Consider the following 53,017-nt stretch of genomic DNA (forward strand, 5'->3'; position numbering starts at 1 on the left):
GGTTACATTCCGAACCCGGAAGCTAAGCCTCACAGCGCCGATGGTACTGCAGGGGGGACCCTGTGGGAGAGTAGGACACCGCCGGACTCCTTTTAAACAAGAAAGCCACCCAATGCTGGGTGGCTTTCTTGCGTTGTGCTCCATGCAAGCACGAAGAGCCATCCCTCGCGGGGTGGCTCTTCTGCGTTAACGCGACCGTGGCCGCACGGCTCAGCGCTTCAAGCGCGCCTCGAGCATGGCGGCGCACTCCTGCACAGCGACAGTGAGCAGTTCCTCATCCAGATCCGCACGGCCCCACGTCACCGCCACCGCTGCAACAGGCCAGCCCGCGGCATCGAGGACCGCGGCGCCCACACTGCGCAGTCCGTCCGCGATCTCACTGTTCTCTGTCGCATACCCCCGTGCCCGGACATCCCGGAGAAGCTCACGCAGTTCGCGGGGTGTCCGCGGGCCAAGGCCGGTGCGGTCGGGGAATGCCGAGACGTCCGGGTAGAGCGCCCGCACCTGTTCCCGGGGGAGCGCTGCCAGCATCGCGCGGCCCGAAGCCGTGAGGTGCGCAGGAAGACGCACGCCCACGTCCGTCACCAACGCGGGCCTCCGAGGTGCGCGTTCCTCGACGATGTACAGCACGTCCCCGCCACTCATCACCGCCAGGTGCGCGCTCTCCCCCAGCCGGTCCGAAAGAGCAGCCACCAAAGGTCGGCCTCGTCGCGCCAGGGGCTGTTGCCGGGTGTACCCGCCGGCGAGCTCGAATGCCGAAGTACCCAGCCCCCAGCGTCTCTCTTCGCGCAGGTGCAGCACGAAGCCGTGAGCGGCCAAGGTGGTCAGCAGGTGATAGACCGTCGACCGCGGCAGCTCGAGCTCGCGCGCGATCGCCGACGCCGCCACGGGGGCCGGCCGTCCGGCGAGATAGCTCAGGATGCGGAGCGTGTTCTCCGCCGCAGGCACCTGCGCGGTCGGCGCGTCGGACACCGGGACGTCCGCCACCCGTGCCTGCGTCCCCGGTGCCTGAGCGCTCGTCGTTTTGTCTGGGATCACAGACAAAGCATCCCATGAACGGGTGTCCCGCACGACGCCTCGGGTGTGGAATCGAACCATGACCGAACTCGCCCCCGTGCTGGTCGGAGCGGCCCCGCTGTCGCCCGCCGATGTCGTCGCCGTCGTCCGTCATGATGCCCCCGTGCAGCTCGACGCCGAAGCTCTCGCCCGCGTAGCCGAGACCCGCCGGGTGATCGACGGCCTCGCCGCCGACCCGAACCCGCACTACGGTGTCTCCACCGGATTCGGTGCTCTGGCGACCACCTTCATCGCCCCCGACCGTCGCCTGCAGCTGCAGGCCAGCCTGATCCGCTCGCACGCCGCGGGCACCGGCGCCGAGGTCGAGCGCGAGGTCGTCCGCGGACTCCAGCTGCTGCGCCTGCAGACCCTCGCTTCCGGTCGAACCGGCGTGCGCCCGGTCGTGGTGGAGACCTACGCCGCCCTGCTCAACGAGGGCATCACCCCCGTGGTGCGCGAGTACGGGTCGCTCGGCTGCTCGGGCGACCTCGCCCCTCTTGCCCACATCGCCCTGGCCGCGATGGGCGAAGGCGACGTGCGTGACGCATCCGGCGCTCTGGTCCCCGCAGCCGACGCCCTGGCTGCTGCGGGCATCGAGCCGCTCACCCTCGTCGAGAAGGAGGGGCTCGCGCTCATCAACGGCACCGACGGCATGCTGGGCATGCTGGTGCTCGCCCTGCACGACCTCGAGACGCTCCTGCTCACCGCCGACATCGCCGCGGCGATGTCGGTCGAATCGCAGCTCGGCACCGACGCCGTGTTCGCCGCTGACCTGATGGCCCTCCGCGCGCAGATGGGCCAGGCCGAGTCCGCGGCCAATCTCCGCGCCTTCCTCGGCGACTCCCCCATGGTCGCGAGCCACAAGGGCCCGGATGACGGCCGCGTGCAGGACGCCTACTCGCTGCGCTGCTCGCCCCAGGTGCACGGCGCCGCCCGCGACACTCTCGCCCACGCGACGCTGATCGCCGGACGCGAGCTCGCCAGCGTGATCGACAACCCCGTCATCACCTTCGACGGGCGCATCGAGTCGAACGGCAACTTCCACGGGGCTCCGGTCGCCGCTGTGCTCGACTTCCTCGCGATCTCGGTCGCCGACGTCGCCTCGGTCTCCGAGCGTCGCACCGACCGCGCACTCGACCCGGCCCGCAGCCACGGACTCCCGCCGTTTCTCGCGGACGAGGTCGGCGTCGACTCCGGCCTCATGATCGCGCAGTACGCGGCAGCCGGCATCGTCTCCGAGCTCAAGCGTCTCGCCGTCCCCGCCTCGGTCGACTCGATCCCGTCGTCCGCCATGCAGGAGGACCACGTGTCGATGGGATGGGCCGCCGCCCGCAAGCTGCGCCGCGCGATCGACGGCCTCGGCCGCGTGCTCGCCATCGAGATCCTCACCGGCGCCCGCGCCCTCGATCTGCGCGCGCCGTTGCAGGCGGGGCCCGCGACCGGAGCCGTTCGTGACCTGGTCCGCACCGTCGCCGCAGGTCCTGGACCCGACCGCTTCCTGTCCCCGGACATGGAAGCCGTCACCGCCCTCGTCCAGTCGGGCGACGTCGCCCGCATCGCAAAGGAGCACACTCATGGCTGAGAACGTCTCATCAGAAAGCACCGCTTCCGGATCGCGAGTCGTCCGCGCTGCCCGTGGCAACAAGCGCACCGCGAAGAGCTGGGGCGCCGAAGCCGCCAAGCGCATGCTCATGAACAACCTCGACCCCGAGGTCGCCGAGCACCCGGAAGACCTGGTCGTCTACGGCGGCACGGGCAAGGCCGCCCGCAGCTGGGAGGCCTACGACGCGATCGTGCGCACCCTCGACGAGCTCGAACCGGACGAGACCCTGCTCGTGCAGTCGGGCAAGCCGGTCGGCGTGTTCCGCACCCACGAGTGGGCCCCGCGCGTGCTCATCGCGAACTCGAACCTGGTCGGCGACTGGGCGACGTGGCCCGAGTTCCGCAAGCTCGAAGAGCTGGGACTCATCATGTACGGGCAGATGACCGCCGGCTCGTGGATCTACATCGGCACGCAGGGCATCCTGCAGGGCACGTACGAGACCTTCGCCGCCGTGGCCCGCTCGCTCGGCCGCGACTCGCTGCGCGGCACCCTGGCCCTCACCGGCGGCGCCGGGGGAATGGGCGGCGCTCAGCCGCTCGCGGTGACCCTGAACGACGGGGCGGTTCTGATCGTCGACGTCGACGAGTCGCGCCTCGCCCGCCGCGTGGAACACGGCTACCTCGACGAGTACACGACCGATCTCGACGCGGCCGTCGCCCGCGTGGTCGCCGCCAAGGACGCCGGAGAGGCCCTCTCGGTCGGTGTCGTCGGCAACGCGGCCGAGGTGTTCCCCGAGCTGCTGCGCCGCGGGGTGCCGATCGACATCGTGACCGACCAGACCAGCGCCCACGACCCGCTCGCCTACCTCCCGCTCGGCACCTCGGTGGCGGACTGGAAGACCGAGGCCGAGCGCGACCCGGAGGACTTCACGCACCGCTCGCGCGCATCGATGGCAGCGCACGTGGAGGCGATGGTCGCGTTCCAGGATGCGGGCGCCGCGGTGTTCGACTACGGCAACTCGATCCGCGCCGAAGCGCAGCTGGGCGGGTTCGACCGGGCATTCGAGTTCCCTGGATTCGTGCCGGCCTACATCCGCCCGCAGTTCGAGGAGGGACGAGGGCCGTTCCGCTGGGCTGCGCTCTCGGGTGACCCGGAAGACATCTACAAGACCGACCGGGCGATCGCCGAACTCTTCCCCGAAGACGCCGCCCTGCACCGCTGGCTCGAGAAAGCCGGGGAGAAGGTGCACTTCGAAGGGCTTCCCGCCCGCATCTGCTGGCTCGGCTACAAGGAGCGCCACCTCGCCGGACTCAAGTTCAACGAGATGGTCGCCTCGGGCGAGCTCTCGGCTCCTATCGTGATCGGTCGCGATCACCTCGACTCCGGCTCGGTCGCCTCGCCCTACCGCGAGACCGAGGCGATGAAGGACGGCTCCGACGCCATCGCCGACTGGCCCCTGCTGAACGCCCTGCTCAACACGGCGTCCGGTGCCTCCTGGGTGTCGCTGCACCACGGCGGCGGCGTCGGCATCGGCCGCTCGATCCACGCTGGTCAGGTGACGGTGGCCGACGGTTCTGACCTCGCCGCCCAGAAGCTGGAGCGCGTGCTGACGAACGACCCCGGCACCGGTGTGATGCGCCACGTCGACGCCGGCTACGAGCACGCGCGCGACGTCGCCCGCGAGCGCGGCCTGAACGTGCCGATGCTCTGAGAGGGTGAGGACATGTCGACGCTCATCACGAACATCGCGGAACTGACGACGAACGTCGCGACGGCTGATGACCGCACCGGGACGCTGGCCGACGCAGCGGTGCTGATCGAGGGCGAGCGGATCGCCTGGGTGGGTGCCGCGGCAGAGGCACCGGAAGCCGACGAGGTCGTGGACGCCGCCGGGCGTGCGATGATTCCCGGATTCGTCGACAGCCACAGCCACCTCGTCTTCGGGGGCGACCGCGCCGTCGAGTTCGAGGCGCGCATGGCGGGGCAGAAGTACGCGGCCGGCGGCATCCGCTCGACCGTCGCGGCCACCCGCGCCGCGAGCGACGACGAGCTGCGCGCGCGACTGCGCGGCTTCCTCGACGAGATGCTCGCGCAGGGCACGACGACCGTCGAGATCAAGAGCGGCTACGGCCTGAGCGTCGCCGACGAGGAGCGACTGGTGCGTCTAGCCGCCGAGGTGACCCCGGAGGTGACCTTCCTCGGCGCACACGTCGTGCCCGCCGAGTACGCCGACCGCTCGGACGAGTACGTCGACCTGGTGACCGGGCCCATGCTCGATGCCTGCGCCCCGTACTCGAAGTGGATCGACGTGTTCTGCGAGACGGGCGCCTTCACGGTCGCGCAGTCGCGGCGGGTGCTGGAAGCCGGCATCGCGCGCGGACTCGCCCCCCGCGTGCATGCGAGCCAGCTCGGTCCAGGAGAGGGCGTGCGTCTGGCCGTCGAGCTCGGTGCGGCCTCGATCGACCACGGCACCTATCTGACGGACGCCGACATCGACGCGCTCGCCGGCTCCGACACCGTGCTCACCCTGCTGCCGGGGGTGGAGTTCTCGACGCGGCAGCCGTATCCGAACGCCCGACGCCTGATCGACGCCGGAGTGACCGTGGCGCTGGCCTGCGACACGAACCCGGGGTCGAGCTTCACCTCGTCGATGCCGTTCTGCATCGCCGTGGCCGTGCGCGACATGGGGATGACCCCGGCCGAGGCCGTGTGGGCCGCGACGGCGGGCGGGGCGAAGGCACTGCGCCGCGAAGACGTCGGCGTGATCGCGCCCGGGGCCAGAGCCGACCTCGTGCTGCTGAAGGCGCCGACCCGCATCCACCTCGCCTACCGGCCGGGCGTTCCCCTCGTCGACACCGTCTGGAAGGACGGACGAGCGATCGGCTGAGGCTCGCAGGTGCTCGCCCGATCGCTCGTCCGATCCGTCCGGGTCAGCCCAAGGCTTGCGTCACCACGACTGCTGCGGCGGCCGACCACGCCTGCGGGCGGCACGCGGCGGGGTAGGGAAGGGGCGCGCCGCCGGGCACGCGCGCATCACCTGCGTGCAGCTCGGGCACGCGGTAGTCGAAGCCCTCCGCCAGGTCGAGCAGCTGCTCGGCGACCACTCGTGCTTCGGCATCGAGCCCGGCGCGGATCATGCCGTGCACGGCGATCGCGGTGTCGTGCGCCCACACGCTGCCACCGTGATAGCTGAGCGGCCAGTATCCGGCAGCGTCGGTCGACATGGTGCGGATGCCGTAGCCGCTCGACATGCTCGGCGCGGTCAGCAGCGCGGCGCAGGCCCGCTCCTCCTCGGGGTCGAGGATGCCGGTGCCGATCAGGTGTCCGATGTTGCTGGTGAGGGTGTCGACCGGGGCGCCGTGGGCGTCGAGGGCGATCGCGGGGTAGCGGCCCTCTGGCGTGGTGATCCAGTACGCAGCGCGGAAACGTTCGCGCAGGTCGGCAGCCCACGCCCGCAGCTCAGCGCCGCCGGGTTCGCCGAACGTGTCGAGCAGATCCGCGCCGCGCACAGCAGCCTCGTACGCATAGCCCTGCACCTCGCTCAGGGCGATGGGGCCCTCGGCCAAGCGCCCGTCGCGCCACTGGATCGAGTCGCCGGAGTCCTTCCAGCCCTGGTTCGCGAGTCCGTGGCCCGACTCGTCCGCATAGTCGATGAAGCCGCTGCCCGAGGCATCGCCGTGCACCGTCATCCAGGTCAACGCGGCGCGAAGTGCCGGGAGCAGTGCCCGCACCTCTCGCTCGGGCATGCCCTCGGCGTGGGCGTCGGCGAGCAGACAGATCCAGAGCGGGGTCGCATCCACCGTGCCGTAGTAGAGCGGCGGCAGGTGCACGCCCTCGTTCGGCAACGACAGGGCGCCGCTGCGCAGCTCATGCGCGATCTTGCCCGGAGCCTCGGCCGTCGAGGCGTCGTGCCCGGTGCCCTGGAGCCGGGCCAGCACCCGCAGCGTCGAGGCCGCCATGTCGGGGTCGACCGCGAGGGCGAGGCGGGCTGCCCAGAGCGAGTCCCGACCGAAGAGAGTGAAGAACCAGGGGGCTCCTGCGGCGTAGAACGCGTCGTCCGGATGGTCGGGCAGCGCGAGGCGGAGCGCAGAGAGGTCGGCGGTCGCCTGCGCCATCCAGCGGGCAGCGCGCGAATCCGCGGGGACGGCGGGCTGCGGAGCCCGCGACGGACGGGCGGCGGTGACGACGAGCGTCGGGTCGTCGAGGTCGACCGCCCAGCCGAGGGCGACGGATCCGCGTGGCGGCACCACCGCATCCCACCGCAGCACCAGGGCCTCCCCGTCCTGCGTCACCGCGGCTTCGGGAGCGGTGAGCGTGAACGACGCCTCGCCTGCACGGCAGATGGATCCGTCCCAGCTCCACGTCGCCTCGGTACCCAGCCCCGCCTTGACCTCCTGCATCGGCGCGAAGTCCGGGAGCACCCGCACTGTCACCGCTGTGGCGACCGGTGCGTCGAGGTGGGAGGTGATCGTGATCCGCTCCGAGAACGCACCGGCGGCGACCCGGCGATCGCGGTCCATCCGCACCTTCGGGTCGGCCGATTCGTCGTCGAGCCCGCGCAGCAGGTCGGTCAGCACCGTCTGCTGCGGCACCGCCGACACGCACCCGATGGACTCGAGCGCGGTGCCGTCGACGGTGATCTCGATGCTCCGGATGTGCCGGACGTCGCCGTGGTAGATCCCGTGGATCGGTGCGGTGCCCATGCGGCCGATGTCGTCGGACCAGGCCTGGGTCGGCGCCTCGAGCATGATCACGGCGTCGTCCAGCAGCGGCTGGAGGGGCGGGGTGGGGGTCATTCCTTGACGGCTCCTTCTGTGGAGTTCATGATGCGGCGCTGGAAGACGAAGAACATCACGGCGACGGGGATCGTCATGATGAGCGCGGCCGCCAGCTTGAGCGGATACTGGGTGCCCTGGCTGAGTCCACCGCTGGCGAGGGACGCGACGCCCTTGGTCAAGGTGGTCAGGGCAGGGTCGTTCGTCGACACGATGAAGTGGCTGAGCTCGTTCCAGGAACCCTGGAACGACAGGATCACGATCGTCACGAGCGCGGGCGTCGCCATCGGCAGCACCACCGACCAGAACAGTCGGAACGTGCCGGCGCCGTCGATGCGCGCCTGCTCCTCGACCGACTCGGGGATGGACTCGAAGAAGTTCTTCATGATGAACACCCCTGCCGCATCGACGAGCAGCGGCAGGATCATCCCGGCGTAGGAGTTGAAGATGCCGAGCTGGTTGATCACGAGGAACTTGGGGATGAGCAGCACCACGGTGGGAACCGACATCACCGCCACGAGTGCCGCGAAGACGACACCGCGTCCACGGAAGCGCAGTCGGGCGAGTGCGTACCCGGCGAGCGAGTTGAAGAACACCCGGCCCGCGGTGACGAAGATCGTCACGATCGCGCTGTTCACGAACCACGACGGGAAGTCGGAGTTGCGGAACAGGCGCTCGTACGCCGCGAACGTCCAGACGTCGGGGATCAGCGTGATCCCGCTGGACGCGGCATCCTCATCGGTCTTGAAGCTCGTCGCGACCTGGATCAGGAACGGGTAGATGTAGATGATCGCGAGGATGATCAACAGCGCGTAGAGGGCGATCTGCCAGGTCAGCTGCTTCGACGAGAGCCGTCTCATGACGATGCTCCCTTCGACGACTGGTACGCGCGGATGCGACGCTTCGACACCGGCCGGTCGCGCAGCACCCAGCGCTGCAGGAGCGTGAAGATCACGATGATGACGAACAGGATGAACGCGATCGCCGCACCCTGCCCCCACTCCTGGTTCTGGAACGCGGTCTGGTACGAGAGGTAGGCGGGGGTGAGCGTCGTCTTGCTCGGCGCACCCCGCGTGCCCGTGTAGATCTGGTCAAACACCTGCCAGCAGCCGATGAGGCCGAGGGTCAGCACGGTGAACAGGGTCGGGCGCAGCTGCGGGAGCGTGATGCGCCAGAAGCGCTGCCAGCCGTTCGCGCCGTCCATCATGGCCGCTTCATCGACGTCGGCGCCGAGGTTCTGCAGACCGGCGAGGAAGATGAGCATGAACGTGCCGGAGGTCGTGAAGATGGCCATCAGGATGTACGCGCTCATCGCGACGGACGGACCGGCGAGCCACTCCCACCACGACACTCCGAGTGTGCCGCCCTGGGTGAGCGCCGCGGGACCGGCATCGATGCCGACCGTGCCGAGTGCCAGATGCAGGATGCCGCGCGGATCGTTGAACCAGTTGGGCCCGTTGATGCCGAACCAGGAGAGCACGTCGTTGACGGCGCCGCTGGAGGTGAAGAGGAACATCCACAGCACCGTGATCGCGACGGTGCTGGTCACGGAGGGGAAGTAGTAGGCGGTGCGGAAGAAGCCGCGGCCGCGGAGCATGGCGCGGTTGACGAGGATCGCGAGGAACAGGGCGAGCGCGGTCTGCAGCGGGACCACGAGCAGCACGTACCAGGCGTTGTTGCGCAGTGCGGTGCCGAAGTCCTTGGTCGCGAGACCGCCGTCGGTGAGGACGGCCGAGAAGTTGTCGGCGCCGACGAACGAGACCGATCCGGAGAGGGGGCTGCCGCGGCCGCCCCAGTCGGAGACGCTCACCCACAGCGCCATGAGCACCGGGATGAGGAGGAAGACACCGAGGATCACGATCACCGGCGCCGTGAACAGCCATCCGGCTGCCGCCTCGCCGCGGCGGAGCCCGGAGGCCCCACCGCGGCGAGACGCTGCCTTGACCGCCATGGTTACTCGACGACCGCTTCGAGGTTCGACTGCACGGAGTCGAGGATCGTCTTCGGGTCGGCTGTCTTCAGCGACTCGAGCTGCGAGTTGAAGTCGGCGATCACGTCGGCGGTGCCGGCCTGGTTCGGGGGGAACTGGGCATAATCCGCACCGGCGAGGAACGGGGCGAGCTCGGGGTTCGCGGCGGTCCACTCGTCGGCGGCCGACTTGATCGACGGCATCGGGCCGAACGCCTTCGAGAACGCCAGCTGGCTGTCGGCGCTCGTCAGGTACTCGACCAGTTCGAGGGCGGCCTGCTGGTTCGGGCTGTCGGCAGCCATGCCCCAGCAGTTCGTGAACTGCAGCGTGCCCTTGCCGCCCGCGCCCTCGGGGAGCTCGGCGACCGTGTACTCGAGGCTGCTGTAGTCGTTCGACAGCGCTCCGGTGATCCAGTTGCCCTCGATGACCATCGCGGCGGACTGCTTGCCCAGGGCCTCGCCGCCCCAGCCGGCCCCGACGTCCTTGGCGTAGGCGAAGGTGCCGTCGACCAGGTGCGACTTCACGTAGTCGAGGGCCTCGACGTTGGCGGCGTCGTCGGCGATGACCGTGCCGTCGTCGACGAGACCGCCACCGGCCTGGGCCATGAAGACGCCGACGCGCTGGTACTCGGCGCCGAAGGCCAGGCCCACGTGATCGGCGGTCGTGAGCTTCTGCGCCACGGCGGAGAGGTCGTCCCAGGTCTTCGGGAGGTCGGCGTCGGTGAGGCCGGCGTCGGTCCACATCTGCGTGTTGATGATGAGTGAGAGCGTCGAGAAGTCCTTGGGCGCGCAGTAGAACGTGCCGTCGACCGTGAAGTTCTCGACGAGCGACGGGTAGAAGTCGTCCTTGTTGGAGAGCTGGTCGCCGTAGGCCTTGAGCGATCCGTTGGCGGCGTAGCCGGAGGCCTGGTCGGTGGAGAGGTAGAACAGGTCGGCGGGGTCGCCGGCGGCGAAGCCCTGCGACAGCTCCTGGTCGAGGTTGCTCGCGGTCTGCAGCTTCACCTTCGTACCGGACTCGGCCGACCACGCGTCGACAGCCGACTGCACGGCCGCGGTCTCGGCGTCGCCGGAGGAGCCGATCAGCACCGTGAGCGCGTCGTCGGAGGAGGTGAGCCCCTCGCCGTCGGCCTTGGTGTCGTCTCCGGCGAAACCGGAGCCGCAGCCGGTGAGCACGAGCGCGCTCGTGAGCAGCACCGCCCCGGTGCCGAGGACTGCGCGAGTGGTGTGCCGTGTCATGGTCTCTCTCCTTTGATGAGTCACTGCGGGTTCGATGAATCTCTGGCGACGGTCTCGGGAGGACCGTGCGGGATCGACGCAGAAATTTGAACGATCAAACTCTGCGTGGAATAGGCTAAGCGGGAGTCGCGGGAAGTGTCAACCCGGACACGGATGAGGAGGTGCGATGGCGAAGGCGCCGACCGTCGAAGACGTCGCCGAGCGCGCTGGCGTCTCGCGGCAGACCGTCTCGAACGTGCTCAACACCCCGGACATCGTCCGCCCGGCGACCAGGGAGCGCGTCCTCACGGCGATCCACGACCTCGGCTATCGCCGCCATGCGGCCGCCCGACGACTGCGGCTGCGACGCAGTTCGACCATCGGGATCCGTCTCGATCCGTATCTCGGCGGCATCTCGGGTGTCGTGCTCGACCGTTTCGTGCACGCCGTCACCGAGCGGGCGAGCGAGCGCGGCATGCGCATGCTCGTCTACGCCGCACGTACGCGGGAAGAGGAGATCCAGCGGCTGTCGGAGCTGTGGGAGGGGTCGGAGATCGACGCCGCGATCATCACCGGCACCTCGCGCGACGATCCGCGCGTGCGCAGCCTCGACCAGGACGGACTGCCCTTCATCTCGTTCGGCCGACCGTGGGGTGAAGACGATATCGCCGATCCGCGCCACCTCTGGGTCGACGTCGACGGCGCCGCGGGAACACGGGCGGCGACCGAGCACGCACTGACTCACGGTCGACGGGTGGCGTTCCTCGGATGGCCGACGGGCTCGGGGACCGGCGACGACCGTGAGCGCGGCTGGCGCGAGGCCATGACTGCGGCCGGAGCGCAGGGCGAACGGCTCACCGCGGAGGAGGGGGTTCCCCTCGGGCGTGCCTGTGTCGACGCGGCGCTCGCCGCGGGACACGTGCCCGACGCTCTCGTCTGCGCCAGCGACTCACTCGCGGTCGGTGCGCTGCTGGCTGTCGCCGCTGCCGGACTCTCGCTTCCCGTGATCGGCTTCGACAACACGCCGACGGCCGAGGCTCTGGGCTTCTCGAGCGTCGAGCAACGGCCCGAGGATGTGGCGACGGCCGTCCTCGAACTCCTCATGGGCCCGACGGGGGAGATCGTCGCCCCGCGCACCCTTCAGGCCGGCTCTGCGCACGCGCTGATCACGCCCGAGCTCGTCGTGCGCTGACGCGCTCCTCCGCTTCTATGCCGCGCGGCGCATACGCAGCGTGAACGCGATACCTGCCAGTGCGATGACGACGATCCCGTAGCCCACGCACACCGCCTCCAAGCCGACGACTCCGACCAGCGCACCCGCGATGACGGCTGGTACGCCGAAGGCCAGATACGCCAGCAGGTAGATCACGGCGAAGGTGTCGGCGCGCTGGGTCGCCGGGATCCGCGGGGCCAGCGAGGCGACGACTCCCGAGAACGCGGTGCCGAACCCCATACCGGTCACGGCGGCCGCGACGAGGTAGAACGGCAGTGAGCCGATGCCGAGGGCTATGAGCGACAGCAGGGTTCCGGTCGCCAGGGCCGCCGTGCCGAACAGCACCATCGACCGTGCAGCGAGCTTCCGGAGAGTGAACGCGGTCAGGGCTCCGACCCCGGCGAGCAGCACCACACCGAGCCCCTGCCAGACATGCGCCTCGCCGCCGAGCTCGCCTCGGACGATGTTGGCTCCGAGCGACAGGAACAGTCCACCCGTGGCCCACCCCGCGATGACCGCCGGAGCGCCCCGCCAGAAGTCGGCCCTGATCGCGGTCGGGATCGACAGCCGGAAGCTCAGTGACGCCCAGACGCCCGGCTTGCGCGGTGCGGTCTCCGGAACGAGGAAGAACAGTGCCGCGAGCACGATGTACGCCGTGCTCAGCGGCGCGAAGACATCGAGCAGGGCCTCACCGCTGACGTCGAGCATCACTCCGGAGGCGAGGGCCCCGAGCGCGAGACCGATCCCGGGGCTGAGTGCATTCCACAGCGCGGCGGTACCCGCGCGGCCGCCCGGCGCGAAGTCGAGCACCGTGGCCGAGAGGGCCGAGATGAGCAGCCCGCTCGCGATGCCCTGCAGGATGCGCGCGAGGAACAGCGTCGCCACGGCATCCGCATGCCAGAACAGGAACATGCTTCCGGCGAGCAGTAAGAACCCCGCGATCACGACGGGTCGGCGTCCGACATGGTCCGACAGGGAACCGGCGGTGAGGAGCGTGAGCAGCAGCGCCACCGCGTAGACCGCGAACACGGCACTGATCACGACGGGGGCGAAACCGATCTGCTGCGCCAGCACCGGATAGAACGGCGACGGCGCGCTCGCACCGACCATCATCAGGATCTGCGCGATGATCGCCAGCACGAACCCGAAGCGGGCGCGCGTCTGCGGGGTGGTCGTCGGCAGGGTGGTCGTCGATAGGGGGACGGCGACGATCGGCTCAGTGGTGGTCATGGCGTCTCCTCGTTCGGTTCGAGAATCATCGAACTATCGGAGCGTACGCGCGTTTCGCCAATTGTTCAACTATTATCGAACCATGCCTGGCGACCTTCCTCACCCGGAGCGCTCCGAGATCCAGCTCACCGACGTGCTCTTCGCGCTCAGCGACCCCGAGCGTCTCGCCATCACGCGACAGCTCGCGGACGGCCCTCTCGACATGGCCGCCTGTCATGCCACCGACCCCAACCTCCCGAAGTCGACCAAGTCGCACTTCATGAAGGTGCTGCGCGAAGCGGGTGTCATCCGCAACGAGCCGAACGGGCGCCGGCGGATGCTCACGCTGCGGCGTGACGACCTCGACGCCCTGTTCCCTGGGCTGCTGGACTCGGTGCTGCGCGGCTGACTCTGCCTCGGACCGGAAGACTCTTGCCGGCTCGAGAGAGTGAGTGTACAGTCACTCATATGTCCACGACCCGCAGCTCGATCCTCTCCACGGCAGACGCCCGCAAGCCCGTCGTCGCCGCGGCGGCACTGGCGGCCTTCGCTCGAGGCGGGTATCACGGCACGACCGTCGCCGATGTCGCACGCGAGGCCAAGATCTCGCCGGCCTACGTCTTCAAGCTCTACTCGGGTAAGGAGGCGCTGTTCGTCGTCGCCCTGGAAGCCTGCTTCGATGCGATCCTCGTCGCCCTCGAAGAAGGCGCGGATGCCGCAGACGACACCTCGCCCGAGGGTCTGCTCGACGCGATGGGGGATGCCTACGCGCACCTGATCTCCGACCGGAAGCTGCTCATGCTGCAGGTGCATGCGCAGTCGGTGGCGGAGATCCCGGCCATCGGCGAGGCGCTTCGCGCAGGGCTGGAGCGCATCACCGTCTTCGCCCGACAGCGCTCTCGCGCCGAGGATGGCGCCGTGCAGCGGTTCATCGCCTACGGGCAGCTCTGCCACCTGATCGTCACCACGCAGCTCGACGGGCGCCCGGGGGATTGGGTCGCCCTGCTGACCAAGGGGATCACCCACCCCGACTGACGTCGGTCCCTAGAGAGGGCGCTTTCGCTTGCCGTCAAGAGTGAGTGAGCGGTCACTCATCTGTGCCGCCGAACCGAATCGACCACCCACAAGAACAGGAGCATCCCATGACCTCTCCCACCGCCACCGCGACACGAGCCACCGCCGCGCCGCGCAGCTCCAGGCGTTGGCTCGCACTCAGCGTGCTCGCCCTCGCGCAGTTCCTCGTCGTGCTCGACGCCTCGATCGTGAACATCGCCCTCCCCGTGCTCGGTGCCCAGCTCCGCATGAGCACGGCCGCCCTCGCCTGGGTGATCACCGCCTATGTGCTGGCCTTCGGCGGACTCCTCCTCCTCGGCGGACGTCTCGCCGACCGTTACGGAAACCGCCGCGTGTTCCTGATCGGCACGGGCGGCTTCGTCGCGGCCTCCGCGCTCGCCGGCCTCTCCATGTCGAGCGAGATGCTCCTCGGCGCGAGGACTCTCCAGGGTGCTTCGGCCGCGCTCCTCGCCCCCGCGGCGCTCGCACTGCTCACCCATCTCTTCCCTGACGACAAGGAGCGCACGAAGGCCCTCGGCGTATGGGGAGCCGTCGCCGGGATCGGGTCGGCGGCCGGAGTCCTGCTCGGCGGTGTGCTCACGGCCACCCTCGGCTGGCAGTCGGTGTTCTTCGTCAACGTCCCTGTGGGCGCGCTCGTGCTGATCGCGATCCCGTTGCTCATCACCCGCGACGGCGCCCGCACGCCTGGGCGTCTGGATGCGGCCGGTGCCGTCACCGTCACGTCGGCTCTGGTAGCTCTGGTCGGCGCCCTCAGTGCTGTCGAGCAGCTCGGATTCGTGCACCCGCTGCCGATGATCCTGTTCGCAGCGGCGCTCGCGCTGGGTGTCGCGTTCGTCCTGATCGAGCGGCGCGCTGCAGAACCTCTGGTGCCGCTGGCGGTCTTCCGCAACCGCAACCTGGCGCTCGGGAACAGCGTGATGCTGCTCGGCGGGGCGGCGATGGTGGCGCTCTTCTTCGCTCTCTCCGTCTACATGCAGGCCGTGCTCCACTACGACGCGCTCGCCGCCGGCCTGTCGCAGCTGCCGCTCGCGGGTGTGCTCGTGCTCGTCGCGGGAGGTGCACCCGCCCTCATCGCGCGCGTCGGCACCCGCCCGGTCCTGATCGGCTCTCTGCTCGTCCTGGCCGGAGGGCTCGCCTGGCTCGCAGCCGCGCCGTCCGATGCCACGTTCCTCGCGCAGCTGCTCGGGCCGACGATCCTGGTCGGAGTCGGTCTCGGCGGGGCTGTCGTGGCGACGACCCAGCTCGCGGTGGACGGCGTCGACGGCGGGGAATCGGGTCTCGCCGGGGGTCTGATCAACACGAGTCAGCAGATCGGTGGCGCGGTCGGACTCGCCGTTCTCGGGACCGTCGCCGGTCTGCGCACCGCGGCGCTGTCCGCGGAGGGAGCCTCCGAGGCGACTGCCCTCACCGGTGGATTCTCCTGGCTCTTCCTCGGCGCGGCGGCGCTCGCCGTCATCGGAGCGGGGATCGTCGTGGTCTGGCCGCGCGACTGAGCTCGGCGGGCGGGAGGCCCCTGGGGTGCGTCCTCGCACCTCAGGGGTTCGTCAATTCCGCCGGAGAGCGAATAGACACGCAAAAGTCGATAAGAGTGACCAGAATGTCATATTTATGTGGTTCTCACGTACGCACTCTGCTCTCTGATTTGGATCGTATGCGGTGCCGGGCGGATACTTCTGGCACCCGCGCCGCGTGACCCGGCCCGGCAATCGACATGCACACATCCGCCTCTCTCGCACCAGGGACGACCATCGCCATCGTCGGCGCCGGCCGTCTCGGAGGCGTACTCGCGCGGGCTCTGCGGGCAGCGGATCTCGACGTCGTGGGACCCCTCGGACGGGACGAGCGGATTCCGGACGTGGATGTCGTCCTCCTCAGCGTTCCGGATGCGGCCATCGGCGAGGCTGCGGCCATTGCCCGGCCCCATGCGCGCTTCCTCGGACATGTATCCGGCGCGACCGCGCTCACCGATGTGGATTTCAGCCTCCATCCGCTGCAGACCTTCACCGGCGACGAGCCCGCCGAGGTGTTCCGCGGCATCGGTGCCGCGATCGCCGGTCATACGCCCGCAGCTCGTGAGGTCGCGGAGCAGCTCGCCCTCGCTCTCGGTGCACGCCCGTTCGAGGTCGACGACGCACACCGTGCGAGCTATCACGCGGCCGCGTCGTCCGCCTCGAACTTCGTCCTCACCGTGCTCGACGCGGCGGAGGACCTGGCTTCGAATGCGGGGATTCCTCGCGACGTCGCCCGGTCGCTCCTGGCTCCGCTCGTACGTCAGACGGTCGAGAACTGGGCGAAGGACGGCGCTGCCGCTGTGCTGACCGGGCCCATCGCGCGCGGCGACGAGGAGACGGTCGCACGCCAGCGTGCTGTCGCCGAAGGGCTGGAGCTCGACGACCTGTTCGACGCGCTCGCCGCAGCCACGCGCGAGGTCGCTGCCCGACCCACCGCCACCGCATCCGCCACCGCACTCGAGGAGCCCCCGGCATGAGAATCCTCCGCACGATCCGCGAGGTCCGCGCCGCGATCCGAGAAGCCAGAGCCGCGGGTGGGACCATCGGCCTCGTGCCCACCATGGGTGCTTTCCACGATGGCCATCTCTCCCTCATGCGTACCGCGCGCGAGGCGTCCGACCTCGTCGTCGTGTCGCTGTTCGTCAACCCGACCCAGTTCGGCGCCAACGAAGACCTCAGCGCGTATCCGCGCGACGAGGCCCGCGACGCCGGACTCGCGGAGGCCGCGGGCGTCGACATCCTCTTCGCTCCCACCGCGTCCGAGATCTACCCCGACGGGTTCGCGACGAACATCCACGTCGCCGGTCTCACCGACGTGCTCGATGGCGCGAGTCGTGGAGTGCACCACTTCGACGGCGTGGCCACGGTCGTCACCAAGCTGTTCGGGATCGTCCGACCGGACGCCGCGTACTTCGGGCAGAAGGATGCGCAGCAGGTGCTCGTCGTCCGCCGCGTCGTGCGGGACCTCGACCTCGACGTGCGGATCGTCGCCTGTCCGATCGTGCGGGAAGCGGACGGCCTCGCCATGAGCTCCAGGAACGTCTACCTCGACGCGGAGGCCCGCGTGCAGGCCTCCGCTCTGAACCGGGCGCTCGATGCCGGGGCTGCGGTGTTCGAGACGGGTGATCCGAACGCGGGGAGCATCCTCTCCACGGCGAGACGAGTGCTCGCCGATGCCGGGATCGACCCCGAGTACCTCGAGCTCCGAGATGCCGAGACGCTGCGCCCCCTCGCCCGCGTCGATCGTGACGCCCTGCTCGCGGTCGCCGCACACATCGGGGCGGCCCGCCTGATCGACAACCACGTCCTGCACGTCGCCGATGCCGCGGCGACAACCGATACGGAGGTCAGCGCATGAGCGCTCATGCCGCTCCCCGCACCCAGGTCACCCTCGCCGCCCTCGGGGCGAAGAAGGCGGCCGGTGAGCCCATCGTCATGGTCACCGCGTACGACCACCCGGGCGCACAGATCGTCGAGGCCGCCGGCGTCGACGTGGTGCTCGTCGGCGACTCGGCCGCGATGACCGTCCTGGGCTACGACAGCACGGTGCCGGTCACGCTCGACGAGATGCTGATGCTGACCAAGGCGGTGCGGCGGGGGCTCACAGTGCCTCTCCTCGTCGGCGACCTGCCCTTCGGCTCGTACGAGGCCTCCGACGAGCTCGCCATCGCCACCGCGCAGCGCTTCATCAAGGAAGCCGGCTGCGACCTCGTGAAGATCGAGCGCGGCGGGACGACGGTCCAGCGCGCCAGGGCGCTCGTGCAGGCGGGCATCCCGGTCGTCGGGCACGTCGGGCTCACGCCGCAGACCGCCACCGCGCTCGGGGGCTACCGTGCGCAGGGGCGCTCCGCCGAGGCCGCACTGGCCGTGATCGAGGATGCGCTCGCGTTGCAGGATGCCGGGTGCTCGATGATCGTCGTCGAGGCGGTGCCGTCCGAGGTGACGGCTGCGCTCATGCCGCTGCTGGACGTCCCCGTGATCGGTATCGGAGCGGGTGGCGCGGCCGACGGACAGGTGCTCGTCTTCCACGATCTGCTCGGACTCTTCGACGGGTCGGCCGCCAGGTTCGTCAAGCGGTATGCCGAGCTGCGGACGGACGCCATCGCGGGGGTCGGGGCGTACGCATCGGAGGTGCGCAGCGGCGCTTACCCCGCGCCCGAGCACGGATACGCGATGGCGCAGGGGGAGGCCGCACGTCTCGAGGAGCTGCTCGCGCGCCGGTAGTTCGCGCCCCGCCGACGGCTCGTGTTCGCAACTCTTCTGCACCGAAGACGGCTTCATCGAGTTCTCGACAATCGGTGGCTTCGAGTCCTGGGGTGATGCCGGGGACGACCTAGCGTTGCGCGGATGGAACTCTCCGAGCACGTCCACGTCACGTGGGCACTTCATGTCGAGATGTCGGTCTCAGGATGCCCCGAGCTCACCCGCGTCATCGGTGTGCCACGGGATGCCCCCTCGTACTGGCTGATCGAGGCCTATCGGCTGAGTCTCGGGCTCGATCCGGAAGCGCCCGAGCTCGAAGCGGACGCGGGTCGGTCGCTGCACATCGACCTGTGTCCCTGGCGGGCCCCGACGCAGCAGGTGTCGGTCCCCGGTGTCGCCGATGTGGTCGACGTGGTGATCAGTGGGCCGTACGCGACACGGATGGGCGACCCGCGGGTCACCGTCGTCGACGCGGAGTCCGTCCCGGTGCTCCCGTCGCCGGTGGGAAGCTGGCAGACACAGCGACCTGCATTCCGCGCAGAGCATGTGGGGTTCGAGCTCGCCCAGCGGTTCGGCCTGGTGCAGCCGCGCCTCGACCCTGCGGCTTGCGGGGTCGGCGGCGATGCTCTCCGTCCGTTCTCACCGCTGGCGGCATTGTGCCAAGGGCTCTCCCCGGTGCGTCGTCTCGCCCTCCTCGCGCACCTCGACGACGCGGAGCTCAACGACCCGGTGCCCTTCGAGGAGACCCCGGCGGGCTCGGAGTTCGCGGAGTCGGCGACGGCCGGCATCCGGATGCTCGTCGCGCGGATCGGCCCCGAGGGTGTCGATCAGGATCCGACCGATGGGTGGCTGCCCCGCGCGATCGTCTCCGATGCCGTCGACGCCCTCGACTGGCCGGACACGGCGGTGCCGGGCCTTCCCGACCCTGCCGATGCTCTCGCGTCGCTCGCACGTCGGACCAAAGCGATGCGCAGGCTGCGCGGGCATGTCGTGGTCACGAACCTCGGACGCGGGCTGGCGGACGGTGAGGTGCGGGCATTCCTACGGATCATCGACGGCGTACGGGCGCTGGGGAGAGAGAGGCTGTTCCCCAGCGCCTGGCCGCGTGCCGTGACCCTCGCCCTCCTGGCCGTCGCCGATGGCTCCGCCTCGACCTTCGACGAGCTGGCAGGCGTCGTCGCGCGCGGTGAGGCTGCGGTGGAGGAAGGGCCGGGCGATGGAAGGTTCTCCGAGTGGTCGCCTCGGTCAGGCGACGTGTCAGCAGTGCAGCGAGTGGTCGAGAGTCTCTGTGCGCTCTCGTCGCCGAGCGCGTTCGGCTCGATCACCCCCGCGATGCGCGCCGTCGCGCGGGCGGCGCTCCAGTGACACGGCGGGCGTGTGTCGACGGCAGTGGGCGCGTGCGGATGCGCGGCGTCAGCCGGTCCGTGTCAGCTCTTGCGAGTCAGCTCTTCCTCGTGAGGGCGCGCACGCGGCGGACAGCACGTCCGGCGAGGTCCTTCAGCCGGCCGCCGGGCCACTCGCGGTGCAGTTCGACCGTGCCCTGGTCGGTCGCCACGAGGGTGCAGGAGCGGCCCGCGAGGAGCGGCGACCGTCCGGCGCGGGCAAGCACGGCAGGGGAGGCTTCGAGCGGGGTCTCGAAAGTCCACCCCGCATGTCGGACCTTCACGGTCAGCGCGCCTCCGCGGGAGTCGTCGTCGGGACCGAACACCTTGACGGGGTCGATCGCCACGCGGGCGGAGTCGAGCTTGCGGGGAAGTCGACCTCCGAGACGGCGCTCGGCACCGGTGTCGCGGTCGCGGAGGAAGAGGTCAACCCGGTCGTTGCGCAGCTCGCGGTTGGCGACCACGAGGTTCTCCGGGAGTCCCTCGGTCGTCGAGGCCGGGAGCGAGATGAGTCGCGTCACCTTCTTGGGGCGTGCGGATCCGGACTCGGCGTCCGTCGACTGTTCGACCGTGGATTCCAAGACGAACGCGTCCTGGCCGCTCCTCGTGAGGGTCACGCGGATCGTGAAGTGCAGACCGCCACCGCGAGACCAGTGCACCTCGGTCACGACGGCGCGACAGGTGATCTCGGATTCGAAACGCGCGAGCTCCAACAGGTCGTCACGTCGCCCGGCGCGCAGCAGAGCGGCGCGGATCCGATGCGGGAATCCCAGGCCGGCATCGACGCCGGGTCCGAAATGCTCCTGCGTCAGGGGCGTGACCACATCGAGCAGGCGTTCACGATAGTCGTCGGGGTACCTGGCCATCTGTCGGCCCGAGAGCCGCTTGAGGATCTTGCCTCGGAACCAGTGCCGCAGAAGACGATCGCGCAGCTTTCCCGGCTCGGTGTGAGCTTCGACGAGATCGAGCACCGTTTCGAGGTGCGGGAAGTACGACTCGGGGTCGATGCGCGAAGAGCTTGCGCTGCCCGGCTCCTTCACCCAGGCGTAGCACGGCTCGCTCGCCAGGACCGAGATCCTCGACGCCGCGAAGTACGCCTGCATCACGAAGAGATGGTCTTCCAGCCGCACCTTGCCCTCGGGGAAGCGGATGCCGTTGGCCCGAAGGAAAGAGGTGCGGAACATCTTGTGCGGTGTCAGCATCTCGAGCAGCGGGTCGGTTCCGAGGACCGCATCCGGGATGTCGTGGCTGAAGATCCGACTCGGAAGGCGGCGGCCGATGCCCACCTCCTTGCCGATGATCACATCGGAGGAGTGCAGGTCGGCGTAGTCGCACAGCTTCTCGAGTGCACGGTCGAACAGATAGTCGTCCTGATCGACGAACTGCACGTACGTCCCGCGAGCCGCATCGACGCCGTGGTTGCGCGGCATGCCGGGCCACCCGGAGTGCGCCAGCGACAGCACGCGTACGTGGGGGCGGTCGCGGGCGATGTCGGCCAGCCGAGCAGAGGTGGGCTCGCCGGATCCGTCGTCGCACAGAAGCACTTCGAACGACGCAGTGCCAAGACTCTGGCGATCGAGTGACGCGATGAGATCGTCGAACGAGGGGCCAGGTCGCCACACCGGTACGATCACGCTCACACGGATGGTGCTCGCGTCGCTGCTGCTCTTCTCCGGTCGATCACTCTGTGACAAACGTCTCACTCCCCCACGTCGACAACTCCCAGAGCTAACCACTTCTTCCTGTGTGCGTCACCGGGCTTGCGCGACGGCCGGGCGTGTGGTGCGCAACAGGTGGAAGTCATCCACGGGTCGAACGATCGAAGACTCCCACCCCGCGCCCAGGGTTAACGATATATCGTTGAGTATCGTTCACACCTACAGCGGGAGGTCATCATGAGCAACGCATTCCCCTCCAACCCGTTCGGCGGCAACGGCGGTTCCGGCAGCAGCGGCGGATCCGGCGGGTTCTTCGGCGGACCCGGCTTCGGCGCCGGCTCCGGTGGACCGGCATCCGCGATCTTCGAGGCGATGGACCAGCTCCGGAAGTCCTTCGAGTCCCGCCCCTCCGGCGGTTCGCGCATGGCCCGCGGTGACGTCCGTACGGCCGTGCTCTCCCTGCTGGCCGAGAAGCCGATGCACGGCTACCAGATCATCAACGAGATCGCCGAGCGCAGCGGCGGCACGTGGAAGCCGAGCGCCGGTTCCGTGTACCCGACCCTGCAGCTGCTCGCCGACGAAGGGCTGATCGAGGCGGAGGAGCAGAACGGCCGTAAGACCTACTCGCTCACCGAAGCCGGCCGCGCGGTCGCCGACGAGAGCTCGGAGACCCCAGCCCCCTGGGTCTCGTCGAACGGCAAGGACGGTCAGCGCGACAACGCCCGCTTCCACGCTCTGCCGAAGGCGGGCGTCGACCTCGCTGCCGCGGCTGCCCAGGTGGGTCGCAGCGGGTCCGCTGAGCAGGTGCACCAGACGATCGAGGTCCTCGACGAGGCCCGCCGTAGGCTGTACACGATCCTCGCGCAGGACTGACCGCGCAGTGCGGCATCGAGTGGGGGTCTGCGAAGGGACCACGCGATGACGGATGCTGCGGCACACGGCGTGCACCGCGCCAGGTACCGTCGCATCCTGTCGTTCGCCGGTCGCGAGTTCTTCAAGATCTGGTGGTTCGAACTCGTCCTGCCCCGCTTCGGCATGAGCCGAATCGCGGAGCGGACACGCGGGCAGCGGATGCAGACGTTCGCTCGTCGGTTCCATGTGCTCGCCGTGGAACTCGGCGGACTCATGATCAAGGTGGGACAGTTCATGTCGTCGCGCCTCGACGTGCTGCCGCCGGAGATCACGAAGGAGCTCGAGGGGCTGCAGGACGAGGTTCCGCCCGTGCCCACGCCGGCGATTCGTGCGCTCGCCGAAGCCGAGCTCGGGATCCCGCTCGAACGTGCCTATGCCTGGTTCGATGAGAACCCCGTCGCGGCGGCTTCCCTCGGGCAGGTGCATCGCGCCCGACTGTCGGCGCTCGATGCGGCGGACACCGGGCTCGGCGAGGTCGTCGTGAAGGTCCAGCGACCCGGCATCGACGAGATCGTGGCGGTCGACCTCGCGGCGCTCCGCCGGGTCGCGCGCTGGCTGACGCGCGTGCGCATCGTCGCCGACCGGGTGGATGCGCCCGCGCTCGTGGAGGAGTTCGCCGCGACCAGCCTCGAGGAGATCGACTACCTGCATGAGGCCGCGAGCGCGGAACGCTTCCGCGAGAACTTCGCCGACGATCCCCGCGTCGACACCCCGGAGATCGTCTGGGAGCGCTCGACCCGTCGGGTGCTGACTCTCTCGGACGTCACGGCCATCAAGATCAACGACATCGGGGCCCTCCGCGCCGCCGGAATCGATCCGTCCGAGGTCGCCGCGGTGTTCGCCGAGGTCATGTTCGATCAGGTGTTCACGCACAGTTTCGTGCACGCCGACCCCCACCCCGGCAACATCTTCGTCACGCCTTCGCCGGTGGTCGAGGGCGGCACGGGGCGCGGTTTCCGCCTCACGTTCATCGACTTCGGCATGATGGCCGAGATCCCCGCGAGCCTCCGCGACGGATTGCGCACGCTCCTGATCGCGGTGGCCGGCCGAGACAGTCGTGGCCTCGTCGCCGCCGCGCAGGAGATCGGCGTGCTGCTGCCTTCCGCCGACACGGCCGAGCTCGAGCGCGCGCTCACCACGTTGTTCGCCCGTTTCGGCGGCATGGGGTTCGCTGAGTTGAGCAAGGTCGATCCGCGCGAGTTCCGTGACTTCGCCGAGGAGTTCGGCGACATGGTGCGCTCGCTCCCGCTCCAGCTGCCCGAGAACATGCTGCTGCTCATCCGTGCCGTCTCACTGACCTCCGGCATGTGCAGCGGTCTCGATCCCGCGTTCAACGTGTGGGATGCGGCAGAGCCCTACGCCGGCCGTCTGCTTCGCGACGAGAGCGGCAACATCGTGCAGGCCTTCGCGAACCAGGCGATGGGCACGATGTCCACGACCTGGGCGTTGCCCGGCCGCATCGACAAGATCATCACGCGCCTCGACGACGGCAACGTCACCTTCGACACCTCACGACTCGAACGTCGCCTGGACCGGCTCGAGGGTATCGCGCGCCGCATCGGCTCCGGCGTCCTGTTCGCGGCGTTCCTGGTCGGCGGTGCGCTGCTCGTGCCGTCGGTGCCGCCCCTGGGAATCACCCTGGTCTGCGTCTCCGCCCTCCCGCTGCTGCACTCGCTGTTCGGGGGGCGCCGCTCGCGCTAACTGCGACGCGCCCGAAAACCCAGAGCGGGCAGCGTCCGCCCGGCGCGTCGCTGCCCGACGCGCCGCGGTTCGCGCGGACCCTCTGGGTTTCGGCCCCGACACGGTCGGACACCTCGCATGACAAAATGGACTCTCATGGACACTCCTGACGAGAAGCCCGACGAACGCTCCGCAGGATCGAACCCTCCGCGTCCGCGCACGGACACAGTCGGAACCGGTGCCAACCGCCTCCCGGCCAAGGCTTCGGAGACTGCCCGCAAGATCGTCCGCGACATCACGACCGTCCCGCCGCGCAGCGTGCACCCGGCGCTCGTTCCCGGTGTCTCGGTCGAGGAGACGGGGCGCACCTACCGCACCGACCCGCTCGTCTTCGGTGTCGCCGCCGCGTTCGCCCTCGGCTTCATCGCCTGGGGTGTGTTCGCGGGCGACAACCTCGCCGGCACCACGAGCACGGTCCTCGCCTGGGTGGTGGAGTACTTCGGCTTCTTCTTCACGACGATCGCCACGATCATCCTCGTGTTCATGCTGTTCGTCGGCTTCAGCAAGTACGGGCGCATCCCGCTCGGCCGTGACGACGAGGAGCCCGAGTTCTCGATGTTCTCGTGGATCTCCATGCTCTTCGCGGCCGGCATGGGCATCGGCCTGGTGTTCTGGGGTGCCGCTGAGCCGCTGACGTTCTTCGAGAACCCGCCGCCCGGCACCGTCGAGGCGAACACCCTCGAGGCCATGCACACCGCGCAGACCCAGGTGCTCTATCACTGGGGTCCGCAGGCCTGGGCGTTCTACGCGCTCGTCGGTGGAGCCATCGCGTACGGCGCCTACCGCCGCGGCCGCACGCCGCTGATCTCCTCGATCTTCGCTCCGCTGCTCGGCGAGAACCGCACCACGGGTCCGGTAGGCCGCACGATCGACATCTTCTCCATCATCGTGACGTTGTTCGGCACGGCAGCCTCCCTCGGACTCGGAGCGCTGCAGATCGGTCACGGTGTCGAGCTCGTCAGCGGCATCGGCCCACTCGGCAACGGCATCCTCATCGCGGTGATCGCGGTGCTCACGGCCTGCTTCATCGCCTCCGCGGTGTCCGGAGTCTCGAAGGGCATCCGCGCACTGTCGAACATCAACGCCGTGGTCGCGATCCTGCTCGCCTTCTTCGTGTTCTTCGTCGGTCCGACGCTGCTGATCCTGAACGTGATCCCGTCGGTCGCCGTGCAGTTCATCGGCGATCTGCCGACCATGATCGGCCGCTCCGCGTCGCAGGGTGAGACCGCGCAGGCCTTCCTGTCGAGCTGGACGATCTTCTACTGGGCATGGTGGATCTCCTGGTCGCCGTTCGTCGGCATGTTCATCGCGAAGATCTCCCGCGGGCGCACGCTCCGTCAGTTCGTGTCGGTCGTCATCGTGGTGCCTTCCGCCATCTCGCTCGTGTGGTTCGCGATCTTCGGCACGACGGCGATCCAGCAGCAGATGAACGGCGCAGGCCTCACCGTCGACCCGCCGGAGGAGGTGCTGTTCGGGGTGCTGGAGAACCTGCCGTTCCCGCTCATCACCAGCATCGTGCTCATCCTCCTCATCGCGATCTTCTTCATCACCGGGGCTGATTCCGCCTCACTCGTCATGGGCACGCTGTCCCAGCAGGGCCGCCCGGAGCCATCGCGGTGGGTCGCGGTGGTGTGGGGAGTGCTGGTCGGCGTGATCGCCGCGGTGCTGCTCGTGAGCGGATCGGAGGGCAGCGGGCTGCAGTCGCTGCAGAACGCGACGATCATCGCGGCGCTGCCGTTCGCGATCATCATGACGTTCATGATGATCGCGTTCATGAAGGACCTGCGGCGGGATCCGCTGATCCTGCGCGACCGGTATGCCCGCGCCGCCGTCCGCCACAGCGTCATGGCCGGGCTCGAGGAGTACGGCGACGACTTCGCCCTCGTGCCTGTCGAGTACGACCACTCGGAGGACGACCTCGCTTGGATCGACGAGGACACCGTCGACGACACGTTGGCCGAGGTGTATGAGGCCGCGACCGAGGCGATCGACATCATCCCTCCCGCGGAAGTGGAGGCCGTTGTCGATGCCGCGTTGGAAGACGGCCCGAACGACCCGGACCCCGCCCCGCAGCCGCGCGCGGATTGAGGGTACCCCGGCCTCGTCTGGGGGCGTCGGGTCAGGCGTTCACGCGGGATCAGGCGACTTCGCGGTGAAGTCGCCTGTCCCGGCGGGTTCGCCTGGGACGGTGGGTTCGCCTGGGACGGCGGGGTCGCTGGTCTCCGCGGGGTGGGGCGGCGCCGATGGAGAGGTCTCGAGGTCCTCGGCGGCGGCCGTGATGCGTGCTGCCATGCCCGCGAAGATCGCGCCGTGGAAGGGCAGCACGGCGAGCCAGTAGAGGCGTCCGGTGAGACCGCGCGGGAAGAAGATCGCGCGCTGCTCGTAGCGGGCGCCCTTCGCATCGGGCACGGCACGCAACTCGAGCCATGCCTCTCCCGGCACCTTCATCTCGGCGCGGAGGCGCAGCAGCGATCCGGCATCCGTGGTCTCCACCGCTTCGACGCGCCAGAAGTCGATCGCGTCGCCCACGCGTGCGGCAGTACGGCTGCGGCGCCCGCGGCTGAGGCCTACGCCGCCCACGATGCGGTCCATCCAACCGCGCACCGCCCACAGTAGGGGCGAGGAGTACCAGCCGTTCTCTCCGCCGATGCCGAGGATCACGCGCCACAGCTCTGTGGGTGACGCGGTCGTCGTGACCGAACGGGAGTCGGTGAACACGGTGCGTCCCGCCCAGTCGGGATCGCTCGGCAGCGGGTCGCTCGGAGCGCCCGAGACCTCGGAGTCCTGCCAACTGGTCTCGATGGTGTCGCCTCGCACGCGGCCGAGCGCCAGGTCGACCGCGCGCCGATACGGGGTCAGACCGCCTTCGGGCTGGGGGATCAGCTCGTCGATGGCGTGATCCTTCATGATGCACTCGTTCTGCAGTGACGCCACGAGCGGGCGGGCGATCGACCGCGGGACCGGCGTCACGAGATTCACCCAGTGCGAAGCGAGGCCCGGAGTCAGCACGGGGAGGGCGGCGATGGCCCGCTGGCGCAGTCCCGCCTCCACCGCGTAGCCGTTCATCATCTGGCCGTAGCGCAGCACGTCGGGGCCGCCGATATCGACAGCGCGGTTCACGTCGGAATCCACCTGCGCTGCCCCGAGGAGGTAGTGCAGCACGTCGCGCACGGCGATGGGCTGGATCCGGTTGCGCACCCACTTCGGCGCCGGCATGTACGGCAGCACGTCGGTGAGGTGGCGGATCATCTCGAACGACGCCGATCCCGATCCGATCACGACGCCCGCCTGCAGCACGAGTGTCGGCACTCCCGAGTCCAGGAAGATCTCGCCGACCCGCACACGCGAGCGCAGATGCGGGGAGAGCTGTGCATCATCCGGATGCAGACCGCCGAGGTAGACGATCCGCCGCACACCCGCTCGCGCAGCCGCCTCTGCCACCGTCTGCGCCGCGCGCTCGTCGCTCTCCTCGAAGCCCTTGCCGGCCGACATCGAGTGGATCAGGTAGTAGACGACGTCGACGTCGTCCATGGCCGCGGCGACGGCATCCGCATCATCCGCCGACCCCTCGACGATCTCGCAGTCGGCGCCCCACGGGAACGACGCCGCCCGCGCCGCGTCCCGTGCCAGCACACGCACGCGGTATCCGGCGTTCAGCAGCCGCGGAGTCAGTCGACCGCCGATGTAGCCGGTCGCCCCGAGCACCAGAGCACGCGGGGGAGTCCCGTCGTCGCGGGGGATGGCGCGCAGAGCCTCTTCACGACCGGTGGGCTGGGTGAGTTCGGACATGGCACGAGCGTAGGCCCGAGGATGCGCGCGCGGAAACGGGGTTGCGGCCTGCGTCGGGGATGAGTAGAGCTGCGACGCAGGGAGCACTGTCGGGGGCACATGCGTGATCGTGTCGGTCGCGGCCTGCTGTGCACCGTACGATCGTAGGCATGGCCTCCATCGAATCGATTCGACGACCTGTGCCCGACCAGGCATCCCGCCGCGCGCGCATCGCCGTCTCCGCGCTCTTCCTGACCAATGGGGCGCTGTTCGCGAACATCCTCCCGCGGTACCCGGAGATCAAGTCCGCTCTGGGGCTGGACAATCTCGGGTACGGATTCGCGATCGCGGCATTCCCCGCCGGCGCCATCGCCGCCGGCCTTCTGGCCGCAGTGCTCATCCGTCGGTTCGGTTCCGCTCGCATCGCCGTGATCGGCACCGTGTTGACGAGCTTGGGTCTGCTGTCGGCGGCCCTCGCCCCGTCAGGCCTGCTGTTCGCGGTCGCCCTGTTCCTCGGCGGAGCGTCCGACGCGATCACCGATGTCGCCCAGAACGCCCACGGCCTGCGGGTGCAGCGTCGCTACGGGCGTTCGATCATCAACGGCTTCCACGCCATCTGGTCCATCGGTGCGGTGCTGGGTGGGGCGATGGCTGCAGTGGCGATCGCACTGGAGCTGCCGCTGGCCGTGCACCTGGGCATCTCGACGGCCGTGTTCGCCACGGTCGCGCTCGTCGCCCTGCGCTTCTGCCTCCCCGGCCGTGACGACGAGGTCGACGAGGAGGCCACGGCCGAGCCGGCCGAGCTCGCCGGAACACTCCGTCGCGGAGTGACGCCGCGTACCGTCATCGCGATCATCGCCCTGACTCTCATCGCCATGGCCGGCGCCGTCGCCGAGGATGCGGGCAACTCCTGGGCGACTCTGTATCTCGCCGACTCGCTCGGAGCCGCTGCGGCGATCGCTCCTCTCGGTTTCATCGCCCTGGTCGGTGCGCAGTTCATCGGTCGGATCATCGGCGATCCGCTCACGGACCGCTTCGGACAGAGGTGGGTCGCGCGGGTCGGCGGCGCCATCGCGGCGGTCGGCATGACGCTGGCGCTCGCGTATCCGTCGGTGCCCGGCACGATCCTGGGGTTCGCGGCCGTCGGCTTCGGCATCGCCACGCTCATCCCCGCGGCGATGCATGCCGCGGACGAACTGCCGGGACTGCGGCCGGGCGTCGGGCTCACGGTCGTGTCGTGGCTGCTGCGCCTCGGGTTCCTGCTGTCTCCGCCGTTCGTGGGGTACATCGCCGAGAACGAGAGCTTGCGGGCGGGGCTCCTCGTCGCGCCGGTGGCCGCCCTCGTCGCCGTGGTGCTGGCGGGCTTCCTCGAGAAGCGGCGTCCCCGCGTCTGAGTCCGGCACGGGGTGCTGCGGCTGGGGTGCCGGTGTGCCCTTGCGTTCCGCGGGTTCCGGATGGCGGAAGAAAACACGGATGCCGGGCGGTCTTCCTGCGATTCCTCATGCATTCGTGATTTCCTCCGACAGGTGACGCCGACGTGAGGCGCGATGCAGAGTGAGCGATATGGGGTGAGCAGTGACGTACTGCAACTCTAGGGTTGCGCATGGAGTCGAGAGGTGCAACTCTGGAGTTGCAGTCGGCCGATCCGGCCGGCGGGACATGCAGGAAATCCCGAAAGGACCCATCATGGTGAACATGACCCACAACGAGGCATCCGTCGTCGACGAGGAGACATTCTCGGTGCGGCGGAGCATCCAGATCGCGGCACCCGTCGACAAGGTGTGGCGAGCCGTGGCAGAGCCGCAGCACATCTCGCGCTGGTTCGGGCGCACGGTGCTCGAGGGCAGCGGCGTCGGAGCGATCGGCACGATGACCTTCCCCGACTACGACGTGATCCCCCTCCGGGTCGAGGAGTTCGACGAGCCGCGGCGCATCACGTACCGATGGAACAATGACGATGCCCTCGGCGCGCTGCCGGACAGCATCGACGAGTCGACCTCGACCGTCTTCACCTTCACGCTCGAGGAGGCGGATGGCGGCACGCGGCTCACGGTCGTCGAGAGCGGGTTCGAGCGCACCTCCGACCCCAGGGCCAACCTCGAGTCGCATCGTACCGGCTGGGATCTGGAGCTCGACAAGATGGTCGTGCTCGTGGAAGGCGAAGCGTGACGACCGAGACACTGCTTCCCGTGTTCGCGGCACTCGCGGACGAGACGCGCTGGAGCATCCTGACGGCACTCGGCGAGGGGGATGCCTCGGCATCCGCCCTCGCCGGGCGCCTTCCGGTGTCCCGTCAGGCGATCGCCAAGCACCTCGTCGTGCTGCAGGAGGTGGGACTCGTCGAGCCGGTTCGGGTGGGGCGCGAGGTGCGCTTCCGCGTCGTCGGTGCCGAGCTCTCCGCGACGGCCGCAAAGCTCGACGTGATCGGACGCGAGTGGGACCGCCGCCTCGCTGCGATCAAGGAGATCGCGGAAGGGCTGTAGCGCGGGGATCACTCCGCCGCGTGGGGGCCCTTCTCGTCCCGGATCACATTCCGGAGCTCCTGGTCGAGGTCGGAGGCCTCTTCGATCGACGCAGTCATGCCGGCGAGGAACCGTGTGACCACGGCCCGCTCCTGGTCGGAGAGCTCGTCGACCAGGGTGAGCATGCGGCGATGCATGGCACCGAGGGTGGCCCTGACCTCCTCGTCGCTGCTCACGCTCGGAACCACGACTCCGGCGCGGCGGTCCGTCGGATGCGCCTCGCGACGGACGTGTCCGCCCTTCTCGAGGCGGTCGATGAGAGTGGTCGTCGAAGCGGTGGAGATGTCGAGCATCCTGGCGATGTCGATCGGACGGACGATGCGGCCCGCGCGCTGCTCGCGCAGCAGGAAGCGCAGCGCCATCAGGTCGGTCTCGTTCATGCCCATCGAAGCGCGGGTGCGCGCACGCATAGCGGTCTCGGCCGCGCGGTAACGCCGCAGCATGTTCAGGACATCGACGGTGCTGGCGCTCTCGGCGTCGGGGTACCAGTACCCCGAGCGTGCGTACTCCTGGGGCTCGGTCATCAGGCCACCGCCTCTCCGTCTGCCACGGGAGAGGACTCCCGCGTCAGCATCTCGATCGCACCTGTCGCGACCCCGGCGGGGACGATCAGGAGGAAGCCGCCCGTGATCGCGTCGTTCTCGGCCACGATGATCTGCTCGATCCGATCGCGCGGGACGGTGGGGAACTGTCGTTCCAGGCGCTCGAGGAGAGCGGCGTAGTCGATGTACTTCTCGTCATCGAGTGCGGATCGCTCGACCATGACGTCCTTTCTTGCGGTGTATCCATCCTCTCACCCGTGCGACAGTGTGATGCACGCAGGATTTTGCTAGTCAGACAGATAAAAAGACTTCCGAGCTAAGATGGGTTTCGGAATCGATGAGGGGTGTGATGGGGAACAGTCTGGGGGTCATGGCGTCTCGGCTCGACCGCGACGTCGATGAACTGCTGCGCGTGGAGGCGCGGCTCGCGCGGCGCCTCGTGGCGGGGCGCCAGCCCAACGAGACCGACCGCTCGGCCCTTCGCTTCATCGCAGCGGCCCCGGTCGATGCGCCCGTGACTCCGAGTGATCTCGCCGCTCACCTGGGGGTCAGTACTGCGGCGATCACCTCCGTGATCAGGCGTCTATCCGATCGCGCCCAGATCGTGGTGACGGCGCATCCGGACGACAGGCGCTCGAAGATGATCCGTCCTTCACTCCGCGACATCAACTCGCCCGCGGACGAGGTCTCGCGGCGGGTGGCGCGGGTGGAAGAGGAGTTCACCTCCGCCGAGCTCGCCGTGATCTCGAGGTTCCTGCGGCGGCTCACGGCGGAGATCGATGCGATCGAATAGTCCCGTTTGCCATTTAGCTAGCTAAACTAGTAATCTAATTCCTGTACAAAACGCACAGGAATGAGGGACTCATGGGCCAGCTCAGTTACGCCGGGGAATCGCAGATCGTGGAGATCGACGATGCGACACTCGCCCACCTTCGACTCGTCACCGTGACCAAGCTCCGCCGAGGAGAATCGTTCCCGCTCACCCTGCGCACGTCGCGATCGGGCACGGAGACGCTGTGGATGCACGCCTCGATTCCCGTGCGCTTCGCTGTCGCGGAGGAGATCGAGCTTCAGCGCCCGCTGCTGGTCAAGATGATGGCCGCAGCGAGTTCTGCGCACGGTCTGGATCTGACGGACATGGAGCTGGCGCCGCTCCTCTCTCCGGCGCCTGCGATGCACGCGGTCGCCTGATAACTCGCCTCCGCCGCCGACGTGCTCCTGGGCAAGGCGTGCGCGACGACGGCCGAGGCTCGCAGCGACGACATCGGGGGGTGTCTGCGTCGCTGCTGATGGCATCCGACCACCGGGAATCGGGTCCCGGGGTCGGATGCCATTCGTTCAGAGGGCGGTGTAGCCGCCGTCGACCAGGTGGTAGCTGCCGGTGATGAAGCTCGCGGCGTCGCTGGCGAGGAACGCGATGAGGTTCGCGACCTCGTCGGCCTGCCCCAGGCGTCCGATCGGGTGCTTCGAAACGAGGAAATCCTTCGCCTCGGGTCCCATGTTCGCGAGCAACGGGGTGTCGATGAACCCGGGGCCTACGGAGTTCACGCGCACGCCCTGTGCCGAGTACTCGAGTGCCGCCGACTTGGTCATGCCGACGACGCCGTGCTTGGCGGTGACGTAGGCGGGGGAGTTGGCGAACCCGACGCTGCCGAGGATCGACGCGATGTTCACGACCGAGCCCCCGCCGTTCGCGAGGATCGAGGGGATCTGCGCCTTCATGTTGCGGAAGACCGCGTTGAGGTTGATCGCGATGACCTTGTCCCAGGCCTCGTCCTCGTACTCGGCCGTCGGAGCGGACGCTCCACCGATGCCGGCGTTGTTGACGCCGATGCGCAGCGGGGCGAGGGAGTTCGCCAGCTCGATGGAAGAAGCGATCCACGAGGCATCGGTCGCGTCGCCGACCGATGCCTCGGCGGTTCCACCGGCGGCGCGGATCTCCTCGACGACCGCGTTCGCGTGATCCGCGTTCAGGTCGTTGACCACGACGGATGCGCCGTTCTTCGCCAGCAGGAGGGCGGTCGAGCGACCGATTCCGCTGCCTGCTCCCGTCACGATCGCCGAGCGGTTCGAGACGTCGTACTGAGCCACGAGGGACTCCACTTCCGGGCGGGCACGGTGCCGGGAGATCTTCTCGGACGGTCCGTCCTTCACTCCAGCCTACGCCTGAAACGCGGAGGTGGATTCACATGAATGGACTAGTCGCGCCCGGAATCGCCCGCTCCCGGTGTCCAGATCGGATCAGGACTGATCGCCGCGGAGATACGGGTGCTGATCGACCCCAGCTGTCGCGCCTGCGCGGCGGTGAGCGTGTCGAAGACGAGACGCTGCACCAGCGCCTGATGGCCCGGCGTGGACTCGGCGACCTTCGCGTGGCCTTCGTCCGTCAGTATGCCGAGGGTGAATCGCCCGTCGGTCGCGTCGATCTCCCGTCGCACCCATCCCTTGGATTCCAGTCGCGAGATCGCGCGCGACAGGCGTGACAGTGTGCAGCTCGCATAGGTGGCGAGGGTGCTCAGGCGAAGGCGACGATCCGGTGCGGAATCGAGCGCGAAGAGGATGCCGTGTTCGAAGTGCGTGAGGCCGCTGTCGCGCTGCAGCTGCGCATCGAGAGCTGTGGGGAGGCGCTCCAACAGTGTGGCGACGGAGGACCAGATCGCCAGCTGATCGTCGCTCAGGTGCGGGGCATTCGGCCGCTCGGACATGCCTTCAGGATAGGGCATTCGGGCTCGGGTCTCCGCGAACCTTCACTTTCCCAAGCAAGCAAAAAGACGTAGAGTGACTTTCCTGAGCAAGTAAAGCGACGTCTTCGGCGTCGGAAGGAGGAAGCGGAGTGGATCTGCAACTGCAGGGCAGGACGGCGTTCATCAGCGGCTCGAGTCGAGGGATCGGATATGCGATCGCCGATGCGCTCGCCGTCGAGGGAGTGCGAGTGATCCTGAACGGGCGCGACGCCGCGGCAGTCGATGCGGCCGTCGGGCGGCTGCGAGCCGCGCACCCAGGGGTGACCGCGTCGGGGATCGTCGCGGACTTCGCGAATGCGGATGACGTCGCGAGACTCCTCGATGAAATGGGAGACGTCGACATCCTCGTCAACAACGTGGGCCTGTTCGGGCTCGCGGAGTTCGAGGCCGTCGACGACGCCGGGTGGCAGCGCTACTTCGAGGTCAACGTGATGAGCGGAGTCCGGCTTGCACGACACCTTCTGGGCGGGATGATCGAGCGAGGCTGGGGCCGGATGATCTTCGTCAGCAGCGAGTCGGGGGTGAATGTCCCCGCGGACATGGTGCATTACGGCGTGACCAAGGCGGCGATGATCGCTCTCGGCAACGGTCTGTCGAAGCTCACCCGCGGCACCTCGGTCACGGTGAACACGGTCCTGGGTGGGCCGACCTATTCCGATGGGGTCGCTGCGGCGGTCGAGGCTGTGGCGCAGGTGCAGGATCTGTCACCGGACGCCATGAAGCAGGTCATCATCGGCGAGAACCGCACCACTCTGCTGGAGCGGTTCCTCGACCCGACCGAGGTGGCCGACCTGGTCGCCTACCTCGCGAGTCCCCGCGCGTCGGCCACGAACGGGGCGGCTGTGCGCGCGGACGGCGGGGTGCTCACGTCGATGCTGTGACCAGTCGATGCGGTGGTCGACGGCTGCGGCTCTGCGTGCACAGCGGTGGCGGAGGTGGATTCACGCGGGGATGCGTGCGGCAGTGCGCGCGCGAATGCGGCGATGTCATCGGCGAGCAGGGCCGGCTCCTCATGCGGTGCGAAATGGCCCCCGCGCGGCATTCGGGTGTAGCGCACGAGGTTGTACGTGCGTTCGATCCAGCTCCGCGGCGGCGACGCCAGGTCGTGCGGGAACAGGGCGACGGCGGTCGGCACCTCCACCCGTTCTATGCGTGAGGTCAATCCCGCGGCGTGCTCGTAGTAGGGGCGGAACGACGTGCCGATCGAGTTCGTGAACCAGTACACGGGCGCCAGTGTCAGCAGGTAGTCGTCGCTGAAGCGGGAAGAGACGTCGCCGCCGCAGTCGCTCCAGGATCGATGCTTCTCCAGGATCCACGACAGCAATCCGACGGGGGAGTCCGAGACGGCTGGCGCCAGTGTGAGCGGCCGCGTCTGCTGCTGATGCTGATATCCGCCTTCGGACGCCGACCACTCCTGTACCCGGTCGAGGTGGGCCTGCTCTTCGGCGGTGATCGACTCCTCGTCCACGTGTGAGGGAGCGGCTGTGGACAGCAAGTGGATGCCGACCATCTCGTCGGGGTATGCCTGCGCGAGACGAGAGGTGATCCCCGCTCCCAGGTCGCCGCCGTGCGCGAGGTATCGGGGGAAAGCGAGATGATCCGTCATCAGCAGGTGCCACAGGTCGTGCGTCTGCACGCCGAGTCGGGGGCGTTGCGGTGAGAACGGCAGTCCGGGAAGCGCGGGCACGATCACCGTGGCGGCGTGGGCAGTATCGCCCCCGAAACGCGACGGCGTCGCGAGGCGCCGAGCAACATCCACGAGTTCGAGTGCCGTGCTCGGCCAGCCGTTCGTGAGCAGAACGGGAACCCCGGTCCCTCCCTGCTCGGCATCGAAGCGGAGGTAAGCGACAGGCGTCCCGTCGATGTCCGCCTGCCGCCAGGGCAGCTCCTCGATCTGTTGTTGCTGCGCGCGCCAGTCGAAGCCGTTCAGCCACACGTCGACGAGCCGGCGAAGCTCCGCCTGGTCGGTGCCCGCCTCCCAGCCCTCCACGGGCCACGGCTCGGCCCAGCGTGTGTCGCGCAGCCGCCGTCGCAGATCCCGGAGGTCATGCTCGCCGACGTCGAGGAGGGAGTGTCGGGACAAGGGAGACCTCTTCCTGGACGGCGTGGGCTGTGATGCGACGCTATCGCGGGGCGCCGACACCGAGGCGCGATTCACGAATACTGTCGGGAACGCGGTGAGATGACACTGGATGTCACGCAGAACGGCACTTGTGCGGTCACACCAGGGCGGCTTCCGGTGACACTTTCTGTAGGTTGGCGACGAAATCGAGTACTACTACTCTTCGCCGTATAGCGTGGCTTAGCTTAAGTGGCGGCCTGTCCGTTTTCGGCGGGCGGCACGGCTTCGGACAGCGCGGGCCGCGACTTCGCGGATCAGGGCTGCTACTTGCGGGGTTCTCGCGGCGTCGCTGATCGCGTCTCTTTCCGCGTCGAGGTGTCGTCGATACTCACCACTGTCCGCGCCCCAGAACAGCGTGCGTGTCTGAGACATGTGTAGCTGTGGACGTGCCGCGAGTCGGGAAGCGAGTTCGGAGGCTGCGTCGGGCAGTTCATCCGGACGTACGACCTTGTGCACAAGTCCGATTCCTGCCGCGAAGGTTGCGTCCAGTCGCATGCTTGTGGCGGACATTTGTCGAGCTTGTGAGATGCCGATGCTTCGAGGAAGCAAGAACGACGTTCCACTGTCGGGGGTGAGCCCGAGCGATTCATACGAAGTCAGGAACATTGAGCGGTCGGATGCGAGTTGTATATCGGCAGCTAAGGCAAGTCCTAGCCCTCCTCCGGCTGCGACGCCGTCCACGGCGGCAATGATGACCGCGTTGAGTTCTGCAAGTTTGATGAGTGCGTCGTGGAATGTACCCGCGAGTTGCCGAACGTTAGGTGCTGAGGTTGCTCGCCTCCGCCATCTCAACAACATCGCCGCCCGAGCAAAAAGTGCCACCAGCAACGCTGATGACCGCCACACGGGACCCTGCTGTTGAGATCAGCCCGACGTTGCGGAGTAGAGCCTCAGCCGTTTCAAGATTGATCGCGTTGGATTCGTCGGGGCGATTCAGGGTCAGCCAAGCGACGTCGCCTTTGAACGAGAGATCGACAGGTTGAACCAAATCCGTCATGTCAACGCGTTCGGGCCTGCGCCATGAACAGGGAGGACCAACGTGGTAATCGCTTGCCTGGAGGACGGATCAGACCCCCAGTGGACCTTGCGCCACACATCGTTAGTGGGGAACGCGCGAGACGACTTCTCAATCGCCAGATCTTCCACCACGCCGCGAAAGAGCGAGTCAACGCCGGGTCTACTGTTCCTCGACGGCTTGCTGGTCGTTGAGGGTGCGCGCTATGGATGATGTCGGGTGATCTCGGGCATCTTCCATGGCAGCTTCGGCGGCGCCTGGCGGGGGCGCTTGATCGGACGGAATCTCGACGTCAGGGGCTTCGAGCGCCCGTTTCGCCTCGGAATTCGCGCCAGCATGTTCTCCGGGTTGCATATCGTGGGACATGCAGCGAGTTTACGACGTAAGCTCACGCTGCAGTCCCTCAAAGCAGGCACTCCTCGCCGTCTCACCTCAGCTCAGTGATGAATAACGAACCGAAGGACTCAGTCGGTCCGTCCGTGTTGGACCGACACGACCGGTTGAAAGGAATACAGCACAATGGAGAACCCCTTGGACGAGCGAGAAGGCGATCGCGAACCTTCAGCGGTCGTCGATGAGGACCTGAGTCAGCTCATCGAAGCGGTCACCGAAGAGCATGCGGAGGAGGGTGCTGCGGCGATGGCAGATCAATTGCGAGATCGGGTGCCGGAGACTCGGGCGGCGGCAGAGTCGCCCGCGGACCTCGAAGAGTAGCGTCCACGACCTGAAGTCCCGGTCGATTCTGGCGGAGTTATCGCCTGGTGGTGAGTTCTTGAATGCGTCGTCGGTGGCATTGGGTTGTCACGATGTTGTGACTCCCACCCGCATCCCATCTCGAGCCTCTCGCTGAGGAGGCGCTGCCGGGGCGTTGCTGGCGATGAAGCTCAGACCGGTGTCGTGGCGACGTCGGTGTGGTCGCCGCCGCGTCGGCGGGTGATCCGGTGGCGGGTGGTGTCGATGAGTCGCATGGTGGGGGTGGCGGCGAGGCCATGGATGATGATGGAGCCGACGATGACGAGGCCGACGATGGACCAGAGCTGGTCACCGTCGGGGAAGTAGCCGTTCTGGGTGGCGTAGGCGATGTAGAACAGCGAGCCGACGCCGCGGACGCCGAAGAACGCGATGACGCTGCGTTCGCGGGGTCCGGTCTTTCCGGGGGTGAGCCCGATCCATCCGGCGAGGGGGCGGACGATGAGCAGGATGATGAGAGCGACGAGGATTTCGATCCAGCCGATGTCGGCGAATAGGCCGCGGGCGATGGCGCCGCCCAGGAGGACGATGACGGCGATGGTGAGGAGTCGTTCGATCTGTTCGACGAACTTGTGGAGGACTTGGTGGTAGCCGTGTCCTCGTTCTGATGCCCGGATGGTGACGGCGCAGACGAATACGGCGATGAACCCGTATCCTTCCGCGGTTTCGGCGATGCCGTAGGCGAGGAATATCGCGGCGATGGCGACGAATCCTTCGGCTTGGTCGACGACTTTGCGTCCGGCGAGGTGCGCGGAGAAGAAGAGTTTGCCGAAGAGCCAACCGGTGCCGATGCCGGCGATGACGCCGATGGTGATCCTCCACAGCACGTCGATGAGGAACCAGTCGGTGAACCAGCCGGATGGGGCGAGGCCGACCATGCTGATGGCGATGGTGGCGTAGGTGAAGGGGAAGGCGAGGCCGTCGTTGAGGCCCGCTTCGGAGGTGAGTGCGAACCGCACCTCGTCGTCGGCGTTTTCGTCGTCGACGGGTTCGCTGACTTGCACCTCGGTGGCGAGCACGGGGTCGGTGGGGGCGAGAGCTGCGGCGAGGAGGAGTGCGCTGGCGGCTCCGAGTCCGAGCCCCACCCATCCGAGGACGGCCACGGCGGCGATGGACAGAGGCATGGTGATGGCCAGCAGCCGCCATGTGGTGGACCAGGTTCGCCAGCGCAGCGGCCGGTTGATGGCAAGACCGGCGCCCATGAGGGAGACCAGGACGCAGATCTCGGTCAGGTGCAGCGTGATGTCGGGGTGATCGCTCGGGTGTGGGTCGGGGAGGTCGGGGATGAGGGCGAACACGATGATGCCTGCGGCGAGGAACACCATCGGGATCGAGATGGGAAGCTTGCCGAGCAGTCGCGGGAGGAGGGCTGCGGCGAGGGTCATCACGCCGATGGCGGCGAAAAGGAGGGTGTCGTCGGTGAATTCCAACGCCGCTGTGGGCAACAAGGTACGCGGCTCGTCTTAGGCGATGCGGGAGATCTGGACGGTCACGGTCGCATCGTGGCCGCCGGGGATGCGGGCGAGGAGGGCGTCCGCCACGTGGGCTGCGGCTTGCGGTGCGGGGGTGTGGCGGTCGGTGCCGATTCGGGCAGTGAGGGTGTGCGCGGTTCCGTCGCTTCGCACGTCGACCCGGTTGATGCGGGATGGGGCGCCGGTTATCAGCGCGGCGACCAACTGGGGCGCCTGGGTGAGGGTGGGTGCCGGCGGGTAGATGTCGATGACGCTGTCGATGTCGAGCACGGCCGCGGTGAGGATCTCCGGGTCGAGGGCATCAGGGGGCAGGGGGGTGTCGATGTCGCTGCTCATGGCATCTCCTGGGTGGTGGTGTTGTAGCCGTGCAGATCTTCGACCGTGACGTTGACGGACATGACGTTGAGGTGGGTGTGGGTGGTGAGTGCTTCACGTACCGCGTCGCGCAGTTCCCTGGCGGCTTCGGGGATCGGGTATTTCCAGGCGATGCTGGCGGTCACGGTGATATCGATGGGTGCGCCGGGTGTTTCGACGTCTCCGTCGAACTGGCATTTTCCGATGATGGTTCCGGGCACGTCGTCTCCGATGCTGCGGATCAGGGCGCGCAGGGCGCCCTCGGTGACGGTGAGGGTCACGCGGGGGTCGGGGTGGTGTAGCGGCACGGACCTGCCGGCGCGGACTTCGTCGTGGATGGTTGCCATGAGTTGTTCCATCCAGTTCGCCGGTGGCGCGGGAAGGGTCGCCGCGTCTTGGGCGAGCAGGTCTCGGCTGAGCTGCGAGACGCCGCTCAGTGCCTGAAGGGCGTTGAGGCATTCCGGGCAGGTCTCGATGGATGGGTTGTAGGGGATGCGGTCAGCGGAGAGGTAGTCGCTGAGCTCCTCGATGGTCTTTCCGCAGTCCAGCGTGCGGGGTGTCGTGTCAGTCACCGCCATTCCTCCATCTGCGCGTAGATCGACGCGCGTGCTCGGGATAGTTTCCCGCGGATGGTTGTGCGGGGGATGTTGAGTTGTTTGGCGATGTCGTCGTAGCTGAGTTCAGCGATCTCCCGCAGCAGCCAGGCTTGTCGGAGGTCCGGGGGGAGGGTGTCCAGCGCAGTGGCCAGTGCTTGGAGTTGGGCGTTTCGGATCGCGACGTTCTCCGGTTGCGTATCGGATGGGTGGGCGGCTTCCAGGAGGGGGAGCGGGTCTTCGGGTGGGCGGCGGCGGAGGTGTTTGAACGCCTGCCTGCTGGCGATCTGCATCAGCCAGGCTTTCACCGCCTTCGGGTCACGCAGTTCGGGCAGGCGCCGCCACGCGGTGTACAGAGACTCTTGCACGACGTCGTCGGCTTCGCTGAGGGACCCCACGATGCGGCTGACGTACGCGCGCATGAGCGGCGAGTGCCTGCGGATCAGGGCTTCGAATGCGGCCGCGTCGCCCTGGGCTGCACGTTCTACGAGGATCTCATCCGGTGCAGCTGCCAGGCCCTGTCTCCGTGGTGAGGTCATGGGTCTGAAAACTTTCTCAAACTATTTTGTGACGAACCTGCCGGAACAGGACTCTTACTTGTAGAGCGAACATATCGCCCTGAACGCGACGCCTGAAGGTGGTTGCGTTCTCCCGTTCCAACCGTTAGAAGGACTGCAATGGCTACCGAAGACCAGACCCCCACCACCCCCGGTGCTCCCACGCCCGCTCTCGGCGGCTCGCGCGTGGACCGCACCACCCCGGCCCGTCCCACCGCGGACGACACCGCTGCCGGCAAGACGACCATCGCCGACGGCGTGGTCGCCAAGGTTGCCGGCATCGCTGCCCGTGAGGTTCCCGGCGTGTACGCGCTCGGTGGCGGTGGCGCCCGTGCGATGGGTGCGATCCGCAGTGTGGTGAACGCCGATGACAAGTCCCAGGGCGTCAAGGTCGAGGTCGGCGAGACCCAGGCTGCCGCCGACATTACCATCGTCGTGGAGTATCCGATGCCGGTCCAGGAAGTCGCTTCCAACGTCCGCGCCGCGGTCAGCGGTGCGATCAGCCAGCTGGTCGGTCTCGAGGTCGTCGAGGTCAACGTCGAGGTCAACGACGTGCACCTGCCGTCGGACGACAAGGACGAGGAAGAGTCGCGCGTCTCATGAGCCCGACCGTCACCGGCGCCCTGATGGGCGTCATCCTCGCCGTCTCGATCCTGCTGTTCGGGTTCTGGGGATTCCTCCTCGTTGCCCTGTTCATGGGAATCGGCGCGCTCGTCGGTCGGATCATGTCGGGCAAGCTCGACGTGCGCGGCCTCGCGAACGCGTTCTCCGGCCGGCGCACCTCGTGATGAGTGCGGCTGGAGCCGGCCAGGCCGGCGGCGACCTCACGCGGGTCGCCGCCGGGGCGTCGCACGACGCCTCGCCTTACCCTGGCCGCATCACCATCAAAGAGCGCGTGCTCGTGAAGGTCGCTGAGGAAGCGACTGCCACCACCCTTCGGGTGGATCGCGGTGACGTATCGGTGGGGGTGTCGGAAGCGCGGGGCGGAATAGCCCTGACGATCCGCACACCCCTCCCGATCCCACACCTGGACGACACAGCCGCCATTCGTGCCGGCGCCCCGGTCCTGGAGCGTGTGCAGACCGCGCAGGAGCAACTCCGGGACCGCATCGCGCACGTCACCGGACGTGAGGTCACCCGGGTGAACATCACCATCACGGGTGCCGTCATCGCCGAGCAGAAGAAGAGAGTGAAATGAGCTCCCCCGCCTTCCGCCGCGTCCTGCGGCGCGAAACCCACTCGCCCCGCACCGTCGCGATGATCATCGCGGTCGTGCTGCTGCTGGTCGTGCTGATCTACATCGGTACCGAGATCGTGCTGTTCCTGCTCGCACAGCCCGCGCTGCTGCTGGGGCCCGCGGCCGCGGCGACGTGGCTCATCGGGTTGCCGACCGCGCAGCCCGGATGGCTCGTCGCCGTCTTCGGGGTCGTGATCGCCGTGCTCGGCGTCATCTTCGTCTTCCTCGCCCTAGCCCCCGGGCGGCTGTCCAAACACCAGATGCAGCACGAGAACCGTGCTGTGCTCGTGGACAACGGCGTGATCGCCGCATCTGTCGCCCAGCATCTGAGTGACGAGACCGGCATCGCCCGCGAGGACATCACCGTCGGTGTCTCGCACCGCACCGTCGATGTCACCGTGCGCCCCGCCGTCGGCGTGCCCCTCGACAAAGACCCGATCCAGCAGCTCGCGGCCACCGAGGTGGACAGCTACCAGCTCACACCCAAGGTGAAGACCCGCGTGCGCGTGGAGCGCCCGAAACAAAACGAGGACGAGCAATGAACCGCACCAACCGTGCCTTGAACAGGATCGTTCTGTTCATCGTCGGCATCCTGTTCCTGGCCATCGGCACCGTTCTGGTCGCCATCATCGTGTGGCCCGCTGGCGCAGAATACTGGACCGGAGCAACCGAGGCCGGGCAGGGATGGCTGGACAACGCGATTGCCACCACAACAGTCGGAGCGACCACCATCAGCTGGATCGCTGTGGCCGCCATCGTGCTGATCCTGTTCCTCGTCATCCTCCTCATCGTCGCGCTCACCCGAGTCGGCGGTGGACGCTCCCACACGGTTCTGCGCTCCACAGGAGCGCAGAATCCACTTGGACGCGTCACCGTGCAGGAATCGTTCGTCTCCGACGCTCTCAAGAACTCCCTGGACCAGCGCGACGAGATCCTGTTCTCCTCAGTCACCGCCAACGACATCCGCAAGACCCCGGTCATGCACGTCAGCGTGACACCGCGGCAGAACACCTCCCCATCCCAGGTGGTCGCAGACGTGGACCAACTCGTCTCCAACCTGGCGACGTTGACCGGAAAGAACGTCCAGACGTACATCTCCGTGCACTCCGGCCTGCGCGCCAAGCTCGCGCACGACCAGCGCCGTCTTTCCTGACCGCCCGTAAAGGATCGACATGACCTACCTCCGCATCCTGTTCGTCGCCGCCATCGCGTTCGGCGCCTACACGCTCGGCGCTCGCGCCGGCCGTGGCCGGTACCGCTCCATCAAGAAGAACGCGAAGAAGGCGTGGAACACGCAGGGCGTGCGCTCCGCGCGCAAGACCACCAAGGCCGGCAGCCGCAAGCTGACCCGCGCCATCGCCAAGTAGCCGGAACGGAACCCTCATGGCCTCAGACACCGACCACACCGTCGACCACGCCGCCGACACCGTACGCGACGCCATCGATAACACCTCGAACGCCGCGAAGGACAAGACCGATGACCTCGGCCACATCGTGACCGACACCGTCGACAAGGCCCGCATCCTCATCAACGACGGGCTGGACAAGCTGCGCACCGCCTACACCGACAACCCGGCACGCGTGCTCACCATCGGCGCGGTCTCCCTCGCCGGCCTGATCGCCATCCTCGCCACCCTCGCCCGCCGCGACTGACCCGTCGCAAACCCGCACAGAAAGAACAACCCCATGGGATTCCTCGGATTTCTCCTCCTCGGCCTTATCGCCGGCGCCATCGCCAAACTCATCCTCCCCGGCAAACAGGGCGGCGGCTGGTTCATCACCCTCCTCCTCGGCGTCGTCGGCGCCCTCCTGGGCGGATGGCTGGGAAGCGTGCTGTTCAACGCCCCCTTGGAGGAGTTCTTCTCCCTGCAGACCTGGCTCCTCGCCATCGGCGGATCGCTCATCGTCCTCCTCATCTACGGCTTCTTCGTCGGCCGTAAAGCCAAGTCCTAAACGCACCTCGCTCACAGCTCACACTCACCGATAGGAACCGCACCATGACCGGTCGCAACACTCTTGTTCGATCCCTGCACGACGTGGGGCTGGCCGCATGGTTCGGAGGCACCCTGATGGGCGCCGTCGGCCTCAACGGCGGCACCGCGAAAGCCACCGATCCCGCAGAGCGCCTGCGACTGTCCTCCATCGGGTGGGCCAAGTGGGCGCCCGTCCAACTGGCCGCGATCATCGCGCACGGCATCGGCGGGGCCGGCCTCATCCTTGGGAACAAGTCACGGTTGGCCGCTCAGCCGGGATCCCGCACGAACACGAAAGTGAAGTTCGCTCTCACCGCTGCCGCTGCCGCTGCCACCCTGTACGCCGGGATCCTCGGCACCAAGATCGCCAAGCATGCTGACGAGGGCGGCGAGGGCGTCACCGAAGCTGACGAGGTAGCGTCGCCGGAGCTGACCTCCGCGCAACGCCAACAGCGTGTCGTGCAGTGGGTTCTCCCCGCCCTCACCGGTGTTCTCATCGTGCTCGGCGCACAACAGGGCGAACAGCAACGTCCTGTTGCCGGGCTCCTGCACCGCCTCACCCACCGGAGCTGAGCATGTCGAGCCAAAAGCACGACCCGAAGCCCGCCGACGATGCCGGCGAGGAACAGGACTCCAACACGCCTCGCGAGCCTCTCCCCGAGACCACGGACGACGAAGGTCGCCCGCTCGAAAACCCTTCGGGCTGATCCGGCGTGCACGCAAACCCGCTCATCACCACAACAACTGACAGGAGACCACATGAACGATTCGCGCATAGACCGCTCCACGCAGGGCGATGACGAGGACTACACCTCGGTAGATGACGATTCCGCAGCATCAGCGGGATCCGAATCGCCTGAAGAGGGCCAGGCGGCGATGGATGCCGCCGAAGACGCCGTCATCAACTCCGACGACGACTGACCACCACACACGCCCCGCACACGCGGTGCACCACCACAAGGGAAGGGAACCCGATATGGGACTCGACGACAAGATCAAGAACGCCGCGCAGGACCTCACCGGCAAGGCCAAGGAAAAGCTGGGCAACGCCACCGACAACGACAAGCTCGCCGCCGAAGGCGCCGCCGACCAGGCAGAGGCGAAGGTCAAGAAGGCTGCTGAGAACGTCAAGGACGAACTCAAGTAACTAGCCGGGTGGGGAGGAACGTGCCCCCCGCGGGTCCTCCCCACCTTCCCCTCGAGAATATTAACGTCCAGAAAGATCTCACGATGACCGAGAACGACAAGCCGCTGTCAGAGGACACCTCCGTGGAAGGTCCCGAGGCGGAGACCCCCACAAACGACTCCGACGGCACCACCAAACCGGTCGGGCTCGGGGGCGACGGAACGATCCCCAACCACCCCGGCGGCATCGCGGCCGGCCACACCGGCACCGCGTCCACCTTCGAACCCGAAGAAGACGAGCACGCCGAATAGGCACTCGGAACACGCAAGCCGGTCGCACGCCAGCCCGAGGCGCGGCCGGCTTGCGCCGTTCCCACGAAAGGACCCACCCATGACCCGTCGACTCGCCATCGTCTGGAACCCGTCCAAGACGGACAAAGACACCCTCAGCGAAGGGCTCACCGTGTCCCTTCAGGAGGACACCACTCCCGACGTGTCCTGGTGGGAGACCACCGAAAGCGATCCCGGCGGAGACGCCACCCGCCGCGCCGTCGAATCAGGCCCCGACCTCATCGTCGTCGCCGGTGGCGACGGCACCGTCCGTGCTGTCGCCGAGCACCTCGCCGACATCCAGTCGCCCATCGAACTGGGCATCGTCCCGCTGGGCACCGGGAACCTCCTCGCCCGAAACCTCGACGTCCCCTTGAACGACATTCCCGCCGCCTTCACTCGAGCCCTCACCGGCACCCCGCGTGACGTGGACATGGGCTGGGTGGACGTGGACCTGACCGACGGCAAAGAGCGTCACGGGTTCGTGGTGATGGTGGGATTCGGGATCGACGCGCACATGATCGCCGAGACCGACGATGACCTCAAAGACAAAGCCGGCTGGCTCGCTTACGTCGAATCCCTCGGTCGTGCTTTCGCCGCCAGCGATGTCGTCCCCTTCCACATCACCGTCGATGACCAGCCCGCCCGCGACGAAGAAGGGCATACTCTCCTCATCGCCAACTGCGGCACGCTCCAAGGCGGGTTCACCCTGCTTCCCGACGCGGACCCGTCCGACGGTGAACTGGACTACCTGCTGCTCAGCGCAGAAGGCGTCGCGCAATGGGCGGGAACACTGAAGACGATGCTGTGGGACAACGGACTCAAACGCCTCATCAGCAGTACTGATGAGACCACCAGCACCGATACCGTCACCCACGCCCGTGCCCGAAAACTTGAAGTGACCCTCCCCGGCCCGCGCCCCTTTGAAATCGACGGCGAGCAGATCGGCGACACCGACTCATTCACCGTCACGGTCCAGCCCGCGGCCCTCCACATCCGATAGCCACGCGTGGCCGTCGATCACCGCCGCAGAACGCGCCCAGTCGCGACACGGATACGCTGACGAGAAACGGAGGAAGAGAGAAGAGTTTGGGTCTGTTCATCTACGGCACCATGCCCAGCATCCCCTTAGAAGACCGGATCCTCGCGCACCTGCGGATCGTTGCGATGAACAAGCTGCGGCGTAGTGAACCATTCATGCTGGACCTTGATACCGGTGAGGTAGCTGCGCGCCGCGCACTGTGGATCCACCCCGCGGTGCCGCTACAGTTCCACTTCCACGGCAGCCGCGAACCACGCATCAATCGCGATTGGATAGAGGAGCTCATGCGGGCCGCGAACAGCGCTCACGGACTCAGCCTCCTCCCCGAACCGGGTAGCGCGCTCCGCGGTCGACACCGTACAGAGCGAAAACAATCCCACCGGGATCGCTTACCGCCCCCGCGCTCCGATGCACCTCTCCTGGAGTCCGAGGTCAAAATATTCGATGACTCAGAATGGTCGACGTGACCCCGATTCTCACGCCACCAGAAGATGACGCTGTCGCGCGGGGTTATGGCACCGCCGGCGAGCTTGCCCAAGACCGCCGCATCGGCGACGATGATCTGACGCACTGGCCCACCCGCTTCGGAGCGGCACTCGCGGCATCCGCTTGCTGGCTCGCCGAGAAGCTCGGTCCGTACGCGGCGCTGCTCATCAGCCTCGCGGTCGGGCTCGCGATCGCCTTCGGGTTAAGCGTCGTCGCCGTCGAGGTCTACGACGCGGTCACTGACGAAGACGGCGTCGCGGGGCTCGACCGCCCGCTCCTGGATCTGTCTCTGCAGTTCAGGAATCCGACGACGGATGCCGTCATCACCGCGATCACCGATGCGGCGGGAACGATCGGGATGCCGATCATCGCCATCAGCGCGATGCTCATCCTCGGCATCCGTCGACGTTCGTGGACGCCCGTCATCCTCATCACGGTCGCTGCCGCAGGCTCGCTGCTGATGACGGTCGCCGGCAAAGAGCTCATCGGGCGCGAGCGTCCTCCGCTGGTCGACGCCGTGCCGCCGTACGAGTACTCGCCGTCGTTCCCGAGCGGTCATACCCTTAACGCCGTCGTCGTGGTCGGGATCATCGTCTACCTCATCCTGCTGCGGCAGCACTCCCGCCGAACCCGCGTGCTCACGATCACGGGAGGCGTGGTGTTCGCCGTCGTGGTGGGGCTCAGCCGCGTATACCTCGGTCACCACTGGTTCACCGACGTGCTCGCCGGCTGGCTGCTCGGTGCCGCGTGGCTCGCCATCGTCATTACCGCGCACCGCATCTATCTCACCGCCCGCGCTCACCGTCCGGCGGGGCCGGCGTCGTCGGACCAGCTGTCCGCCTTGGGATGACACGCTCGCTAGAACCCTGAGCTCGCGGTGGATGTCCGCGCTGTCCGCGGCAAAGGGCGCACGTCAGTGCGCGGCGTTGCGTCCTGTCTCGTCTGAGGGGTGCGCGAGCGGAGTGATGTCAAGGTGATCGAGCAAGTCTTGGGGTGAGTCGAATACGGCAATCGAGCCCGCGTCGATGAGCTCCGCGCGTGAGGAGCCACCGGTGAGCAGGGCGATAGTGGGCACGCCGAGTTTCACGGCTGCGATGACATCCCAGGTGGCGTCTCCGACCATGATGGCGGAGGACCGGGAGACTTTCTGCAGCGCTGTTTCGACGAGTTCGGGTGCGGGTTTGCTGTCGGAGACGTCATCGGAAGTGGTCCACGCGTCAGCGAGTTCCCGTGCGCCGATCAGTTCCAGGCTGTGCTCGACGTGGGCTGCTTTTCCGGAGCTTGCCAGCACGATCTGGAATCCTCGTCGCTTCACCTCGGCGAGCAGCTCGTGCGCGCCCGGAAGGGGTTGGATCTCGTCTATCAGCAATTGAAACTCTTCATCCCATGAGCCTCGTACCTCATCTCCGTGGGCCTTTTCGGCGTCGGGGCCGGCGAGCTCGGTGATGAGCTTGTCGCCACCCATACCGATGGTTCGGTGGATGCGCCAGATCGGCACCGTGATGTTGCTTCGGCGTAGCGCCCGGTACCAGGCGAGGGTGTGCTGGTAGTTGCTGTCGACGAGTGTTCCGTCGACGTCGAAGATGACGGTGTCTGGCATGGCGTTCGTCCTTCGGTTATGTGACAGCGGGGTTCGGCTGGTGCCCGCCGGTGGTGGCGTGCTCGTCGATGTCAACCTCCTCCCGCCGAAGGGCGTCGTCAATACGGTGCTCGCTGGGGACGGAGGTCACCCGGATCGTGACGGTTTCCACGGGGACGATGGCCGTGGTGATGGCGAGTTGCTCTTCGTGGAGGACCATCGTGATGGGCGGGGCCGGGTCGGTGTCCATGCGGGAGCGGAACTCATCCGGATCGATGACAGGGGTGCGGGTGATGCGGATCTCTTCGCGTCGGACATCGGCGGTGAAAGTTCGCCGCTCCGTGATGATGTACTTCTCGATGCGCACCGTCTCGAGGGCAATTGTTTCTGTGGCGACGTGCAGGATCTCTTCGTGCCGCACCACCGCGGCGGCAGTGCTGTCGTCGTCGGAAGAGATCATCGCCGGGGATTCTGCGGGCCGGGCCTATTCGCCTTCCGGGATCGGAAGAACTTCACGGCCAGGGGGAAGATGATGGGGAGAAAGCGGATCAGCGTGCGAATCATGGGGTTCCTCTCAAGCGTGACGGGTGCGCTGGCCCCGCTCAAGGCGAGGCCAGCGCACCCGGGTGGGTGCAGGTGGATCAGCGGCGAGGCGGCAGCGGCGGGCGCTGCGGCTGGTTGCGGGTGGCGTTCTGCACCTGCTCCTTCGCCTGCTTGGCCTGCTCAGTGACGCTGGGCGCGTTCTTGGCTTCCTGCTGGATCTTCGGCGCTTCTTCCTCGGCCTTGGTGAGCATCGCTTCCCAGCGCTGCTGCATCGGCTTGATCAGTCCGCCACCGGCACCGACGATGATGACGCCGGCGATGATCGCGAGCACGGCGATGAGGATCGGCGTGGTGACGGTCGTGGCGACCTCGATCTGGTTCAGCGCGGCGGTGACGCCGAGGAACAGGATGAAGATCGCGACGATGTTGCCGAGGATCTTGCCGTAGGAAAGTCCGCCCAGGGTGTTCTGGATGAGTCCCTTCGCGCCGGCGGCGATGGCTGCGGCGATGACGACGATGATGATCGCGACGATGATCTTCGGCAGGAATCCGATGATGCCTTCGAGCAGGTCACTGACCGGGTTGGGGCCGAAGACCCCGAACGCGAACTGCAGGACGAACAGTACGAGGGTGTAGTAGACGATCTTCCCGACGATGTCGGATGCGTCGAGCTTCGACTGCGCGAGCGCCTTCTTGATGCCGCCGCGTTCGACGAGTCGGTCGAAGCCCACCTTTTCGAGGAGCTTTTCCAGGCCCTTGGAGATGAGCTTCGCGACGATGAGGCCGACGATGAGGATCAGCAGGAACAGCAGGGCGAGCGGGACGAAGGCGATGACGACCGCGAGGGCGTCTTGCAGTGCTTGGAGGAAATTCATGATGGTGACTCTCTTTCAGATGGTTTGGTGACGCACACCGAGTGGGCTCGAGGGTTGTCAGGTGATTTTCGGTTGAGGCGGCGGGCTCAGATGGGTGGGGTCGTGCCGGTCAGGAGCCCGCTCTGAAACTGACCGGCACGACTGTGGGCGTCTACCTCGAAGGATCCGAGTCGACGTCAGGGTCGACGAGTTCGATCTCTTCGTGAGACACATCTGCGGTCACCTGCTGCTGCTCGGTCACCGTCTCGGTGCCCAGGCGCACTCGCTCGACGGGAACGGTTTCCTTGCTGGTGACGACTCGCTCCCCGGTGAGGACCACTTCGTGCTCCTCCGAGGTGAGCTCCCCGCCGCTCATCGCGTCGCCGAGGTTGGCGTCGGTGATGGGTTCGCGGGTGACGGTGATCTCTTCATGGCTGACCGGGACGGTCTTGGTGACCTGTTCGGTGACGATGTGCTTGCGCAGACGGGCACGGCCGGTCTCGACCTTCTCCGTGCCGACGTGCAACTGCTCCTCGGAGCGGGTCATCGCATCGTCGGTGTTCGGCCCGGAAGTGTCGTAGCCTTCGGCCGCGTCGTCGCGGTCGGTCCGTCCCGAGCTGTCGGCGTCCTGGTCGTACAGCGGTGCGGCCGGTTCAGGTGTGCCGTTGCCGTAGTAGTGGTACAGCGCCGCTTCTTCTTCGCGAGTGATGGACCCGTCGCTGGAGATCCGGGGCGCGTCCTTGACCATGTCCTTCGGGTAGGAGACCCGCACCCGGTCGCCGTCGAACGACGCGTCCTGGAGTGGAGCGAACGTTTCGGACGTGCCGAACAGCCCGGTCTTGATGGTGACCCAGGTGGCTTCCTGCGTCTTGTCGTCCAGGTATACCTGTCCGACGGATCCGATCTTGTCGTCGTCGCTGCCGAACACGTCAGCGCCGATGAGGTCGTTGATTCTGTTGGTGTCAATCATGGTGATGGTTCTCTTTCCTCCCAGGACGGGCGCCCGGGACGTGAGGGGTGGGGTGGATCAGCGGCCGAGGCCGGCCTTGTCGACGCGACGGTGGTACCGCATTCCCGCGGCCCCGCCCAGGACCGCTCCGGCAAGGGCGATGACCGCTGCGACGATGACGGTGATGATGCTCCCGGCGGTGAGTTCGCCTTCGTTGATGGGAATCCGGGGGAAGCTGTTCAATGTGCCGAGGATGTTGAACTGCGCTCCCGCCACGGCCGTCAGAACCGCAAGTACCACGGCGATGATGAGCGCCCACAACCAGACCGCGACGCCCTGCTTCACGCCGTCGAATCGCGCCATCCGGCCGGCCACATACCCGCCGCAGAGGTAAGCGACGAGCAGAATGACAGCCAGCACGATGGCGCCCACGACTCCGACGGTGCCCGCGTTCTCTGACACGGCTTCTGCCGCCTCGTTGGGTTGACCTCGCTGCCCAGTCCGACCGCGGTGCCGGTGGCCGCGAGGACCGCGGTGAGGATGACGGCCGTTCCGGTGGCAGTCAGCCACCCGAAGAACGCGGACCCGAACTTCATCCCGCCGTAGCGCGCCTTCTCCCGCTCCAGAACCTCATCACGGGTGCTAACGCCACCAGCCACCGAATAGGCGGCCGTGTCGGACCGGTCCGATCTGACCGGAACGTCCCGGCGATTGACGGAACTGTCATCGCGGTTTGCTGACATGTCTGCCTTTCCTTGAGTATTGAGCGCGGTGGCAGATGCCGAAAGCTCGACCGCACGTACGGCCACTGCAAGTAATGTTTACACCGTAAGCGTGGGGCCATTTGGGTATTTCCGAGAGAGGATTGACAGCGGAGGCACTTGTGAGTAAAAGCTCGAACAGCCCTGCTGCACCCAAGCTCAGCCGCGAGCTGATCATCCGAAGCGCGCTGGAGATGATCGACAGCGTCGGAGCGCAGGGACTGTCGATGAGATCCCTCGGCCAGCGACTCAACGTCGAAGCCATGTCGCTTTATCGCCACGTTCACGGACGAGAAGATCTCCTCGAGGGCGTCGTCGCACTTCTGATGACCGACCTCACCGCGACCCTCAAGAAGGAGTCCGGCGAGCACTGGCAGCCGTTCCTGCAGGCTGTTGCGCACGGAGTGCGCAGCATCGCGACCGAACACCCTCTGGCGTTCCCCTTGGTCGCCACGCGACACCCGGCAGCGCCATGGCTGCGCCCGCCTTTGCGAAGCGTCGAAGTCGTGAACACGTTCCTCAGCGCCCTCATCGAGCAAGGCTTCACCGACGATCAAGCCGTCGACGCCTACCGATCATTCAGCAGCTTCCTGCTCGGCCAACTGCTCCTCGAGTCCGCCATCCGCGGCGCACAGACAGGACCGGTGGAAGAACCACTCGACGAAGGCGACGCCGACCTCCCCGGCCGCGACGGCAACGTCACGCTCGACGACGCTCCCGAAGTCGAGCGACTCCGGGAGCTGCTTAGCGAAGACCGAAGCCACGAAGAGTTCGAGGTATCCCTCGAGGCGCTCCTCGACCGACTCGACCATCAACTGTCCCAATAGGTGGATGGTCGCTCCACTGTCAAGGTGTGCACTGACAGTTCTGTGCACGCAATGCAGCCTTACCTCCCTAGCGAAAGTGTGATGAACATCATTCCCTCTAGGGCGTCGGCCGCTTCGGTGAGATCGCCGCTATGCCGGCTACCGCGCGGTCAGATCTGGCGGATGCGAAGGAAGAAGGGCCGAGAGCTCCACGCCCAGCACCTGCGAAATCGCAAGCAGTGTCATCAGTCGCGGGTTGGCCGCCGTGTCCGGACGGGACTCGCCCTTCTCGAGCTTCTGAAACGTGTACCTACTCAGGTTTGCTTCGTATGCGACGCGGTCTTGGCTGTAACCACGGGCGAGCCGCTGACGCTGAATGTTCGTTCCTATCTCACGGACGTACGCGCTCCAGTTGGAGCTCGGGTCCGGATCAATGCGCACCCTCTCAGGCTTGCCGCGAGGCCTCCCCAAGTAGGCCTAATCGGTATGGCATTCTCTTGCCCATGGGATTCGATCTTGTCGACGTGCGCGGCTTCCAGATGGCCGCGCGCGATCCCTTTCTCGAGGCACTAATTGCAATCGTCTCCGAGCCCAATGGTTTATCGACCGCACAGCATGCATACGAGGCGGCGCGGGACTGGTGGGATGAGCATTCGCAGGGCCCAACACCTGCCGAACTGCTAGATGCGATGTTCGAGCCCCACGACTGGCTGACCGTCATCGCGGATAAGGAACGGTCACGCGGTGACCAAGAGGCGCACCTCCAACTACTGCGTGACTGGCTGCTTCTCTACTGGTGTCGGACCGGCGCGATCAGCTTCACCGCCGGCGCGGGTGAAGTCGTGCGACCTGGCAGCCTCGCACTAGCCCAGCCTGCGTCGAGACGAGTTGATCAGGTTGACGTGGGGGTCTGAGCGAAAGGTGAGGTCGTGAG

65 protein-coding genes and 1 rRNA gene (1 of these 66 cut by a window edge) are annotated in these 53,017 nt (G+C 67.5%); 40 read left to right on the plus strand and 26 right to left on the minus strand.

Features of this window, described 5'->3' with window-relative positions; all coding sequences use genetic code 11:
• Positions 1-87 (plus strand): 5S ribosomal RNA (rrf, locus tag HDC31_RS14360); the annotation flags it as partial.
• Between the two features lie 123 nt (positions 88-210).
• Here rrf and HDC31_RS14365 read toward each other — a convergent pair.
• Positions 211-948, minus strand: coding sequence for an IclR family transcriptional regulator (locus HDC31_RS14365; protein WP_113681208.1), 738 nt, complete (start codon positions 946-948; stop codon positions 211-213).
• A gap of 148 nt (positions 949-1,096) precedes the next feature.
• Between HDC31_RS14365 and hutH the strand changes: the two genes are divergently transcribed.
• From hutH to hutI, 3 genes are read left to right on the plus strand one after another with little or no spacing between them, the layout of a single operon-like run.
• Complete coding sequence (hutH, locus tag HDC31_RS14370) at positions 1,097-2,638, plus strand: histidine ammonia-lyase (RefSeq protein ID WP_179516263.1); 1,542 nt, start codon at positions 1,097-1,099, stop codon at positions 2,636-2,638.
• On the plus strand, positions 2,631-4,310 hold the full coding sequence (gene hutU / locus HDC31_RS14375) for a urocanate hydratase (RefSeq protein WP_179516264.1): 1,680 nt from the start codon (positions 2,631-2,633) through the stop codon (positions 4,308-4,310). The genes hutH and hutU overlap by 8 nt, the downstream gene beginning before the upstream one ends.
• A gap of 12 nt (positions 4,311-4,322) precedes the next feature.
• Positions 4,323-5,486, plus strand: a complete 1,164-nt coding sequence (gene hutI, locus HDC31_RS14380; RefSeq protein WP_179516265.1) for an imidazolonepropionase — start codon at positions 4,323-4,325, stop codon at positions 5,484-5,486.
• A 43-nt stretch (positions 5,487-5,529) separates the two neighbouring features.
• Here the strand turns inward: hutI and HDC31_RS14385 are convergent, their stop codons facing one another.
• The 4 genes from HDC31_RS14385 to HDC31_RS14400 are packed head-to-tail and all read right to left on the minus strand — an operon-like array spanning position 5,530 to position 10,578.
• Entirely contained in the window at positions 5,530-7,395 is a 1,866-nt protein-coding gene (locus tag HDC31_RS14385) for a glycogen debranching N-terminal domain-containing protein (protein WP_179516266.1), read from the minus strand.
• On the minus strand, positions 7,392-8,234 hold the full coding sequence (locus HDC31_RS14390; protein ID WP_113680247.1) for a carbohydrate ABC transporter permease: 843 nt from the start codon (positions 8,232-8,234) through the stop codon (positions 7,392-7,394). The genes HDC31_RS14385 and HDC31_RS14390 overlap by 4 nt, the downstream gene beginning before the upstream one ends.
• Positions 8,231-9,325 (minus strand): carbohydrate ABC transporter permease, encoded by a 1,095-nt coding sequence (locus HDC31_RS14395; protein WP_061016753.1) that lies wholly within the window; start codon positions 9,323-9,325, stop codon positions 8,231-8,233. The genes HDC31_RS14390 and HDC31_RS14395 overlap by 4 nt, the downstream gene beginning before the upstream one ends.
• Before the next feature lie 2 nt (positions 9,326-9,327).
• Positions 9,328-10,578 carry an extracellular solute-binding protein gene (locus tag HDC31_RS14400; RefSeq protein ID WP_046746961.1) on the minus strand — a complete coding sequence of 417 codons (1,251 nt, stop codon included), beginning with the start codon at positions 10,576-10,578 and terminating at the stop codon, positions 9,328-9,330.
• 166 nt (positions 10,579-10,744) lie between these two features.
• Between HDC31_RS14400 and HDC31_RS14405 the strand changes: the two genes are divergently transcribed.
• A complete protein-coding gene (locus tag HDC31_RS14405; protein WP_058632767.1) occupies positions 10,745-11,749 on the plus strand; it encodes a LacI family DNA-binding transcriptional regulator in 1,005 nt (334 codons plus the stop codon).
• Between the two features lie 15 nt (positions 11,750-11,764).
• Here HDC31_RS14405 and HDC31_RS14410 read toward each other — a convergent pair whose 3' ends face one another.
• A complete protein-coding gene (locus HDC31_RS14410; protein ID WP_179516267.1) occupies positions 11,765-13,000 on the minus strand; it encodes an MFS transporter in 1,236 nt (411 codons plus the stop codon).
• An 82-nt stretch (positions 13,001-13,082) separates the two neighbouring features.
• On the opposite strand from HDC31_RS14410, the gene HDC31_RS14415 reads away from it, so the two are divergent.
• The 7 genes from HDC31_RS14415 (at position 13,083) to HDC31_RS14445 (ending at position 19,632) form a co-directional block, all read left to right on the plus strand.
• A complete protein-coding gene (locus HDC31_RS14415; RefSeq protein ID WP_113680249.1) occupies positions 13,083-13,388 on the plus strand; it encodes a helix-turn-helix transcriptional regulator in 306 nt (101 codons plus the stop codon).
• Positions 13,389-13,447: 59 nt separating this feature from the next.
• A complete protein-coding gene (locus tag HDC31_RS14420; protein WP_061016757.1) occupies positions 13,448-14,014 on the plus strand; it encodes a TetR/AcrR family transcriptional regulator in 567 nt (188 codons plus the stop codon).
• A gap of 107 nt (positions 14,015-14,121) precedes the next feature.
• Positions 14,122-15,546 carry an MFS transporter gene (locus HDC31_RS14425; RefSeq protein WP_179516268.1) on the plus strand — a complete coding sequence of 475 codons (1,425 nt, stop codon included), beginning with the start codon at positions 14,122-14,124 and terminating at the stop codon, positions 15,544-15,546.
• 218 nt (positions 15,547-15,764) lie between these two features.
• Complete coding sequence (locus HDC31_RS14430; RefSeq protein WP_113680250.1) at positions 15,765-16,541, plus strand: DUF2520 domain-containing protein; 777 nt, start codon at positions 15,765-15,767, stop codon at positions 16,539-16,541.
• Positions 16,538-17,422, plus strand: a complete 885-nt coding sequence (gene panC, locus HDC31_RS14435; protein WP_113680251.1) for a pantoate--beta-alanine ligase — start codon at positions 16,538-16,540, stop codon at positions 17,420-17,422. The genes HDC31_RS14430 and panC overlap by 4 nt, the downstream gene beginning before the upstream one ends.
• Positions 17,419-18,288 (plus strand): 3-methyl-2-oxobutanoate hydroxymethyltransferase, encoded by an 870-nt coding sequence (gene panB / locus HDC31_RS14440; protein WP_113680252.1) that lies wholly within the window; start codon positions 17,419-17,421, stop codon positions 18,286-18,288. The genes panC and panB overlap by 4 nt, the downstream gene beginning before the upstream one ends.
• 123 nt (positions 18,289-18,411) lie before the next feature.
• Positions 18,412-19,632, plus strand: coding sequence for a hypothetical protein (locus HDC31_RS14445; RefSeq protein WP_113680253.1), 1,221 nt, complete (start codon positions 18,412-18,414; stop codon positions 19,630-19,632).
• A 76-nt stretch (positions 19,633-19,708) separates the two neighbouring features.
• Here HDC31_RS14445 and HDC31_RS14450 read toward each other — a convergent pair whose 3' ends face one another.
• On the minus strand, positions 19,709-21,289 hold the full coding sequence (locus HDC31_RS14450) for a glycosyltransferase family A protein (RefSeq protein WP_179516269.1): 1,581 nt from the start codon (positions 21,287-21,289) through the stop codon (positions 19,709-19,711).
• Positions 21,290-21,544: 255 nt separating this feature from the next.
• Between HDC31_RS14450 and HDC31_RS14455 the strand changes: the two genes are divergently transcribed.
• From HDC31_RS14455 to HDC31_RS14465, 3 genes are all read left to right on the plus strand, one after another.
• The gene (locus tag HDC31_RS14455) at positions 21,545-22,180 is read left to right on the plus strand and encodes a PadR family transcriptional regulator (protein WP_179516270.1); all 636 of its coding nucleotides are present in this window, start codon (positions 21,545-21,547) and stop codon (positions 22,178-22,180) included.
• A gap of 45 nt (positions 22,181-22,225) precedes the next feature.
• Complete coding sequence (locus HDC31_RS14460) at positions 22,226-23,920, plus strand: AarF/ABC1/UbiB kinase family protein (RefSeq protein WP_179516271.1); 1,695 nt, start codon at positions 22,226-22,228, stop codon at positions 23,918-23,920.
• Positions 23,921-24,055: 135 nt separating this feature from the next.
• On the plus strand, positions 24,056-26,047 hold the full coding sequence (locus HDC31_RS14465; RefSeq protein WP_113680254.1) for a BCCT family transporter: 1,992 nt from the start codon (positions 24,056-24,058) through the stop codon (positions 26,045-26,047).
• A 39-nt stretch (positions 26,048-26,086) separates the two neighbouring features.
• Here HDC31_RS14465 and HDC31_RS14470 read toward each other — a convergent pair whose 3' ends face one another.
• Positions 26,087-27,748, minus strand: coding sequence for an SDR family oxidoreductase (locus tag HDC31_RS14470; RefSeq protein WP_257022214.1), 1,662 nt, complete (start codon positions 27,746-27,748; stop codon positions 26,087-26,089).
• A 149-nt stretch (positions 27,749-27,897) separates the two neighbouring features.
• On the opposite strand from HDC31_RS14470, the gene HDC31_RS14475 reads away from it, so the two are divergent.
• The 3 genes from HDC31_RS14475 (at position 27,898) to HDC31_RS14485 (ending at position 30,210) form a co-directional block, all read left to right on the plus strand.
• Positions 27,898-29,121 (plus strand): MFS transporter, encoded by a 1,224-nt coding sequence (locus HDC31_RS14475; RefSeq protein ID WP_058632756.1) that lies wholly within the window; start codon positions 27,898-27,900, stop codon positions 29,119-29,121.
• 292 nt (positions 29,122-29,413) lie between these two features.
• Positions 29,414-29,896, plus strand: coding sequence for an SRPBCC domain-containing protein (locus HDC31_RS14480; RefSeq protein WP_113680255.1), 483 nt, complete (start codon positions 29,414-29,416; stop codon positions 29,894-29,896).
• Positions 29,893-30,210, plus strand: coding sequence for a metalloregulator ArsR/SmtB family transcription factor (locus HDC31_RS14485; RefSeq protein ID WP_113680256.1), 318 nt, complete (start codon positions 29,893-29,895; stop codon positions 30,208-30,210). Before HDC31_RS14480 ends, HDC31_RS14485 begins: the two co-directional genes overlap by 4 nt.
• A gap of 8 nt (positions 30,211-30,218) precedes the next feature.
• Here HDC31_RS14485 and HDC31_RS14490 read toward each other — a convergent pair whose 3' ends face one another.
• Positions 30,219-30,773 carry a MarR family winged helix-turn-helix transcriptional regulator gene (locus HDC31_RS14490; protein ID WP_046746946.1) on the minus strand — a complete coding sequence of 185 codons (555 nt, stop codon included), beginning with the start codon at positions 30,771-30,773 and terminating at the stop codon, positions 30,219-30,221.
• Positions 30,773-31,012, minus strand: a complete 240-nt coding sequence (locus HDC31_RS14495; protein WP_058632740.1) for a hypothetical protein — start codon at positions 31,010-31,012, stop codon at positions 30,773-30,775. Before HDC31_RS14495 ends, HDC31_RS14490 begins: the two co-directional genes overlap by 1 nt.
• Positions 31,013-31,161: 149 nt before the next feature.
• On the opposite strand from HDC31_RS14495, the gene HDC31_RS14500 reads away from it, so the two are divergent.
• A complete protein-coding gene (locus HDC31_RS14500) occupies positions 31,162-31,584 on the plus strand; it encodes a MarR family winged helix-turn-helix transcriptional regulator (protein ID WP_257022216.1) in 423 nt (140 codons plus the stop codon).
• A gap of 71 nt (positions 31,585-31,655) precedes the next feature.
• Positions 31,656-31,982, plus strand: coding sequence for a hypothetical protein (locus HDC31_RS14505; protein ID WP_046746943.1), 327 nt, complete (start codon positions 31,656-31,658; stop codon positions 31,980-31,982).
• Positions 31,983-32,129: 147 nt separating this feature from the next.
• Here HDC31_RS14505 and HDC31_RS14510 read toward each other — a convergent pair whose 3' ends face one another.
• Both HDC31_RS14510 and HDC31_RS14515 read right to left on the minus strand, forming a co-directional pair.
• The gene (locus HDC31_RS14510) at positions 32,130-32,882 is read right to left on the minus strand and encodes an SDR family NAD(P)-dependent oxidoreductase (protein WP_045262344.1); all 753 of its coding nucleotides are present in this window, start codon (positions 32,880-32,882) and stop codon (positions 32,130-32,132) included.
• Positions 32,883-32,989: 107 nt separating this feature from the next.
• Positions 32,990-33,496, minus strand: a complete 507-nt coding sequence (locus tag HDC31_RS14515) for a MarR family winged helix-turn-helix transcriptional regulator (RefSeq protein ID WP_113680258.1) — start codon at positions 33,494-33,496, stop codon at positions 32,990-32,992.
• Positions 33,497-33,624: 128 nt separating this feature from the next.
• Between HDC31_RS14515 and HDC31_RS14520 the strand changes: the two genes are divergently transcribed.
• Positions 33,625-34,416, plus strand: coding sequence for an SDR family NAD(P)-dependent oxidoreductase (locus HDC31_RS14520; protein WP_113680259.1), 792 nt, complete (start codon positions 33,625-33,627; stop codon positions 34,414-34,416).
• On the opposite strand, the gene HDC31_RS14525 is transcribed toward HDC31_RS14520, so the two are convergent.
• The 4 genes from HDC31_RS14525 to HDC31_RS14540 all read right to left on the minus strand — a co-directional run bounded on the left by HDC31_RS14525 (position 34,335) and on the right by HDC31_RS14540 (position 37,038).
• Positions 34,335-35,618 carry an epoxide hydrolase family protein gene (locus HDC31_RS14525; protein WP_179516272.1) on the minus strand — a complete coding sequence of 428 codons (1,284 nt, stop codon included), beginning with the start codon at positions 35,616-35,618 and terminating at the stop codon, positions 34,335-34,337. The genes HDC31_RS14520 and HDC31_RS14525 overlap by 82 nt on opposite strands.
• 219 nt (positions 35,619-35,837) lie before the next feature.
• Positions 35,838-36,455 (minus strand): enoyl-CoA hydratase/isomerase family protein, encoded by a 618-nt coding sequence (locus HDC31_RS20620; protein WP_113680261.1) that lies wholly within the window; start codon positions 36,453-36,455, stop codon positions 35,838-35,840.
• Entirely contained in the window at positions 36,415-36,654 is a 240-nt protein-coding gene (locus HDC31_RS14535; RefSeq protein ID WP_113680262.1) for an enoyl-CoA hydratase/isomerase family protein, read from the minus strand. Before HDC31_RS14535 ends, HDC31_RS20620 begins: the two co-directional genes overlap by 41 nt.
• A 180-nt stretch (positions 36,655-36,834) precedes the next feature.
• Positions 36,835-37,038 (minus strand): hypothetical protein, encoded by a 204-nt coding sequence (locus HDC31_RS14540; RefSeq protein ID WP_179516274.1) that lies wholly within the window; start codon positions 37,036-37,038, stop codon positions 36,835-36,837.
• A gap of 153 nt (positions 37,039-37,191) precedes the next feature.
• On the opposite strand from HDC31_RS14540, the gene HDC31_RS14545 reads away from it, so the two are divergent.
• Complete coding sequence (locus HDC31_RS14545) at positions 37,192-37,386, plus strand: hypothetical protein (protein ID WP_113680263.1); 195 nt, start codon at positions 37,192-37,194, stop codon at positions 37,384-37,386.
• Between the two features lie 170 nt (positions 37,387-37,556).
• Here HDC31_RS14545 and HDC31_RS14550 read toward each other — a convergent pair whose 3' ends face one another.
• The 4 genes from HDC31_RS14550 to HDC31_RS14565 form a co-directional block, all read right to left on the minus strand.
• Entirely contained in the window at positions 37,557-38,807 is a 1,251-nt protein-coding gene (locus HDC31_RS14550) for a sodium:proton antiporter (RefSeq protein WP_179516342.1), read from the minus strand.
• A gap of 78 nt (positions 38,808-38,885) precedes the next feature.
• Positions 38,886-39,230, minus strand: coding sequence for a hypothetical protein (locus HDC31_RS14555; RefSeq protein ID WP_113680264.1), 345 nt, complete (start codon positions 39,228-39,230; stop codon positions 38,886-38,888).
• Positions 39,227-39,826: an Asp23/Gls24 family envelope stress response protein gene (locus tag HDC31_RS14560; protein WP_179516275.1), complete on the minus strand. Its 600-nt coding sequence runs from the start codon at positions 39,824-39,826 to the stop codon at positions 39,227-39,229. The genes HDC31_RS14555 and HDC31_RS14560 overlap by 4 nt, the downstream gene beginning before the upstream one ends.
• The gene (locus HDC31_RS14565; RefSeq protein WP_113680266.1) at positions 39,817-40,380 is read right to left on the minus strand and encodes an RNA polymerase sigma factor; all 564 of its coding nucleotides are present in this window, start codon (positions 40,378-40,380) and stop codon (positions 39,817-39,819) included. Before HDC31_RS14565 ends, HDC31_RS14560 begins: the two co-directional genes overlap by 10 nt.
• A 138-nt stretch (positions 40,381-40,518) precedes the next feature.
• Between HDC31_RS14565 and HDC31_RS14570 the strand changes: the two genes are divergently transcribed.
• The 15 genes from HDC31_RS14570 to HDC31_RS14635 all read left to right on the plus strand — a co-directional run bounded on the left by HDC31_RS14570 (position 40,519) and on the right by HDC31_RS14635 (position 47,441).
• Positions 40,519-41,001: an Asp23/Gls24 family envelope stress response protein gene (locus HDC31_RS14570; RefSeq protein ID WP_113680267.1), complete on the plus strand. Its 483-nt coding sequence runs from the start codon at positions 40,519-40,521 to the stop codon at positions 40,999-41,001.
• On the plus strand, positions 40,998-41,186 hold the full coding sequence (locus tag HDC31_RS14575) for a DUF2273 domain-containing protein (protein ID WP_061015492.1): 189 nt from the start codon (positions 40,998-41,000) through the stop codon (positions 41,184-41,186). Before HDC31_RS14570 ends, HDC31_RS14575 begins: the two co-directional genes overlap by 4 nt.
• A complete protein-coding gene (locus HDC31_RS14580) occupies positions 41,186-41,596 on the plus strand; it encodes a hypothetical protein (protein WP_113680268.1) in 411 nt (136 codons plus the stop codon). Before HDC31_RS14575 ends, HDC31_RS14580 begins: the two co-directional genes overlap by 1 nt.
• The gene (locus HDC31_RS14585; RefSeq protein ID WP_113680269.1) at positions 41,593-42,177 is read left to right on the plus strand and encodes a DUF6286 domain-containing protein; all 585 of its coding nucleotides are present in this window, start codon (positions 41,593-41,595) and stop codon (positions 42,175-42,177) included. The genes HDC31_RS14580 and HDC31_RS14585 overlap by 4 nt, the downstream gene beginning before the upstream one ends.
• A complete protein-coding gene (locus HDC31_RS14590) occupies positions 42,174-42,788 on the plus strand; it encodes a hypothetical protein (RefSeq protein WP_113680270.1) in 615 nt (204 codons plus the stop codon). The genes HDC31_RS14585 and HDC31_RS14590 overlap by 4 nt, the downstream gene beginning before the upstream one ends.
• Positions 42,789-42,807: 19 nt before the next feature.
• Positions 42,808-43,002 (plus strand): hypothetical protein, encoded by a 195-nt coding sequence (locus tag HDC31_RS14595; RefSeq protein ID WP_113680271.1) that lies wholly within the window; start codon positions 42,808-42,810, stop codon positions 43,000-43,002.
• Positions 43,003-43,018: 16 nt separating this feature from the next.
• Complete coding sequence (locus HDC31_RS14600) at positions 43,019-43,288, plus strand: hypothetical protein (RefSeq protein ID WP_113680272.1); 270 nt, start codon at positions 43,019-43,021, stop codon at positions 43,286-43,288.
• 33 nt (positions 43,289-43,321) lie between these two features.
• Positions 43,322-43,588, plus strand: coding sequence for a GlsB/YeaQ/YmgE family stress response membrane protein (locus HDC31_RS14605; protein ID WP_061015498.1), 267 nt, complete (start codon positions 43,322-43,324; stop codon positions 43,586-43,588).
• Between the two features lie 44 nt (positions 43,589-43,632).
• The gene (locus HDC31_RS14610; protein WP_113680273.1) at positions 43,633-44,181 is read left to right on the plus strand and encodes a hypothetical protein; all 549 of its coding nucleotides are present in this window, start codon (positions 43,633-43,635) and stop codon (positions 44,179-44,181) included.
• Between the two features lie 2 nt (positions 44,182-44,183).
• The gene (locus HDC31_RS20300) at positions 44,184-44,315 is read left to right on the plus strand and encodes a hypothetical protein (protein WP_257022217.1); all 132 of its coding nucleotides are present in this window, start codon (positions 44,184-44,186) and stop codon (positions 44,313-44,315) included.
• A gap of 52 nt (positions 44,316-44,367) precedes the next feature.
• Complete coding sequence (locus HDC31_RS14615; RefSeq protein ID WP_179516276.1) at positions 44,368-44,529, plus strand: hypothetical protein; 162 nt, start codon at positions 44,368-44,370, stop codon at positions 44,527-44,529.
• A gap of 55 nt (positions 44,530-44,584) precedes the next feature.
• Positions 44,585-44,755, plus strand: coding sequence for a CsbD family protein (locus tag HDC31_RS14620; protein WP_113680274.1), 171 nt, complete (start codon positions 44,585-44,587; stop codon positions 44,753-44,755).
• Between the two features lie 83 nt (positions 44,756-44,838).
• On the plus strand, positions 44,839-45,045 hold the full coding sequence (locus HDC31_RS14625; protein ID WP_113680275.1) for a hypothetical protein: 207 nt from the start codon (positions 44,839-44,841) through the stop codon (positions 45,043-45,045).
• A gap of 79 nt (positions 45,046-45,124) precedes the next feature.
• Positions 45,125-46,066: a diacylglycerol kinase family protein gene (locus HDC31_RS14630; protein ID WP_113680276.1), complete on the plus strand. Its 942-nt coding sequence runs from the start codon at positions 45,125-45,127 to the stop codon at positions 46,064-46,066.
• Between the two features lie 502 nt (positions 46,067-46,568).
• On the plus strand, positions 46,569-47,441 hold the full coding sequence (locus tag HDC31_RS14635; RefSeq protein ID WP_308208619.1) for a phosphatase PAP2 family protein: 873 nt from the start codon (positions 46,569-46,571) through the stop codon (positions 47,439-47,441).
• 63 nt (positions 47,442-47,504) lie between these two features.
• Here HDC31_RS14635 and HDC31_RS14640 read toward each other — a convergent pair whose 3' ends face one another.
• The 5 genes from HDC31_RS14640 to HDC31_RS14660 form a co-directional block, all read right to left on the minus strand.
• Complete coding sequence (locus HDC31_RS14640) at positions 47,505-48,191, minus strand: HAD family hydrolase (protein ID WP_113680278.1); 687 nt, start codon at positions 48,189-48,191, stop codon at positions 47,505-47,507.
• Between the two features lie 16 nt (positions 48,192-48,207).
• On the minus strand, positions 48,208-48,630 hold the full coding sequence (locus HDC31_RS14645) for a YsnF/AvaK domain-containing protein (RefSeq protein ID WP_113680279.1): 423 nt from the start codon (positions 48,628-48,630) through the stop codon (positions 48,208-48,210).
• A gap of 181 nt (positions 48,631-48,811) precedes the next feature.
• A complete protein-coding gene (locus HDC31_RS14650) occupies positions 48,812-49,588 on the minus strand; it encodes a hypothetical protein (protein WP_113680280.1) in 777 nt (258 codons plus the stop codon).
• Positions 49,589-49,739: 151 nt separating this feature from the next.
• Positions 49,740-50,537, minus strand: a complete 798-nt coding sequence (locus HDC31_RS14655) for a DUF2382 domain-containing protein (protein WP_113680281.1) — start codon at positions 50,535-50,537, stop codon at positions 49,740-49,742.
• Positions 50,538-50,594: 57 nt separating this feature from the next.
• Entirely contained in the window at positions 50,595-50,978 is a 384-nt protein-coding gene (locus tag HDC31_RS14660) for a hypothetical protein (protein WP_179516277.1), read from the minus strand.
• A 421-nt stretch (positions 50,979-51,399) separates the two neighbouring features.
• On the opposite strand from HDC31_RS14660, the gene HDC31_RS14665 reads away from it, so the two are divergent.
• Complete coding sequence (locus HDC31_RS14665) at positions 51,400-52,104, plus strand: TetR/AcrR family transcriptional regulator C-terminal domain-containing protein (protein WP_113680282.1); 705 nt, start codon at positions 51,400-51,402, stop codon at positions 52,102-52,104.
• 138 nt (positions 52,105-52,242) lie between these two features.
• Here the strand turns inward: HDC31_RS14665 and HDC31_RS14670 are convergent, their stop codons facing one another.
• Positions 52,243-52,524, minus strand: coding sequence for a helix-turn-helix domain-containing protein (locus tag HDC31_RS14670; protein WP_220151065.1), 282 nt, complete (start codon positions 52,522-52,524; stop codon positions 52,243-52,245).
• A gap of 62 nt (positions 52,525-52,586) precedes the next feature.
• Between HDC31_RS14670 and HDC31_RS14675 the strand changes: the two genes are divergently transcribed.
• Together HDC31_RS14675 and HDC31_RS14680 are read left to right on the plus strand one after the other, a co-directional pair.
• Positions 52,587-52,997, plus strand: a complete 411-nt coding sequence (locus HDC31_RS14675; protein ID WP_147251163.1) for a hypothetical protein — start codon at positions 52,587-52,589, stop codon at positions 52,995-52,997.
• A 15-nt stretch (positions 52,998-53,012) separates the two neighbouring features.
• Positions 53,013-53,017, plus strand: partial view of a hypothetical protein gene (locus HDC31_RS14680; protein WP_147251164.1) — the 5' end (the start) only. Its footprint extends 241 nt past the window's final position; 5 of the gene's 246 nt are visible here — the first part of the coding sequence; the start codon lies at positions 53,013-53,015; the stop codon falls past the right edge of the window.

This window comes from Microbacterium sp. JAI119 (genome assembly GCF_013410135.1).
GTDB classification, from domain to species: domain Bacteria; phylum Actinomycetota; class Actinomycetes; order Actinomycetales; family Microbacteriaceae; genus Microbacterium; species Microbacterium oxydans.

Bases quoted from the DNA above. Each gene is read 5' to 3' on its own strand.
- HDC31_RS14610 (WP_113680273.1), top strand. From the start codon at position 43,633: ATGACCGGTCGCAACACTCTTGTTCGATCCCTGCACGACGTGGGGCTG.
- HDC31_RS14505 (WP_046746943.1), top strand. From the start codon at position 31,656: ATGGGCCAGCTCAGTTACGCCGGGGAATCGCAGATCGTGGAGATCGAC.
- HDC31_RS14475 (WP_058632756.1), top strand. From the start codon at position 27,898: ATGGCCTCCATCGAATCGATTCGACGACCTGTGCCCGACCAGGCATCC.
- HDC31_RS14630 (WP_113680276.1), top strand. From the start codon at position 45,125: ATGACCCGTCGACTCGCCATCGTCTGGAACCCGTCCAAGACGGACAAA.
- hutH (WP_179516263.1), top strand. From the start codon at position 1,097: ATGACCGAACTCGCCCCCGTGCTGGTCGGAGCGGCCCCGCTGTCGCCC.
- HDC31_RS14410 (WP_179516267.1), bottom strand. From the start codon at position 13,000: ATGACCACCACTGAGCCGATCGTCGCCGTCCCCCTATCGACGACCACC.
- HDC31_RS14395 (WP_061016753.1), bottom strand. From the start codon at position 9,325: ATGGCGGTCAAGGCAGCGTCTCGCCGCGGTGGGGCCTCCGGGCTCCGC.
- HDC31_RS14385 (WP_179516266.1), bottom strand. From the start codon at position 7,395: ATGACCCCCACCCCGCCCCTCCAGCCGCTGCTGGACGACGCCGTGATC.
- HDC31_RS14615 (WP_179516276.1), top strand. From the start codon at position 44,368: ATGAACGATTCGCGCATAGACCGCTCCACGCAGGGCGATGACGAGGAC.
- HDC31_RS14430 (WP_113680250.1), top strand. From the start codon at position 15,765: ATGCACACATCCGCCTCTCTCGCACCAGGGACGACCATCGCCATCGTC.
- HDC31_RS14650 (WP_113680280.1), bottom strand. From the start codon at position 49,588: ATGAATTTCCTCCAAGCACTGCAAGACGCCCTCGCGGTCGTCATCGCC.
- panC (WP_113680251.1), top strand. From the start codon at position 16,538: ATGAGAATCCTCCGCACGATCCGCGAGGTCCGCGCCGCGATCCGAGAA.
- HDC31_RS14455 (WP_179516270.1), top strand. From the start codon at position 21,545: ATGAGCAACGCATTCCCCTCCAACCCGTTCGGCGGCAACGGCGGTTCC.
- HDC31_RS14515 (WP_113680258.1), bottom strand. From the start codon at position 33,496: ATGTCCGAGCGGCCGAATGCCCCGCACCTGAGCGACGATCAGCTGGCG.
- HDC31_RS14480 (WP_113680255.1), top strand. From the start codon at position 29,414: ATGGTGAACATGACCCACAACGAGGCATCCGTCGTCGACGAGGAGACA.
- HDC31_RS14555 (WP_113680264.1), bottom strand. From the start codon at position 39,230: ATGAGCAGCGACATCGACACCCCCCTGCCCCCTGATGCCCTCGACCCG.
- HDC31_RS14495 (WP_058632740.1), bottom strand. From the start codon at position 31,012: ATGGTCGAGCGATCCGCACTCGATGACGAGAAGTACATCGACTACGCC.
- HDC31_RS14405 (WP_058632767.1), top strand. From the start codon at position 10,745: ATGGCGAAGGCGCCGACCGTCGAAGACGTCGCCGAGCGCGCTGGCGTC.
- HDC31_RS14645 (WP_113680279.1), bottom strand. From the start codon at position 48,630: ATGATCTCTTCCGACGACGACAGCACTGCCGCCGCGGTGGTGCGGCAC.
- HDC31_RS14465 (WP_113680254.1), top strand. From the start codon at position 24,056: ATGGACACTCCTGACGAGAAGCCCGACGAACGCTCCGCAGGATCGAAC.
- HDC31_RS14470 (WP_257022214.1), bottom strand. From the start codon at position 27,748: ATGTCCGAACTCACCCAGCCCACCGGTCGTGAAGAGGCTCTGCGCGCC.
- HDC31_RS14625 (WP_113680275.1), top strand. From the start codon at position 44,839: ATGACCGAGAACGACAAGCCGCTGTCAGAGGACACCTCCGTGGAAGGT.
- HDC31_RS20620 (WP_113680261.1), bottom strand. From the start codon at position 36,455: ATGTTGTTGAGATGGCGGAGGCGAGCAACCTCAGCACCTAACGTTCGG.
- HDC31_RS14640 (WP_113680278.1), bottom strand. From the start codon at position 48,191: ATGCCAGACACCGTCATCTTCGACGTCGACGGAACACTCGTCGACAGC.
- HDC31_RS14550 (WP_179516342.1), bottom strand. From the start codon at position 38,807: ATGACCCTCGCCGCAGCCCTCCTCCCGCGACTGCTCGGCAAGCTTCCC.
- HDC31_RS14655 (WP_113680281.1), bottom strand. From the start codon at position 50,537: ATGATTGACACCAACAGAATCAACGACCTCATCGGCGCTGACGTGTTC.
- HDC31_RS14445 (WP_113680253.1), top strand. From the start codon at position 18,412: ATGGAACTCTCCGAGCACGTCCACGTCACGTGGGCACTTCATGTCGAG.
- HDC31_RS14580 (WP_113680268.1), top strand. From the start codon at position 41,186: ATGAGTGCGGCTGGAGCCGGCCAGGCCGGCGGCGACCTCACGCGGGTC.
- HDC31_RS14675 (WP_147251163.1), top strand. From the start codon at position 52,587: ATGGGATTCGATCTTGTCGACGTGCGCGGCTTCCAGATGGCCGCGCGC.
- HDC31_RS14420 (WP_061016757.1), top strand. From the start codon at position 13,448: ATGTCCACGACCCGCAGCTCGATCCTCTCCACGGCAGACGCCCGCAAG.
- HDC31_RS14585 (WP_113680269.1), top strand. From the start codon at position 41,593: ATGAGCTCCCCCGCCTTCCGCCGCGTCCTGCGGCGCGAAACCCACTCG.
- HDC31_RS14575 (WP_061015492.1), top strand. From the start codon at position 40,998: ATGAGCCCGACCGTCACCGGCGCCCTGATGGGCGTCATCCTCGCCGTC.
- HDC31_RS14565 (WP_113680266.1), bottom strand. From the start codon at position 40,380: ATGACCTCACCACGGAGACAGGGCCTGGCAGCTGCACCGGATGAGATC.
- hutI (WP_179516265.1), top strand. From the start codon at position 4,323: ATGTCGACGCTCATCACGAACATCGCGGAACTGACGACGAACGTCGCG.
- HDC31_RS14500 (WP_257022216.1), top strand. From the start codon at position 31,162: ATGGCGTCTCGGCTCGACCGCGACGTCGATGAACTGCTGCGCGTGGAG.
- HDC31_RS14620 (WP_113680274.1), top strand. From the start codon at position 44,585: ATGGGACTCGACGACAAGATCAAGAACGCCGCGCAGGACCTCACCGGC.
- HDC31_RS14400 (WP_046746961.1), bottom strand. From the start codon at position 10,578: ATGACACGGCACACCACTCGCGCAGTCCTCGGCACCGGGGCGGTGCTG.
- HDC31_RS20300 (WP_257022217.1), top strand. From the start codon at position 44,184: ATGTCGAGCCAAAAGCACGACCCGAAGCCCGCCGACGATGCCGGCGAG.
- HDC31_RS14595 (WP_113680271.1), top strand. From the start codon at position 42,808: ATGACCTACCTCCGCATCCTGTTCGTCGCCGCCATCGCGTTCGGCGCC.
- HDC31_RS14605 (WP_061015498.1), top strand. From the start codon at position 43,322: ATGGGATTCCTCGGATTTCTCCTCCTCGGCCTTATCGCCGGCGCCATC.
- HDC31_RS14415 (WP_113680249.1), top strand. From the start codon at position 13,083: ATGCCTGGCGACCTTCCTCACCCGGAGCGCTCCGAGATCCAGCTCACC.
- HDC31_RS14600 (WP_113680272.1), top strand. From the start codon at position 43,019: ATGGCCTCAGACACCGACCACACCGTCGACCACGCCGCCGACACCGTA.
- HDC31_RS14390 (WP_113680247.1), bottom strand. From the start codon at position 8,234: ATGAGACGGCTCTCGTCGAAGCAGCTGACCTGGCAGATCGCCCTCTAC.
- HDC31_RS14535 (WP_113680262.1), bottom strand. From the start codon at position 36,654: ATGACGGATTTGGTTCAACCTGTCGATCTCTCGTTCAAAGGCGACGTC.
- HDC31_RS14545 (WP_113680263.1), top strand. From the start codon at position 37,192: ATGGAGAACCCCTTGGACGAGCGAGAAGGCGATCGCGAACCTTCAGCG.
- HDC31_RS14460 (WP_179516271.1), top strand. From the start codon at position 22,226: ATGACGGATGCTGCGGCACACGGCGTGCACCGCGCCAGGTACCGTCGC.
- HDC31_RS14560 (WP_179516275.1), bottom strand. From the start codon at position 39,826: ATGGCGGTGACTGACACGACACCCCGCACGCTGGACTGCGGAAAGACC.
- hutU (WP_179516264.1), top strand. From the start codon at position 2,631: ATGGCTGAGAACGTCTCATCAGAAAGCACCGCTTCCGGATCGCGAGTC.
- panB (WP_113680252.1), top strand. From the start codon at position 17,419: ATGAGCGCTCATGCCGCTCCCCGCACCCAGGTCACCCTCGCCGCCCTC.
- HDC31_RS14570 (WP_113680267.1), top strand. From the start codon at position 40,519: ATGGCTACCGAAGACCAGACCCCCACCACCCCCGGTGCTCCCACGCCC.
- HDC31_RS14590 (WP_113680270.1), top strand. From the start codon at position 42,174: ATGAACCGCACCAACCGTGCCTTGAACAGGATCGTTCTGTTCATCGTC.
- HDC31_RS14490 (WP_046746946.1), bottom strand. From the start codon at position 30,773: ATGACCGAGCCCCAGGAGTACGCACGCTCGGGGTACTGGTACCCCGAC.
- HDC31_RS14540 (WP_179516274.1), bottom strand. From the start codon at position 37,038: ATGTCCCACGATATGCAACCCGGAGAACATGCTGGCGCGAATTCCGAG.
- HDC31_RS14425 (WP_179516268.1), top strand. From the start codon at position 14,122: ATGACCTCTCCCACCGCCACCGCGACACGAGCCACCGCCGCGCCGCGC.